Origin of the sequence: Aeromonas sp. s6, from assembly GCF_040907815.1 — a bacterium.
Lineage (GTDB): Bacteria > Pseudomonadota > Gammaproteobacteria > Enterobacterales > Aeromonadaceae > Aeromonas > Aeromonas caviae.
The window spans coordinates 1-45,504 of the sequence record NZ_JBFOCN010000043.1 but is presented as its reverse complement, the minus strand read 5'-3'; the positions used below and the strand labels follow the sequence as shown (position 1 = coordinate 45,504).

Sequence of the window (45,504 nt, the reverse complement as noted above, 5' to 3'; positions counted from 1 at the left end):
ACTCAGAAGTGAAACGCTGTAGCGCCGATGGTAGTGTGGCATTCGCCATGCGAGAGTAGGACACTGCCAGGCACCCAATTAAACGGTGATGTGAAGAATCACATGACCGGCTGCGAGGATGACACCTCATTAAGAAGCGGCAAATAATTTAGCGAAAGCTAACCGAATGCGGAGCGGTAGTTCAGTCGGTTAGAATACCGGCCTGTCACGCCGGGGGTCGCGGGTTCGAGTCCCGTCCGCTCCGCCACTAAATTGAAAGGCCTTCCCTGACGGGAAGGCCTTTTTGCTTTCTGGCGTCTGGATAAGAGCTCAGGGAGCAAGAGGCAGCCACCAGGGCTGTGACTTGCCACTGGCAACTTTGTCCCGCTCTGTTGTCCCTTGTGCTTGAGCCGGATTTTGTCCGTCTCTGCGTCCGTTATGCCACTAACAAGAAGCCCAGTCGAAAGACTGGGCTTTTTTTCGTCTCCACGGTCTCCTCTTCGATCTTCGCAGCAGAAGCATTGCCTTCTTGAGCCGTGAGCTTGCTAGTAATAGACGCAGAGCCAGACGGTTGTCTCGGTCGGATGGGTCCACTCCACCCTGTGCTGAAGGTGCGCCGGGATGTTGATGTAATCCCCCGGCCCCAGATGGACGCGTTCCTGTACCCCGGTATCCGGTGTGATGAAGACCAGGATGGCCTCTCCCTGCACCAGCAATACCCATTCGTGTTCATCCTGATCGAACCACTCTCCGGTAGGGGTCTGCTGCCCCTGGGAGAGAATGCGCTCGATACGAACATTGTTGGTACTGACCAGATCCGCGAACACTTCACTGGGCAGGGGGGAGGGGATCTGGCCAAGCAGGTTGCCTGTGTGCATGGGCTTCTCTCCGGTAGATGGGAACGTGGCTAGCTAAGAGTGTAGAAGCTTGGGATGGGCCGCTCTCATGGAAAATGAGGCCTCCAACGAGCCCTTTTATGAAAAACTTCGGGGAAATGGGGGCTTATCCGCTGCAATCTCGTCAAATTCTTGCTATTTTGCGCGCCAGCAAGCAAACGATTTCCTTCACACTTTCAGGATGAACTATGGCAACGCAACAAACGACGGCCCGCGCCGGCAATGGCGGGTTTCTGGATTCCTATTTCTCCATCAGCCAGCGTGGCAGCACGGTGCGACAGGAGCTGCTGGCCGGGTTGACCACCTTCCTGGCGATGGTCTACAGCATCATCGTCGTGCCGAACATGCTGGGCGCAGCCGGTTTTGAGCAGGGCCCGGTGTTTGTGGCGACCTGTCTGATCGCCGCCTTCGGCTCCCTGCTGATGGGGCTCTGGGCCAAGCTGCCGATGGCCATCGGTTGTGCCATCTCTCTCACCGCCTTTACCGCCTTCAGCCTGGTGCTGGGTCAGGGGCTGAGCATTCCGGTTGCCCTTGGCGCCATCTTCCTGATGGGGGTGCTGTTCACCCTGATCAGTGTCACCGGCGTGCGCCAGTGGATCCTGGACAACCTCCCCTCCGGCATCGCCCACGGTACCGGCATCGGTATCGGCCTGTTCCTGCTGCTGATCGCCACCAACGGGGTCGGCATGGTGATCAAGAATGAAGGGGCTGGCCTGCCGGTGCAGCTCGGCGAGATCACCGCCTTCCCGGTCATCATGACGGTGCTGGGTCTGGCTGCCATCTTCGGCCTGGAGCGCCGCAAGGTGCCGGGCGGCATCCTGATGGTGATCATCGCCATCTCCATCCTCGGCCTTATCTTCGATCCGAAAGTGACCTGGCAGGGCTTCTTCGCCATGCCGAGCCTGAGTGGCGAGAATGGCTCCCTGGTGGGCAGCATGGATCTGCTGGGCGCCCTCAATCCGGTGGTGATTCCGACCGTGTTGGCCCTGGTGATGACCGCCGTGTTTGACGCCACCGGCACCATCCGTGCCGTGGCCGGTCAGGCTGGCCTCATCAACGAGCGTGGTCACATCATCAGCGGTGGCAAGGCCCTGACTGCGGACTCCGTCAGCAGCATGGTGGCGGGCGTGGTAGGTGGTGCTCCGGCAGCCGTCTACATCGAATCCGCCGCAGGGACAGCTGCCGGCGGCAAGACAGGTCTGACCGCCACTCTGGTCGGCGTGCTCTTCCTGCTGATGATCTTCCTCTCCCCGCTGAGCTATCTGGTACCGGCCTACGCCACCGCACCGGCCCTGATGTATGTGGGCCTGCTGATGCTGGGCAACGTCACCAAGCTGGACTTCAACGACTCGGTCGATGCCCTCTCCGGCATGCTGTGTGCCGTCTTCATCGTGCTCACCTGCAACATCGTCACCGGCATCATGCTGGGCTTCGTGGCCCTGGTGGTCGGTCGCCTGTTTGCCGCCGAGTGGAAGAAGCTCAACATCGGCACCGTCATCATCGCCGTGGCCCTGGTGATCTTCTACGCCGGTGGCTGGGCCATCTAATCCTCACGCTATCGAGAAGGGCCCTGCGGGGCCCTTTTTCATGGCTGTGAGGCGGCTAACACTTTCCCGGATCTTCCCCATTCGCTCGTTTCAGATTGAAACGTCAGGCTTTGTTTGCTGTTTCAGATCCGAACCGAAACCCCTGTCATTTTTATCCCCCTATGGCTCGCTAGACTGGCTGCATCAACCATCTGTCCACCCGTGTGGTGGCAAGCCAAGGAGTGAGCCATGAAGAAGCTGATCAACGCTGTCGATGCCGTGGTCCGTGAACAACTGATGGGGATGGCCGCTGCCCACCCCGAGCTCAAGGTGAGAATCGAACCCCACTACATCACCCGCGCCGACGCCCCCGTGACGGGCAAGGTGGCGCTGGTCTCCGGTGGCGGCAGCGGCCACGAGCCCATGCACGGTGGCCTGGTGGGCAAAGGAATGCTGGATGGTGCCTGCCCCGGCGAGATCTTCACGTCCCCGACCCCGGATCAGATGTACGAGTGCGGTCAGGCCGTCGACGGCGGCGCCGGTGTGCTGTTTCTGGTGAAGAACTACACCGGCGACGTGCTCAACTTCGAGACCGCGGTCGAGCTGCTGCACGGTGACGGGGTCAAGGTGGGCTTCGCCCTCATCGATGACGACGTGGCGGTGAAGGACAGCCTCTACACCGCAGGCCGCCGCGGGGTTGCCACGACAGTGCTGTGCGAGAAGCTGGTCGGTGCCGCCGCCGAGGCGGGCTACGATCTGGCGCGCTGCGAGGCGTTGGCCCGTCGCATCAACAACCAGAGCCGCACCATAGGCGTGGCCATGCACGCCTGCACCGTGCCTGCTGCCGGCAAGCCCTCCTTCACCCTGGCTGACAACGAGGTGGAGTTCGGCGTTGGCATCCACGGCGAGCCGGGCATCGAGCGCCGTCCCTTCACCGACCTCAACGCCCTGGTGGACGACATGTTCAAGGAGCTGACCGACAACAGCCCCTATGGTCGCACCCTGCGCCACTGGGACAGAGCCACCGGCAGCTGGCAGGAGGAGCACACCTTTATCGAGCCGCTCAATGGGGGTGACAGGGTCATCGCGCTGGTCAACAGCCTCGGCGGCACCCCCATCTCCGAGCTCTACGGCGTCTATGGTCGCCTCGCCACCCTGTGCGAAGAGGCGGGCATTCATCTGGTGCGCAACCTCATCGGCCCCTACTGTACCTCCCTCGACATGACCGGCATCTCCATCACCCTGCTCAAGGTGGATGACGAGCTGATGACCCTGTGGGATGCCCCCGTTCACACCCCCGCCCTGCGGCGCGGCTGCTGAGGAATATTCATGTTAAGCAAGCATCAGATCGTCAACTGGCTGCTCGACTGCGAGCACATCTTCACCGAGCAGCGTGACTACCTCACGGCGCTGGATACCGACATCGGCGACGGCGACCACGGCCTCAACATGCAGCGCGGCTTTGCCAAGGTGGCGGAGAAGCTGCCCGCAGTGGCGGACAAGGACATCGGCCAGGTGCTCAAAACCACCGGCATGACGTTGCTCTCCTCGGTCGGCGGCGCCAGCGGACCCCTCTACGGCACCTTCTTTATCCGGGCGGCGGCCAGCAGCGATGCCTGCCAGAGCCTGACCCTCGGCCAACTCGGCAAGATGCTGAGCGACGGGGTGGAGGGGATCGTCTCCCGCGGCCGCGCCGAACCGGGTGACAAGACCATGTGCGATGCCTGGTGGCCCGCTCTGGCCGCCCTGCAGCAGTCGGAACAACAGGGCCTGCCGCTCCCCGAGGCGCTGGACAAGGCGGTGGCAGCCGCCGCAGCCGGCACCGAGGCCACCATCCAGATGCAGGCCCGCAAGGGGCGCGCCAGCTATCTTGGTGAGCGCAGCATCGGCCATCAGGATGCGGGGGCCACCTCGACCCTGCTGCTGCTGACCGCCCTGCGTGACAGAGCGAGGTTGTGACATGATCGGCATCGTAGTGGTCTCTCACAGCGCCCAGCTGGCGGCCGGTTTGAAAGCCCTGGCCGATCAGCTGGGCAGCCCGGCGAAGCTGTTGCTGGCGGCCGGGGTCGATGACCCCGCCCATCCCATCGGCACCGACGCCATCGCCGTGATGAGTGCGATCGAAGAGGCGGACGACGGCAGCGGGGTGCTGGTGCTGATGGACTTGGGCAGCGCCCTCCTGAGCGCCGAGACCGCCCTCGAGCTGCTGCCCTCCGAGTTGAGCGCCCGGGTGCGGCTCAGCCCCGCCCCGCTGGTCGAGGGCACTCTGGCCGCCGTGGTGGCCGCTGGCGCAGGCCTGACGCTGGACGAGGTGGCTGCCGAGGCGCTTGGCGCGCTGGGTCCGAAACAGGGAATGCTGCCTGCCAGTGCGGCGCAGGCCACCACGGAGGCTGCCCCCGTTGCCGACGACGGCTGGCTGCGCTGCGAGGTGGTGGTGGAGAATCCCCACGGCCTGCATGTGCGCCCCGCCGCCCGGCTGGTCGCGGCACTCAAGCCCTTTGCCGCAGAACTCAAGCTGCAAAAGGGGGACAAAGAGGCGAATCCCCGCAGCCTGAGCCGGCTCGCCATGCTCGATGTGCGCCAGGGGGACAGGCTCATCCTGCTGGCGCGAGGGGAGGATGCCGAGGCGGCGCTGAGCTGCTTCCAGCAACTGGCGCGGGATCGCTTCGGCGACTGAAACCTTCCCCCATCCGGGCCCCGTCACGACGGGGCCCGCTTTTTTTGAGGGGCGTTCTGGTCAGTGGTGGTAGTCGGCGGGATCGATGTCGAGCAGTTTGAGCCGCCGCCAGAGGGTGGTGCGGCTGATCCCGAGCTGGCGCGCCATCTGGCTGACCTGGCCCTTGCTGGCACGGGCGGCCCGCAGGATTGCCTGATGCTCCAGCTCCGCCAGGGTGAGCAGCGGCTGTCCCACCACCTCGTCCGCCAGCAGGCAATGGCCCTGGCGGATGGCGGCCGGGAGCGCCCGGGGCGGGATCTGTGCCTCACTGCAATGAAGCTGGGCGTACTCGATGGCGCTGCGCAGCTCCCCCAGGTTGCCGGGCCAGGGGTAGGCCAGCAGGCAGTCGAGGGCGTCAGGGGTGAACTGGCGCCCCGGCTCGCCCCCCTGCACCGTCAGGTGCTGGCGGATGAGGCCGGGCAGATCGGCGCTGCGTTCCCGCAGGCTCGGCAGCCAGAGTTCGCACCCTTGCAGCGCATAGAGCAGCTGGCGACCGAATTCCCCCTCCTGCACCCGCTGCTCCAGCGGGGCGCTGCTGGTCGCGATGATCCTCACCCTGAGGGGCAGGATGCGGGCGGAGTCGAAGCGCTGGATGCGCCCCGTCTTGAGCAGTTGCAACAGGGCGGCCTGCATGGGGGCGGGCAGGCACTCCACCTGCTCCAGCACTAGCGTGCCACCGTGAGCCAGCTCGAACTTGCCGGCCCGCTCCTGCCCCGCCTCGTCGGACCCCATGAGTTCCAGCGCCATCCGCTCCCTCGGCCATGCCTGGCAGTTGAAGATGACCAGGGGGCCGGCGGCTCGCTCGCTGCCAAAGTGGATGGCCTCCGCCAGCTGGGCCTTGCCCACCTCCTCCTCCCCTCGCAGCAGGACGGGGCCCTGTCCCCTGGCCGCCTGGCGGGCGTGGCGCAGCAGTTTGCGCATGGCGCTCGACTCCCCCACCAGGGCGGAGAGCTCGGGCACCGTCTGGCGCAATTGATGAATGGCGCGCAATCGATCGGTGGGATGGAGCAGGACGATGAAGCTGACCCCGTCCGGCCCCGGCAGGGGCTTGAGGCTCACCAGGGCGTCGATGAAGGCCTCGCCCCGGGTCTCCCGCCGCTCCAGCGTCACCTCCACATGGCTCAGGGGGGTCATCTCCGCGATGGCCAGACGCAGGCGCTGGGGCAACAGCAGATGGTGATCGAGGGGCTGGCCCAGGCAGACAGCCGGGTCGAGTTGCAGCCGACTGGCCGCCAGGGCGTTGAGGTAGCGCAGCCGCCCCTGGGGATCCCAGGCCAGCACGCCGTCTTCCATGCCATCCAGCAGGGCATAGAGCTCGCTCAAGTGGTGCTGGGACTCCTGCATCAAGCGCTCCATCTGCAGCAGATTGGCCAGCTCACGGCCGGCGCTGACGGTGAGCGCGAGATCCCCCGGCGCGGCCTCTTCCACCCGGCAGATCAGGGCCACGATCGCCACCTGGCGACCGGTGCTGTTGTAGACGGGGCTGGCACAGCAGTGCCAGGGGTGCAGACGCTGGTTGAAGTGCTGGGGGCCGCTGACGCAGAGCGGCACCCCCTCCAGGGCCGCCAGGTTGACGGCATTGGTGCCGATGCGTCCCTCGCTGAAAAACGCGCCTGGGCCAAAACCGAGTGCCGCCAGCGCCTGCAGGGTATCGGGGTGGCCGGTCCGGGCCAGCAGGCAACCGCTCTCGTCGGTGAGCAGCAGGGCGCAGGGGCGCCCCTCCATGAACTCGTAGAGATCCTCCAGCGCCATCTCGCCGGTAGTGAGCAGGTCCCGTTTGCGCTGGCGCAGGCTCTCCAGGGTCTGCCCTCTGGCGCAGTGGGGAGGATGCCAGAGGGACGCGCTGGTCTGGTGGGCACAGCGCAGCCAGGAGGCCTGCAGGTGCTCGGGCCAGGACGAGAGGGGCTGGGGAACGGATGGCATGGTCACGGCGATATCCGGCAAAAGGGAAGGGATCATTTAATCACCCTTGCCGCCCCGATTCAGTGACCGCTCTCAGAGTGTCGCGTCCTGGTCCCGGGTGACGGCCTCTGCGGCAAACTGCTGCTGGAGCCAGTGGCTCACCGCCCGGCACTGGGGGCTGCCTTCGCTCTCCTGATGGATCAGCATGTTCCAGTTCGGCCCGGCCACCCGGTGGGACGAGAGGGGTAGCAGCAACCCCTGTCGGCGTGCGTCGCGAGAGAGCAGCTCGCTCGCCAGCGCCACCCCGAGCCCGGCGCTGGCCGCATCCTGCAACAAGCCGGGATCGGAGAAGTTGAGCCCCTGGGTCTGCAGGTGCAGATCGTCGCCGCCCTTGAGGGTCCAGTGGTGCCAGTCCATCTCCCGCTCCCCGTGCAGGGTGGTGCGCTCCTGCGCGGGCTGTGCCAGCACGGCCGGGCTCGCCACCGGCAGCAGCCGATCCGCCAGCAGCGGCTGATGGCGGCATTCCGCCTGGGGAGCCAGCCCCCAGCGCAGCGAAATGTCGATGGTCTGCTCGGCCATGTTCGGCGTGTCGTCGCTGGTGAACAGCCAGAGATCGATGCCCGGATGCTGGCGGTTAAGGTCGGCCAGCCGGGGCAGCAGCCAGAGGCGGGCGATGGCGGTGCTGGTGTTGAGCACCAGCTGGTTCGGCTTGCGGTACTGCTCGAGGCGCTGTATTCCCACCGCCAGTTGCAGCAGCACCTGCTGGGTCGTCTCCAGCAGATCCTGGCCCGCGTCGGTCAGGGCGACGGAACGTCCCTGGCGGTGAAACAGAGGCTGGCCAAGCAGCTCCTCCAGCGAGCGGATCTGCTGACTGATGGCAGACTGGGTGAGGTGCAGCTCCTGGGCCGCCTGATGAAAGCTGCCGAGCCTGGCCGCCGCCTCGAAGCCGCGCAGCACGTTGAGAGGGGGCCAGTGTTTGAACATCATTGATTAGCTCCACTTATCACTTTTATCGAAAATCGATCGTTTGTTACCCATCAACGGGGAGAATAGTCTATTCCCATCGTCAATAACCTTAATAGTACCTAATCAGAGAGGCTGAGATGCGCGAGCAGGGAATGAGGGCTGTGGGCTGGTTCATGCCAGCGGAGTGGTGCCGGCACGCGGCGACCTGGATGGTCTGGCCGCACAACAAGGCGCTGTGGGAAAACGGCTGGGGCGTAACCCTGCCCCAGGTGCAGCAGGACTTCGCCCGGGTGGTCAATGCCATCGCCCGCTTCGAACCGGTGAACCTGGTGGTGGATCCCGTCGCACAGGCGGAGGCTCGCGCCCTGTGCGGCGACGGGGTGCGCTTCATTCCCCTGCCGGTGGATGACAGCTGGTGCCGTGACTCCGGCCCCACCTTCATCTGCCATCCCGAGCTTGGCACCGCCGGGATCAGCTGGCGTTTCAACGCCTGGGGCGGCAAGTCGGCCCACGGTCTGGATGAGGGGCTGGCGCGGCGCGTTCTCAACAGCCTGGAGCTGGAGTGCATCGGCAGCTTCCTCGCCAACGAAGGGGGCGCCATCCATGTGGATGGGGAGGGCACCCTGATCACCACGGAGTCGGTGCTGCTGAACAGCAACCGCAACCCCGGTATGACCAAAGTGGAGATCGAACGGATCTTCAGCCGCCTGCTCGGCATCGAGAAGACTATCTGGCTGCCGGGGGATCCGGACCACGTCACCGGCGACATGACGGACGGTCATGTGGACGGGGTCTGCGCCTTCAGCCGCCCCGGCCACCTGCTGGTGGATGCCACCCTGGACGGGCACTCCACCTATGGCCGCGTGGTGCGGGAGAACCGCCGAGCCCTGGCCCTGGCCACCGATGCGAGAGGTCGCTCCTTCGAGTGCCTCGAGCTGTTCGAGGCGAGCGAGGCGGTGGACGCCGAGGCGGAGGTGTTCTGCGCCTCCTACACCAACTTCTACATCGCCAACGGCGCCATCATCATGCCCGCCTACGGCGTAGGCGCGGACGAGGCGGCGGGGGAGGTGCTGAGGCGCGCCTTCCCGAACAGGCAGCTGGTGCCGGTGCGCATCAACCAGTTGGCCCACGGCGGGGGCGGCATTCACTGCATCACCCAGCAGCAGCCGGCCTGGCCGGTGCAGGGGTAAGCGTTTGGAGCGGCCTCGTCAGGCGTCTGCGAGGCCTCATGACGGGATCAGGGAGGAGAGATTCATGAACAAGGTCGTCGCAACCATGCAGTTTGCCTGTCAGTGGGAACGCGTGTCAGGGAGGGTATCCGGATGAGCAAGATCGTTGTCGCCACCACACAATTCGCTTGCAGCTGGGAGCTGGAGCGCAATCTGGACACAGCGGAGAGCCTGGTACGGGACGCCGCCGCCAGGGGGGCCAACCTGGTGCTGTTGCAGGAGCTCTTCGCCACCCCCTATTTCTGCATCGAGCAATACCACGGTCATCTGGCGCTGGCGGAGTCGTTCGAGCAGAGCCGGGTGCTGCGCCGCTTCTCGGCCCTGGCGCGGGAGCTGGGGGTGGTGCTGCCCATCAGCTGGTTCGAGCGCGCGGGCAACGCCTGCTTCAACTCCCTGGCGGTGGCGGATGCGGATGGTCGCCTGCTCGGGGTCTATCGCAAGACCCATATCCCGAACGCCATCGGCTATCAGGAGAAGGAGTATTTCAGCCCGGGGGACACGGGGTTTCGCGTCTGGGACACGGCCGCCGGCCGAATCGGGGTCGGCATCTGCTGGGATCAGTGGTTCCCGGAGGCGGCCCGCGCCATGGCGCTGCAGGGGGCCGAGCTGCTGCTCTATCCCACCGCCATCGGCTTGGAGCCGGGGGCAGAGGGGCTCGATTCGCGGGATCACTGGCAGCTGACCCAGCGCGGCCATGCCGCCGCCAACATCATGCCGGTGATCGCCGCCAACCGCATCGGACGCGAGGTGGCGACCCGGGATCCCGCGTTGCAGATGCGCTTCTATGGCTCCTCCTTCATCACGGATCACAAGGGGGCTCTGCTGGCCGAGGCGGACAGGGATACCCCGGGCGTGCTGGTGCGGGAGCTGGATCTCGCCGCCATGGCCGAGGAGCGGCTGACCTGGGGCATCTATCGAGATCGCCGCCCCGAGATGTATGGCGCCTTGCTGAGCCTGGATGGGCAGGGCCAGCGGGGAGGGCGTCCATCATGAGCGCCTTGACCAAGATAGCCACAGCACTGGCCCTGCTGCTGAGTCTGGGGGCCCAGGCCGCAGAAGGGGCGGGGGAGGCGACAGAGGAGAAGGTGCTGCGCCTCTACAACTGGTCCGATTATTTCGCCCCCGATACCCTGAGCGAATTCACCCGGGAGACCGGGATCCGGGTCATCTACGACGTGATGGACAGCAGCGAGACCCTGGAGGCCAAGCTGATGGCGGGTCGCAGCGGGTATGACCTCATCTTCCCGGGGGACACGGTAGCGGAGCGGCTGATGCGGGCGGGCAGCCTGCAGCCCCTCGACAAGGGCAAGCTGCAACACCTGGGGGACATAGACCCCGGCCTGGCGCGGTTGCAGCAGGCCTATCCCCATGCGAAGGAGGCCGTGGTGCCCTACACCTGGGGCACCATAGGGCTCACCTACAACGCGGACGCCATCCGGCAGAGGATGCCGGATGCCCCGGTCAGCAGCCTGGACATGCTGTTCAAGCCCGAGCTGGCGGCGAAATTTGCAGATTGCGGCATCTCGGTCATCGACTCCCCGGACGAGGTGCTGGCGGTGGTGCTGCACTATCTTGGGCGGGATCCCCGCAGCGGCAAGGCGGACGATCTGGAGGCGGCCCTGGCCCTGCTCAAGGGGATCAAGCCCTATATCCGCAAGTTCCAGTCCCAGCCGGTGACTCAGCTGGTGAACGGGGATCTCTGCCTCTCCCTGGGCTACAGCGGCGACATGACCCAGGCCAGGCGCGCCGCCGCCGAGGCGGGCAAGCGGGTCGACTTCGAATACCGATTGCCGAAGGAGGGGAGCACCATCTGGATGGACACCATGGCGATCCCGGCGGATGCCCCCCATCCTGACTATGCCTATGCCTTTATCAACTTCGTGATGCGCCCGGCCAACATGGCGGCCATCACCAACAGCACCGGTTATCCGACTGCCAGTGCCAAGGCCAGACCCATGGTGGATGCCACCATGACGGCCAACCCGGATATCTACCTGGATGAGGCCAGCTACCAGCGGCTCATTCCGGGTCAGGATATAGCACAATCCCAGATGCGTGCCCGCATGCGAGCCTGGACTCGCTTCAAGAGCAGCCTCTGAACCCAGGAGTAGAACGATGTTTTCCCGACGCCACGTATTGAAACAACTGGTCGCCCTCGGCGCCATTGCCGGGTTTGGCAGCCTGCCCGGTGCCCGCGCGGCCTTCGCCGCCGGCGAACCCGGCGCCGCTGCTCGCTACCACATGCCGGAGGAGTCCTCCCCCCAGGCCCTGGTGTGGGTGGCCTTCGGGGCCACCAGCGAGATCTGGGGTCGCCACTACAAGGAGGTGCAGGCCACCATAGGGCGGCTGGTGCAGGCCATGGTGCCCTACACCCGGGTCAACGTGCTCTGCCACGAGGATGACGAGGCGCTGGCGCGCCAGTTATGCGGCGAGCGCAACACCCACTTCGTCCACGCCGAGATGGATGACATCTGGCTGCGGGATACCGGCGGCGTCTTCGTGCAGGACGAGCAGGGAGGGCTCGGGCTGGTGGACTTCAACTTCAACGGCTGGGGTGACAAGCAGGAGCACAGCCATGACGCCAGGGTCGCCGCCCTGGTGGGCCGGCAGACCGATGCCTATTACCTGCAGAGCGAGCTCATCGGTGAGGGGGGCGGCATCGAGGTGGATGGCAACGGCACCGCCATCATGACCGAGAGCAGCTGGATCAACAGCAACCGCAACCCCGGCCTCACCAAGGCGCAGGTGGAGGCGGAGCTCAAGGCCAACCTGGGGCTGCGCAAGATCATCTGGCTGCCGGGGATCAAGGGCAAGGACATCACGGATGCCCACGTGGACTTCTACGCCCGCTTCGTGCGCCCCGGGGTGGTGGTGATCAATATGGACAACGATCCCGACTCCTACGACTACAAGGTGACCCGCCAGCACCTCGCCATCCTGCAGCAGGCCACCGACGCCGACGGCAACAAGCTGGAGCTGCATCAGCTGCCGCCGCCCCTGGGCGGGCGGGACAACAAGTTCAGCCGCAGCCCGGACTTTGCCGCCGGTTACATCAACTACCTGCCCATCAACGGCGCCGTCATCGCTCCCCAGTTCGGGGATGCCAGGGCCGACCGCCATTGCCGGGATCTGCTGGCCAGCCTCTATCCGGGGCGCAAGATAGTGCAGATAGACATAGACCCGGTGGCGGCCGGGGGCGGCGGCATTCACTGCATCACCCTCCATCAACCTGCCTGATCTTACGCGCAGGCCGCCTCTGGCGGTGTGACGCAGAACAAGGGGCGCCTCGGCGCCCCTTGTTCTTGCTGCCGTTCCATGGTGCCTCGCTCAGATCCCCGTCATGCCGATCTCGTCGAGCTGGACGTGAGCGGGTTGGCGCAGGGTGTAGAGCACGGCCTCGGCCAGATCCTCCACCTGCAGCCAGCCGGGCTTGCGATCGCCCGGACAGGCCGGGGGCGGCACCTGTACCAGGCCTGGGCAGAGGGTGTGGACCCGGACGCCCTGATGCTGCACCTCTTCCCGCAGTGCCCTGGCGAACCCCAGGACCGCAAACTTGGCGGCGCAGTAGACGCCGGCCCTGGCATAGCCATGCTTGGCGGCCTGGGAGGCGATGTTGATGATGGTGCCGTGGCGGCTCGCCAGCATGTCCGGCAGGCAGGCCCGGGTCAGCAGGAAGGTGCCCTTGGCACAGGTATCCATCACCCTGTCCCACTCCGATTCCGGCAGATCCTGCACCAGATAGTCGCTGCCGACCCCGCTGTTGTTGATGAGCAGATCGACGGGGCCGAGCCGCTCCCGGATCCGGGCATGACCGTCCCGCACCTGATCGCCGTCGCACACATCCAGCGCCAGTGCCATGACTCGCACCCCGTATCGTGCCTCCAGTCTGGCCGCTTCCTGCTCCAGCAGCCCCAGGCGGCGGGAAGCCAGGATCAGTTCCACCCCCTGGCTGGCCAGGGCCTCGGCGATGGCCAGTCCGATGCCGCTGGCGCCGCCGCTGATGAGGGCCCGTGTTGCTCTCAGTTCGTTCATCTTGTCTTCTCCTCCAATGGTGCAGGCATTGTGGCGGGCGCCTTCGGCAGGGAACAGGGGAGGGGAAGGAGTGATTCGAACCCTGGTTCGTGTTTTGGCGTTCCGGTTCGAACTTTGGTTCTAAACGCCGCGACCAGCCGTCGGTTCGATTAGCCATAAGGCGTAATCGGACGTTCGCGTAAATCAATTATCCCGCTATAACAGCCATCCATATTTCCCTGCTGACAGATGCCGCTGATTCATGGACACACCGGACAGCGGCATCTCGATCGTCCGATTACACTTCGCTAATCGAACCAACATGGGACGGTAATAAACAAAAGAGCCGCCCTGGGGCGGCTCTTTGCATCGGGGATCAATGAATCGTCACGGCGCCTTGGGCGGCTCCACCAGAGCGCTCGCCGGTTGGTCATCTTCCTTGATCCAGGCATCCAGCAGGGTGTAGCCCACCGCCAGCACCACGGGGCCGATGAAGAGACCGATGATCCCCATGGCCAGCAGGCCGCCGATGACCCCCACCAGAATGAGGATGAGGGGGAGGTCGGCCCCGCGCTTGATGAGGAAGGGGCGCAGGAAGTTGTCCATGGTGCCCGCCAGCAGGGACCAGACCAGCAGGAAGGTGCCCCAGGTGGTGTCCCCGCTCCAGTAGAGGTAGCCGACGCTGGCCAGCAGCACCGGGAAGGGGCCTATCTGGGCGACGATCAGCAGGAACATCAGCACCACCAGCACCATGACATAGGGAATGCCGGCGATGAGCAGGCCCAGGCCCGCCACCGAGGATTGCACCAGGGCGGTCACCACCACCCCCATGGCGACGGCGCGGATGGCCTGGGAGGCGAGCACCACCGCATTGTCACCGCGCTGGCCCGCCAGACGGTGGGCGAAGCGGCGAATGCCTTCTGCCGCCTTCTCTCCCGAGTGGTAGAGCAGGCCGCAGATGGCCACGGTCAGCAGGAAGTGGACGAACAGCAGGCCGAGGTTGCCCGCCTGGGCCGCCAGCCAGCGAGCGGTCTGGCCGAAGTAGGGGGCCAGCTTGGTGAACAGCACCTGGCCACCGCTCGCGAGGATCTGCTGCCAGAACTCATAGAGCTTGTCGCCCACCAGGGGCACTTGCTGCAACCAGAGCAGCTCGGGGGGCGGGGATTGGCTGAGCTCGGTGCCCAGCTCGATGAGCATGGGGGCCTTCTCCGCCACGTTGGCCAGCGTCATGAAGAGGGGAATGACGAAGATGAGCAGCAAGATGCTGGTCATCAGCAACGCCGCCAGGGTGCGCTTGCCCCACAGCAGGCGCTGGGCCATCTGCATCAGGGGCCAGGTGGCGATGGTGATCATGGTCGACCACACCAGGGCGGGCAGGAAGGGGCGCAAGACCATGAAGCACGAGATGATGAGCAGGCTGAGGAACAGCAAGCCCAGGGTGATCTTGGCCAAATCCACTTTTTTCATATTCATGGCATTCCCTTAACGAGGGGTTGAGCGCCCGGTTCGGGCACCGTGACGGATAGCGGACAACGACCACCAGAGCCCGGCGCTGAGCCAGAACCCCAGGCAGCCAAAGAGCCACCCTTGTCCCGCGAGGATCAGCAGAGAGCTGCTGGTGAGCGCGGGCACCAGGAACAGGAGCCCTGCCACGACCAGTCCCCCTGCCAGGGTCAGCAGCGCGGCGGGCAGGGCGGGGGTGGGGCTCCGTTCGAGTGATAGCAGATTACCCGATACCAGCCCCAGGGTGAACATGGCAAGCCCGGCCAGGGCGGTGGACTGGGTGAGCCAGGCCGAGAGGGCGCTGGCGATGAGCAGCCCGGCCCAGGGGAGCGGGCGCGCCGCCAGCTTCGCCAGCGTGGCGCGCAGTGCCAGCAGCAGGGCCCCCAGGGCAAGGCCGGCCACCACATCCGAGAGGAAGTGGACCCCCAGCCAGACCCGGGCCAGCCCGGCCACGCCGGCCAGCAACAGGGCCAGCAGGGCCCCCTGCCATGCCCGCAGCGCCGGCAGCCAGCCAAGCAGCAGGCCCCAGTAGAGCAGGGTCGAGGCGGCGTGGCCGCTCGGCATGCCGAAGCCCTGGGCACTCTGGCGGGCCAGCTCGGGTTGCAGGTGGAAGGGCCTGGGCCAGCCGATGCCCGCCTTGAGCAGGTTCACCACCAGGGTGAGCAGCACCATGGCAAACAGCAGGTGGCGCAGCCTGGACCAGCCGAGCAGGGGCAGCAGCAAGGGCAGCAGCGCCAGCTGGAAGGGGGCCGAGCCCAGCAGATTGCCCGCCCCTGGCCAGAGCGCATCCGGCCCTAGCCATTGTTGCAGGCGCTGGATCAGCGGCAACTCGGCGCGGTGCAGCGCACTGGCCGCGTCGCTGAAATCCGTCACCCACAGCACCTGGCTCTCGGGCACCTCGGCCAGCCTCGGGGCTATCCAGTCGAGCTGCGCCGGGAAGCGACGCTGGTCAGGGGGCAGGTCGGCGGCCGCGATCAGCCTGGCGTTCAGGATCTCGCCACCGAGATCCGGGGCCTGGAGCAGGGAGACAAACCCCGTCCCCCGCTGGACCCGCAGGGGCTCCAGGGTCTGGCAGGCGAACACCCTGGCCCGTTGCCAGCGCCCCAGCTCGCCGGTGACGCGACCCTGCAGGCCGGTCTCCTCGAACAGCTCGCGCAGGGCCGCCTGCTCCGGGGTCTCCCCCCTGTCGATGTAACCGCCGCTCAGGCTGTAGCGCGAGGAGAGCCTGTCCTGCACCAGCAGGATCCCTTGCTGGTGGCGGATCACGCAGGCGGCCGCAGAGGGAGGGGATTCGGCGCGGGAGGTGGGCAGGGCACCGCCCAGCAACAGCAGCAGGCAGAAGACGACTCGAAACATGATGACACCCAGGGGCAAGGAGTGGGGACAAGGGTCACAGAAATCAGACGGCCGGGCAATGGCTTGCAGGGGGCACCGACCCTGTGGGGGACGCAAGGATTGCCGTCTGCGCGGGCAGTCCCTAGTATTGGCGGCTATTGTTCTTCTCATTCACTACATTGTGGGGCTCTTCATGCGACAGTTCGGTTTCTTTCTGGGGATTGCCATCGGCGTCATCCTGATACTGTTTGGCAGCATCGTCATCTTCCAGGCCCTGCCTGCTGCGCTGGACGTGCTGGAGATGCCGAGCCGGATCCCCTTCGTGCGCGAGGTGTACACCTGGCTGATGAGCAGCGCCAACGGGCTCACCGCCCAGCTGGAGCAGAACTTCCTGGAGGCCTTCCAGACGGTGCTCAAGCTGATCCTGCTCATCACCTTCATGTGGGTCTGCGTCAAGCTGGTCAACATGGGGGTGCTGATCATCCGGGCCGGCGTCGACCTTATCCGCACCGCCATCGAGCACAGCGAAGAGAAGGGTGCCAAGCCCACCGAGCAGGACCGCCATTTCTGATCTTCCCCTGCCACGGGTCAGATAAACAACAGGCCATCATGTGATGGCCTGTTTTTATGGTGGCATGACGCTTAAATAAGTCAGTTAAGCAGTTTTTCCAGCTCCGCTTCGGCATCCGCCCTGGCCTGATCGCTCAGGGTGCCGGAGGCCGCTTCCCGCTTCTCGCCCTGTTGCTGCACCGCCTTTTCGGCTTGCTGCTGTGCACTGGTCACGGTACTGATGGTTTCGGCGCTGCTGGCGGCCTGCTTGGCGCTGTCGCTCACTGCCTTGGCGGCTTGCTGCTGTGCACTGGTCGCGGCACTGATGGTCGCTGCGCTGCTGGCGGCTTGTTGCTTCGCCGTGGTTGCGGCACTGCTGGCGGCCTGCTTGGCGGTGTCGCTCACCGCCTTGGTGGCTTGTTGCTGCGCCGTGGTTTCGGCACTGCTGGCGGCCTGTTTGGCGGTGTCGCTCACCGCCTTTTCGGCTTGCTGCTGCGCCGTGGTTGCGGCACTGATGGCGGCGGCACTGCTGGCGGCCTGCTTGGCGCTGTCGCTCACCGCCTTGGCGGTTTGCTGCTGCGCTGTGGTGGCGGCACTGATGGTCGCTGCGCTGCTGGCGGCCTGTTTGGCCGAGTCGCTCGCCGCCTTGGTCGCTTGTTGCTGCGCCGTGGTGGCGGCACTGCCGATCACCTGTCTGGTGGAGTCGGACAGGGCCTTGCTGGCGCTCTGTTGCAGGCCCCCCATCATGGTGCCCAGCAAAGAACTGCCCGCGCCCGTGAGCCCCTGACCGGCACCGGTCAGGGCCGTGGCGGCCGGGGTGGCCTGGGACTGCCAGCCCTGCATGGCGCTGGGCCAGGTCGGGGTGGCGGCCGTCAGGTTTTCCCCGAAGACCTGGGTCGCCCCGTCACCTTTTTGCACCATGACGGCGAGCTGGTTGGTGTCGGCGTTCCAGACCATGCCGGCCTGCTTGGCTACGTCCGGCACGGGGGCGTAGCGGGAGACCACGTAAAAGAGCGGTCCCTCCTGTTGCAGCTCGTCGGCGGTCTTGAGCAGTTGCATGGTGCTCTCGTAGTTGGGCCCCAGCATGGCGGTCATTCTGTCCTTGATCAGCGGCTGCTCGAACAGGTTGGCCTCGTTCGGATCGAAACCGACCAGCGGCTTGAGCAGGGCCCACATCAGCTGGCTGGTGGGGCTCATCATCAGCAGGGGGGCGACACAGGCGGACAACATCAGGCTCAGGCAGGCAGCCTTGAGCAACGGCATGATACGCATTGACAACATATCCAGTTAATTATCTGATTATTAAGGGTTATTCATTACCGCATCCCGGCGATGCCGGTGGGGGCCCACGGCAGAACCCTGACAGGCCTTGGCGGGCGCAGGCAGGCTATCATATTGCTTCCGGAATGCCAGATGAGCCGACATTTATTGGTCAAGTCGAGGGCTCTGCTGGTCGCTTTACACTTTCACTCCCCCGTGACAGGAATTCCCATGATCCGTTGTGCAGGTTGTCTGCTGGCCCTTGGCTGGCTCTTCCCCGCGTTGGCCGCCCCGGCGTCCAACACCCTCAGCCACTCGGTGGGCACCGAGCTGGTGCTGCCCCTTGGTTCGCTGCCCGAGCGGGTGTGCTGGTATCAGGATCAGAAATACTCCCAGGGGGCCCGTATCCAGCAGGGGGAGCTCTGGCTGGAGTACGCGCCGCAACAGGCGATGGAGACCAATGGTCCCCTGATCTGGCGAGAGGTGACGACGCCGTCACAGAGTGGTGAACCGGAGGGCAACCAGCGGACGATCCGGGTGGGCCAGTGAGCCTTTTCTTGATCCAGCTACAGACACGGGCGTGATCTCTATCGCATAATGCGGCTCTTTCTTCTCTTGACTGGGATCTAAGCAATGGCTCGTCGCTCTTCCAATGCACAACGTCGTCGCAGCAGCTGGTGGTACAAACGCTTGTTGGCAAGGGAGCGGGAAGAGCGCGAAGCGCGTTCCGTCCGGGATTGATACCGCATTGAACAACGGAGCCTCGGGCTCCGTTTTTATTGGTGACTAAACGTGCATTACCGCAGGCAGGTTTATTACCACAGGTGGATAATGGTGCCGCTCTGCCAATGCACAACGTCGTTGCCGTCGTGAGCTGGTGGTACAAACCCTTGTTGGCAAGGGTCGGGAAGCGCGCGAGGGCGCAGCGGCCGGGATGGATACGGCATTGAAAAACGGAGCCTCTGGCTCCGTTTTTATGGGTGACTAAACGTGCATTACCACAGACAGGTTTATTACCACAGGTGGATAATGGTGCCGCTCTGCCAGTGCACAACGTCGTTGCCGCCGTAAGCTGGCGGTAAAACCCTTGTTGGCAAGGGAGGGAAGCGCGAGGGCGCTGCGTCCGGGATGGATACGGCATGGAAAAACGGAGCCTCTGGCTCCGTTTTTATTGGTGACTAAACGTGCATTACCGCAGGCAGGTTTATTACCACAGGTGGATAATGGTGCCGCTCTGCCAGTGCACAACGTCGTTGCCGTCGTGAGCTGGCGGTAAAACCCTTGTTGGCAAGGGAGGGAAGCGCGCGAGGGCGCTGCGGCCGGGATGGATACGGCATTGAAATCGGAGCCTCGGGCTGCGTTTTTCATTCATCAAAGACCGTCATGCGAGAACGGGGGCCATCAGGCCCCCGTTTTGCTTTTGCAGAGGTTGGCTGCCTGCGACTCAGCGTTGCAGGGCGGCCAGGGCCAGCTCGACCCGCTTGGCGTACTCGGGGTCGGCCTGCTCGAAGTGCCTGAGCTGGGCCGCGACGATGGCGTCATCCTCCACATTGATGAGGGAGCGGGCCAGGTTGGCGGCGAGGCGGGCACGCTGCCCCTCGTCCATCAGGCGGAAGAGATCCCCCGGCTGGCTGTAGTAGTCGCTGTCGTAGTCGCGAAAATCGTAGTGCAGGGCAGCCCCTTCCAGACTCAGGGCCGGTTCGTGCTGCTCGCTCGGCTGCTGGGTGCCGAAGCGGTTTGGCTGGTAGTTGGGGCTGGCGCCACCGTTGCTGTCCGCCCGCATGGCGCCGTCGCGGTGGGCGCCGTGGTGGAACGGGCAGCGCGGGGCGTTGACCGGCAGCAGGCCGTGGTTGACGCCGAGGCGGTAGCGCTGGGTGTCACCGTAGGAGAAGAGCCTCCCCTGCAACATGCGATCCGGCGAGAAGCCGATGCCGGGCACCACGTTGGCCGGGGTGAAGGCGGCCTGCTCCACGTGGGCGAAGTAGTTGTCCGGGTTCTGGTTGAGCTCCAGCACGCCCACCGGGATGAGCGGGTAGTCCTTGTGGGGCCATACCTTGGTGAGGTCGAACGGGTGGATCGAGTAGGTCTGGGCCTCGGCCTCTGGCATCACCTGCACATAGACCTTCCAGCGCGGGAAGTCCCCCCGCTCGATGGCGTTGAACAGATCCGCCTGGCTGGTCTCTCTGTCCTGACCGACGACGGTGGCCGCCTCTTCATCGGTGTAGAAGCGGTGGCCCTGCTCGGTCTTGAAGTGGAACTTGACCCAGAAGCGCTCGTTGGCCGAGTTGATGAAGCTGAAGGTGTGGCTGCCGTAGCCGTTCATCTCCCGCAGGCTCCTAGGGATGCCGCGATCGCTGAAGAGGATGGTGACCTGGTGCAGGGATTCCGGGTGGCGGGACCAGAAGTCCCAGGCGGCGGTGGCGCTGCGCAGGTTGGTGCGGGGATCCCGCTTCTGGGTGTGGATGAAGTCGGGGAATTTCAGGGGATCGCGAATGAAAAAGACCGGGGTGTTGTTGCCCACCAGATCCCAGTTGCCCTGCTTGGTATAGAACTTGAGGGCGAAGCCGCGCACGTCACGCTCGGCGTCGGCGGCCCCCTTCTCGCCGGCCACGGTGGAGAAGCGCAGGAACACCGGGGTCTGCTTGCCGACAGCGTTGAACAGGTCGGCCTTGCTGAAGGCGCTGATGTCGTGGGTCACGGTGAAGGTGCCGTAGGCGCCCGAGCCCTTGGCGTGCACCACCCGCTCGGGAATGCGCTCGCGGTCGAAGTGGGCGAGTTTCTCCATCAACCAGATGTCTTGCATCAGGACGGGGCCGCGGGGGCCGGCGGTGAGGCTGTTGTTGTTGTCGACAACGGGGGCGCCGTTGGCGCTGCGCAGGGTCTTGTCGGTCATGGCGGGTCTCCTTGTGATGAGTCGCCAGACTAGGGGAAGTGGGGGAGCGGCTCCAATGGAGTGTGCCTAACCCTTTGATTGGTTTCGCTGATGGGGGTGGAAACAGACGCCAGCCTTGCGGCAAGATGGGATTCAGCCAATCAGGAGGTCTCATGTCCATCACCATTCGCCGCGCCGGGCCGGAAGATGCCGCCGCCCTGCGGGATCTTCACGCCATGCCCCATGCCCAGGCGGGCACCCTGCAACTTCCCTTCCCCTCCTTGCAGCAGTGGGAGCAGAAGCTGACCCCGCGGGATGGCATCTACAGCCTGCTGGCGGAGTGGGAGGGGGAGGTGGCGGGTGCGCTGGTTCTGATGGTGGAGCCGGCCCCCCGTCGCCGCCACGTGGCGAGCATCGGCATGGCGGTACACGATGACTGGGCCGGGCGCGGGGTGGGCACTGCCCTGATGCAGGCTGCGCTGGATCTGGCGGACAACTGGCTCGGCTTGACGCGGGTGGAGCTGACGGTCTGGGCCGACAATCAGGCGGCCCTGGCCCTCTATCGCAAGGCGGGCTTTGTGGAGGAGGGCGTAGCCCGGGATTACGGCCTGCGTCATGGGGTGCTGGTGGATGCCCTCTACATGGCCAGGGTGCGCCGATGATCGACTATCGCGAGCGCCTGACGCCGGTGCTGAGGGCACTGGAGCAGGATCCGGATCTCTCCATCGAGGCGCTGGCGAGTCGCGCCTGCCTCTCCCTCTACCACTTCCACCGGGTGTTCACCGCCGTGGTGGGGGAGGCCCCCGGCGAGATGTGCCGCCGCCTGCGGATGCAGCGGGCGGCCTGGCAGCTCTGCTACACCGATGCCAGCGTCACCGCCATCGCCCTGGGGGCGGGGCTTGGCAGCTCCCAGGCTTTCGCCAAGGCGTTTCGCCGTCACTATGGTTGTACCCCGGGGGCGTTTCGCCGCGACAAGGGCAAGAACGGACACCTGGATCGCAAGGAAGGACACGCATGGCAAGGGGCACTCCCTTATGCTGAAGGCCACTCATCAGCAAGGAGCAACACCATGAACACCGTCGAGATGGACGCCCGCACCCTGGCCTATATCCGGGTCACCGGCCCCTATGGCGAAGGGTATGACGCCGTCTGCCATCGCCTTCACCAGTGGGCCGCGCCCCGTGGCCTGGAAGGGGGAGAGTGGATCTTCATCTACCACGACAACCCCGAGGTGACGCCGCCGGCCCAGTGCCGCACCGACATCGGCATCAGCGTGCCGGTGGGCACCCTGGGGGCGGGGGAGGTGGAAATTCAGCTCATCCCCGCCGGGCGCTACGCCCAGTCCCGCTATCTCATCACGGATCGCAGCCAGTACGGGGAGCGCTGGCAGGAGCACATCGGCGATATCGTCGCGGCCGGGCTCGCCTTTGGGGACGGCCCCTGCTTCGAGCTCTATCACAGCGTGAGCAATGACCCCCTGCGGGATGACGTGAGCTTCTGCTCCAGCGTGCGCTAGGCAGGCGGCAATAAAACGAGGCGCCCAAGGGCGCCTCGTTTTATTTGGAGTCAATGACCACCGCAGATATCAGGGCTGGCTGGGCACCTTGTTGCGGCGGGACTTCCACCACCAGCGCAGGCGGATCTGGGAGATGAGCATCCCCGCCAGCATCAGGGCGCAGCCGACCACGGCCCGTTCGTCCAGATGTTCCCCCAGCAGCAGGACACCGCCGATGGCGGCGAACACCGTCTCCAGGCTGAGGATGATGGCGGCGTGGGCCGGATGGGCACCGCGCTGCCCCACCACCTGCAGGGTATAGCCGATGCCGACCGAGACCAGACCGGCATAGAGCAGCGCCTGCCAGCCCGCCACGGCACCACTCGCCGTCGGGGTCTCGATGACGAAGGCCGTGGCCAGGCTGAGCAGGCCGCACACCACGAACTGCACCCCGGCAAGACGAATGGGGGCGACCCGGTTCGAGTAGTGATCCAGCACCAGCAGATGCACGGCCCAGAATAGGGCCCCGATCACTTGCAGCAGATCGCCGTAGCCGATGGTGAACTCCTCGGTGACGCTGAGGTAGTAGAGCCCGGCCATGGCGATGAGGGCGCCTACCCAGGTGTTGGCCCCGGTCTTGTGGCGCAGGGCCAGGCCGATGACGGGGACCAGAATGATGTAGAGGCCGGTGATGAAGCCCGCCTTGGCGGCCGTGGTGTAGAGCAGCCCCACCTGTTGCAGGGAGGCGGCGGAGAAGAGCACGGTGCCGGCGATGAGGCCCCCGGTCAGCAGCAGGCGGTGATCACCGGCAGGCTGGGGCGGCTGGCGTGACTTGAGCCACCACAAGAGCGGCAGCAGGGAGAGGGCGCCCAGCAGGAAGCGCAGGCCGTTGAAGGTGAAGGGCCCCATGTGATCCATCCCCAGACGCTGGGCGACGAAGCCCAGCCCCCAGATGGCGGCGGCCATCAATAACATCATGTTTGAACGCATACGGAATCATCCCTGAGAAAGAGTCTCGGCGGCACTCGGGCCCCGCCATTACGATACCTGCGAGAAGGGGCGTTTGTCGTCAGCCATTTGTTGCCGGGCGAGGGCAGGATCAGCGGCTGGCCAGCTTGGCGAGCAGGGGCAGCAGGGCGAGCAGCAGCAGGTTGCCCCTAAGGATCCAGATCACCCAGAACTGCTGCTGGGTGGAGACAAGGGGAGCCCGTCCCTGGCGCAAGGATCGGCGCCAGTGGTGGAACAGCCGGCTGGGGTAGCCAAAGCTGATGGCCATGGCGAAGAACATCAGCAGCTTGGTGCGGTAACCCGGATTGGCAAGCAGGATGGCCGGTGGCTGGGGATGGGCGACCACCAGCAGCACGCCCGTGATGAAGATGAGCAGCAGGGCCAGGGCGGCCAGGCTGTCAGCCAGCAGCAGCTTGCGCACCTGCTCGATGGACATGCCGCGCCGGAACAGGAAATACTCCGAGGTGATGGCACCGGTCAGGGTGATCACGGCGCAGTAATGGAGGGCAGTCAGCAGTTCCGGTTTCAACATCCAGGCCAGTTCCTTCTCGTTGGCCACATGATGCGCTTCCCTTTGGACGCCATCAGGTGGGGCTGATATTCTGACACTACACGATGTCAGGGGATAGCATGGAGTCAGGGTTGGATAAGCGAGCAGTCTCCAAAAAGACCTGGTCCCTGGTGGCACGGATGCGCCTGGGCCTGCTTCTGCTCTTCATTCCCGTCCTGATGCTGGGCGCCATCTACTACCTGCACATGGAGCGCAGCCTGCAGCGAGAGCTGCAACAGCGCCTGCTCGCCACCAATCACCAGTTGCGCCACGTCTTCATCGAGCCCTACCTGAACGAGATGGAGCGTCAGTTCTCCCTCATCTACGACCAGGTCAAGGTGGAGGACATCAGTGGCCCCCGTCTGCGCAACACCGACTCCTATCTCAGGGAGTGGCGTCTCTACAAGGGGGTGATGGCGGATCTCATCTACATCTATGTGGGCACCGCCGAGCGCCAGATGCTGATCTACCCCGAATGGCAGGCGGATGCGGACTTCGATCCCAGGGTGCGCCCCTGGTATCAGCTGGCCAGCCAGCATGTGGGCAAGATGGTCTGGACCGAACCCTACTACGACTACACCAACGGCACGCTGGTGATCGCCCTGGCGCGGGCCATCACCGACAAGGAGGGCAAGGTGCGGGGGGTCTTCGCGGTAGATGCCATCCTGGCCCCCTTCTCCGCCCAGCTGAACCGGCAGTGGAACAGCGGCTACCAGATGATCGTCAACCAGTCGGGCAAGGTGCTGGCCCACCCCGATCCCTCACAACTGCTCAAGCCCATGATGCACCCGACCTGGCTCTCCCGCTTCAGCGGGGAGGACGGCATCTTCCTGGATCAGGCGTCTCGCCAGTTCGTGGCCTACAGCCGCCTGCCGGACCACAACTGGGTGCTGATCAGCGTGTTGCCCGCCTCCAGCATCCAGGCGGTGGTGGCGAGCGCCTCCCTCAACGTGCTCGGGATCATCGTGCTGGCCAGCGTGCTCTACATGGTGCTGGCACTGATCTGGTCCCGTTATTTCAGGCGGATGCTGGACGAGATCTCCACCGTGATCCGGGCCAGCCGGACCCAGCCTGACGAGGTGCACCAGGGGGGGATGCGCGAGCTCAGGCACGTCTATGCCGAGCTGGCGGAGGTGAGCAAGGATTATCACGAGGTGCGCCAGCAGGCGAACCTCGACAAGCTGACCGGCCTTTACAACCGGCGCTTCTTCGACGAGCGGTTGAATCGGCTGCTGCTCGATCAGGGCAGCTTCTGCCTGGCCATGATCGATCTGGACGGTTTCAAGCGGATCAATGACACCTATGGTCACCAGACCGGGGACGTGGTGCTCAAGCGGGTGGCCAGCTTTGGCGCCAAGCTGCTGGGGGATCATGGTTGGGTATGCCGCTATGGCGGGGAAGAGCTGGTGGTGCTGTTTGCCAATCCCGATATCCACTTCTGCCAGATGCTGCTGGAGCAGTACAGGATTGGGGTGGCCTCCCTGCACTGGCGTGAACCCGGTCTTGGGATCACCTTCAGCGGCGGCCTGGTGGCGAGTGCCCCCGGGCTTGGGGCCAGGAGCCTGCTGACCATGGTCGATGCCGAGGTCTATCGCGCCAAGGGTGACGGCAAGAATCGCATCTACATGGTGGATCCCCTGGCTCCCCGGGACGACTCGCCCTCAGGGGATGGCATGTTGAGCAAAGAAGAGGCCTGAGGGCCTCTTCTTCATTGCGTGGATCAAGGGTGCAACTGCCAGGTCCAGAGGGGCCAGCCCAGCTCCTCGGCGCACTGGCGCAGGGCGGGGGCCGGATTGACCGCATGGGGATGGCTCACCGCCTGCAGCATGGGCAGATCGTTGTGGGAATCGCTGTAGCCGAAGCTCTCCTGCCAGAGGTGTTCCTTTCCGGCAAAGAGCTGGTTGATGCGGGCCACCTTGCCTTCGCGAAAACTCAGGGTGCCGCGGGTCTGGCCGGTCAGCATGCCTGCTTCCTCGTCGAGCAGGATGGCCACGCAGTGATCCATCCCCAGCATCTGCGCCATGGGGGCCACCAGATGCTCGCCGGAGGCGGAGATGAGCACCAGCTCGTCGCCACGCTGGCGGTGCCACTCGATGCGGGCCAGCCCCTCGGGATAGAGGCGCTCCCGCAGCACCTGCTCGGCAAAGCGGGTGCAGAGGGAGTCGAGCCACTGGCGCGTCCTGCCTGCCAGCGGTTGCAGGGTGAAGGCCATGTACTGGTGCATGTCCATCTTGCCCTGATGGTAGAGGGACATCATGGCCTGCTCCTCGGCCACCATGCCCGCCGGGGCCAGCTCCTGGGCGACCATGTACTCCAGCCAGAGGCTGGCGGAATCCCCGGCAATAAGGGTCTCGTCCAGATCAAACAGTGCCAGGGCCATGGCTGCTCCTCGGGTTGGCTGCCAGCATCGGGGTACTGGCTGAAAAATGAATGGGATTCATGGCGTTATGCTACCTCACAGAGTTGATCCCGGGCCACCACCAGGGTCACGGCGCTGCCCACCGGCAGCAGATCGCCGGCACGGCGGTTGAGGCAATCCACCGTCAACAGCCCCGCCTCGCACTCCACCTGATAGCGGATGACGTTGCCGAGCAGCTGCTGCTGGCGAACGATGCCGGGCAGGCTGGGCTCGTGGCTGACCGCCCCTGCGGGCAGCAGGGTGATGGACTCCGGCCGCAGCGCCAGCTTGCCGCGAAAGCGCGGGCCGAACAGGGATTTGGCCTGCTCGCCATCCAGCAGGTTGTAGTTGCCGATAAAGCCCGCCACGAACTCGCTGGCGGGGCGGGTGTAGATCTGCTCCGGTGTGCCGCTCTGGACGATGGAGCCCTTGTTCATCAGGAAGATCCTGTCCGACAGGGTCAGCGCCTCCTCCTGATCGTGGGTCACGAAGATGGTGGTGAGCTCGAGGCGCTGCTGGATCTCGCGGATCTGCTGGCGCAGGCTGCGGCGGATGCGGGCATCCAGCGCCGAGAGCGGCTCATCCAGCAGCAGGATCCGCGGCTGCACCACCAGCGCCCGGGCCAGCGCCACTCGCTGGCGCTGGCCGCCGGAGAGTTCGGCTGGATAGCGGCGCTCGAAGCCGGTCAGCTCCACCAGCTCTAGCGCCTCCTGTACGCTGGCGGCGAGATCCCGCCCCGGCTGGGGCTTCATCTTGAGGCCGAAGGCGACGTTGTCCCACACCGTCATGTTGGGGAAGAGCGCATAGCTCTGGAACACCATGCCGATGCCCCGCTTCTGGGGCTCCTGCCAGGTAATGTCCTCACCGGCTACCCGCACCTGACCGCCATCCACCGGGGTGAGCCCGGCCAGCGCCCGCAGCAGGGTGGATTTGCCGCAGCCGGAGGGGCCGAGCAGGGTCACCAGCTCCCCCTTGCGGATGCCGAATTCAATTCCCTCGAACACCTTGGTGTCGCCGTAGGATTTGTGCAGTTGATTCACTTCTAGATGGAACATGTTGATTCACCGATGAAATCTGTTGGCCGCCCAGGTGAGCAGCAGGGTCAGCAGGAAGTAGCTCATCACCAGTGCGCTGGTGAAGTGGCCCGAGGTGGCACGCATGTTGTAGAGGTAGACCTGCAGGGTCTCGTAACGGGTGCCCACCAGCATGTTGGCAAACACGAACTCCCCGAGCAGGAAGGAGAGGGAGAGAAACAGCGCCGCCAGCAGCCCCTTGCGCAGGCAGGGGATCACCACCAGCAGGAAGGCGCGGGCACTGCTCGCCCCCAGCAGGTGAGCGGCATCCATCAGATCCTTCAGCGGCACCCCTTGCAGGCTGTTGGCCAGCGCCCGGTACATGAAGGGGAGCACCACGGTGAACCAGGTGCCGATGAGGATCCACGGCGTGCCGATAATCGGCAGCACGCCGTCAGCGTAGATCTGCAACAGCCCCACCGAAGAGACCACGGGTGGCACCGCGAAGGGGAGCAGGATCAAGAGGTTCATCCAGGGATCCAGCCTGGGGAAGTAGTAGGCCACCACCAGCACGGTGGGCACCAGTACCAGGGTCCCCAGCAGCAGGGTGGCGAAACAGACCAGGAGGCTGCGGCCAAAGGCCGCCAGAAAGCGCGGGTCACCCCAGAGTTTGAGATACCAGTCGAGGGTGAAGCCGTCCGGCAGCAGGGTCGCCCCCCAGCGGGTGGAGATGGAGTAGAGAAAGGTAGCCAGCAGCGGGAGCAACAGGGTGGCGACCAGCGCCCCCAGCACCCATCTGGGCCAGCGCGGCGTCAAATCATGCATGGGATTGCCCCCTGTTCACATAGCTCTTTTTCAGCAGCCACTGGTTGGCGGCCGTCACCACCCCCAGCAGCACCATCAGGATCACCGCCAGCGCCGCCGCGAGATTCGGCTCGAGGAAGATGTCGCCGGAGACCAGACTGGCCACCCTGATGGTCACCAGGTTGAAGTTGCCGGTGGTGAGGGCGTAGGCGGAGGCATAGGCTCCCACCGCGTTGGCAAACAGGATGATCAGGGTGCCGAGCAAGGCGGGCGTCAGCACCGGCAGCGCCACGTGCCACACATACTGCCCCTTGCTCGCGCCGAGCAGGGCGGCGGCCTGGGGCCACTCATCCTGTAGCGCATCGAACGCCGGGTAGAGCAGCAGCAACGCGAGGGGGATCTGGAAATAGGTGTAGATGAGGATAAGGCCCGACCCCGAGTAGAGGTTGAAGCCATCGATGAGGCCCCAGGATTTGAGCAGCAGGGTCACCGCACCGTTGATGCCGAGCACGATGATGAAGGCGAACGCCAGCGGCACGCCGCTGAAGTTGCCGGTCATGGTGACGAAAGCCAGCAGCACCCGCTTGACCCGCTCGCCACAGTGGCGCAGCGCCGCGGCCCCGAGGGTGCCGATGGCGAGCCCCGCCAGGCTGGCGATGCCGGCGATGCGCAACGAGTTGCCGAAGGATTGCAGGTAGAAGGGGGAGCTCAAAATCTCCCGGTAGTGGTCGAGACCCCAGCCATCGGGGGTCTGGACGCTGCCCACCAGTACCCACACCATGGGGGCGAGCTGGAACAGGATCATCAAGAGGACAAAGGGCAGCAGCACCAGGGCCGGCAGCCAGTGGCGGCGCACCCGGCGTGGCTTCACCTGTTGATCCGCGAGGATCTCGGTGGTGGCAGGCATCATCAGTGCACCTCGCGCATAAAGGCCGCCTTGAGCAGCGGGGGGGCTGCCGGCTTGTCGTGGGGAACTCCCAGCAGATCCGCCATCAGGGCGCAGAGCTGGGTCTGGGCGATCGCCACCCCATCCGGCCAGCGCTCGACGAAGGCATCGCCAAAGAGCCAGAGCGGCACGGTGCGCTCCTCGGCCAGGGTGCCGCCATGGCTGAGATCGTTGTTCATGCCGTGATCCGAGGTGATCACCACCTGATACCCCTCTGCCAGCCACTGGGGCAGCAGGTCGGCCAAGAGGCTGTCCATGCGGCGCGCCTGATTGCGGTACTGGCGGGAATGGAGGCCGAACTGGTGGCCCGCATCGTCCACCCCCATGGGGTGGATCAGCAGAAAATCGGGGTCGTACTGGCTGCGCAGCCACTCGCCGTCCATCAGCAGATGGCTGTCGGGGTAGGCGTCATCCCAGTAGAAGCAGCCGTGCTGGATGGGCAGTTGCTCATCGTGAGTAAAGCGATCGCGGGCCGCCAGCCAGGGGCTCTGGTTGTAGAGCTCGCTCACCCAGTGGTAGGCCGCCGCCGCGGTGCGTTTGCCCGAGGCCCGGGCCAGATGGAAGATGGAGTCGTGTTGGCTCAGGCGCGTCACCCCGTTGTGGGTGATGCCGCTCGCCACCGGCGGCACGCCGGTCAGGATGCACTCGTAGAGAGGGCGGGAGAGGGAGGGCAGGGCGGCACTCAGGGTCGTATGCAGGCCGCGCTCTGCCTCCACCATGCCACAGAGGTAGCCCATGCAATGGGCTACCTCTGCTGCCAGGCCATCCACAAGTACCACTATCACCTTGTGTTGCACTGGCCACTCCTTACTGCATGTTGATCATGACGGTTTCCTGCCACTGGCGCGGCAGGGCCTTGGAGCTCTGCTCCCAGGCGGCGTGATCCTGCACCGGCTTGGCATTGGCGTACTGCTCGGCCGGCAGCAGCTTGGCCTTGACGTCATCCGGCAGGGTCACGTTGCTGCGAATGGGGCGGGCGTAGCCACGGGCCAGGTTGATTTGACCTGCATCGGAGAGGATGTATTCCCGCGCCAGCTTGGCGGCGTTGGGGTTCTTGGCCCACTTGTTGATGATGGTGGTGTAGCCGGCGATGACGGAGCCGTCGCTCGGGATCACCACATCAAACTTCTTGGGGTCGATCTGGTCGCGGTAGTTGAGGGCGTTGAAGTCCCACAGCACCCCCACTTCCACTTCGCCCTTCTCGATGTTGGCGATGGTCGGGTCGTTCAGCGACAGACGGCCCTGCTTGGCCAGCTTGCCGAACAGATCCAGGGCGGGTTTCAGATTCTTCTCGCTGCCGCCGGTGGCATAGGCCGCCGCCAGCACGCCGTTGTTGGCCTGGGAGGCGACGCCTACGTCACCCAGGGTCACCTTGTAGTCGCCACCCAGCAGGGATTGCCAGCTGGTGGGGGCGGCCTTGACCAGATCCTTGTTGATCAGGAAGGCGATGGTGCCGGTATAGGCCAGCATCCAGTGGCCATCCGCATCCTTGGCCCAGTTGGGAATGTCGGCCCAGGTGGAGGGCTTGTAGGGCTGGGTGACCCCCTGCTTGACCGCCACCGGGCCGAAGGCGCCGCCCACGTCGCCGATGTCGGCGGTGGCATTGGCCTTCTCGGCGGCGAACTTGGCGATCTCCTGGGCGGAGCTCATGTCGGTATCCTGATGCTTGATGCCGTAGATGCTGCCGAGCTGCTGCCAGGTATCCTTCCAGTTGGCCCAGCTGTCCGGCATGCCGACGCTCTGGAGCTGGCCCTCACCGCGGGCGGCTTTTTCGAGATCCGCGATGTTCTCGGCGGCAAACAGCGGTTGACTGATGGCCACCAGGGCCAGTGCACTTGCGATCACGCTTTTCATCATCCCATCCCTCTGGACTAGGTCAGTTAAGGTTCGAGAGGGATGCTAGAGGGGAAATATGACGGTGGCGGGGCGCTTTGATGGCAGTTTCGTGACAATCGCCCTGTCATGGCGCTGTCATCAGGGGCGGTTACAACTCGGGGTCGACAACCTCTGGTCTACTCCAGTGGTGTGCAAACCCGAATGACCGACAGGGATGTGACAGTGACAGAGCGATTGAGTGAACAGGGGATGACTGATGGCCGCATACCCTCCAAGTGCGAACAGATTTGCCGGACCCTGCGCCGCTATATCGGCAGCGGACACCTGGCGGCGGGGCAGCAGCTGCCCGCCGAACGGGCCCTGAGCGAGCGATTCGCCACCACCCGCATCACCATCAAGGAGGCGCTCTCCAGCCTCGAGGCGGACGGCCTCATCTACCGGGCCGAGCGGCGTGGCTGGTTCGTGGCGCCGCCCCGCCTCACCTACGACCCCGCCATCCACACCCACTTTCACCAGTGGATTGGCGAGCAGCAGCGCACCGCCGAGACCCGGGTGCTGGCCCATGGCAACCAGCTTGCCAGCAGCGAGTTGTGCCGCTGGATGGGTCTGGAACCCTTTACGCCGCTCTACGAAATCCGCCGCCAGCGGCTGATCGACGGTCGCCCCGTGCTCCATGTCAGCCATCACCTGCTGGCGAGCCGCTTCCCCGGCATCGCCAGCGCTCCTCTGGCCAGCTCCCTCACCGAGCTTTACCGGCAGCGCTATGGCATAGGCCAGGGCTGGGCGAGCCTCGAGATCACCCCCTCGGCGGCCCGGGGAGAGATAGCCCGCGCCCTCAACCTGGCCCAGGGGAGCGCCGTGCTGCGCTTGGTGCGGGTCAATCATGACGAGGAGGGGAAGCTGGTGGATTGCGACATCGAGCACTGGCGACCGGACGCCATCCGCATCTGCCTGGATACCCGGGCACTGCAACCGCTCGCCACCGGCGCGCGGCAGGTGCAACTGGCAGAGTAGCGGCGTTCTGGCACTGACATGGCGGATCCCGCAGGATCCACCGAGATCAGTTGTCGATGTTGGGAATCAGATCGTCGAAGCTCTGGTAGCCGCAGTCCGCCAGTTGCAGCGACATGGTGTAGGTCTTGCTGCCCTCCCGCTGGCCGATGGCGGGGCGGTTGAGCTTGAGCTCCTGATGCCAGTACTCCTTCATGCGATCGATCAGCGCCATGGCCTCGCTCTCCCCCAGATGGAGCTGGCACAGGGCCATGTAGTTGTTGGGCCTGTGCATGTTCTCCACCAGATAGTCCCCCAGCACCGACATGGCCTGGCGCGCCTGCTGGCGGGCGAAGCGGCTGTGCTGCTCGAAGCTGATGCGCTCGCTGATGAGGAAATGGTAGCTGTTGTCGATGCCAAGCTGCAGGATGCCGAGTTTCTCCAGCTTGCGCAGATAGAGGTAGCAGGAGGCATCGGTCAGGCCGTACTCCCGCTTGAGATCGATGAGGGTCTTGTCGCGCCAGAAGATGTTGGCGAGAAAGGCATAGAGCCCAGGCTCCTTGTGAAACGCCTCGTCCTGCTCCTGGGTAAAGACGGCCCGGCGGCTCTGGGCATCCTGGGTCCGGTCCAGCAGCTCTTCGAAGGAGAGTCCCACCAGATGGCAGATCTCCAGCAGGGTGTCGAACGGCAGGGAGGGCTTGTTCATCATGCGCTTCACGGTGGCGATGGAAACTCCCATGGCCTCTGCCAGGGTCTGATAGCGGATCCCCTTGTCGGTCAGGGTTTTCTTCAGGGTGTCGAGGATGTGATTGGCCAGTGTCTGGCTGTAGGTCATGCAACTATTCCTTTATCTGCATTTTTAGTCGTGTCAGAAATTGAGTGGTTTGTCTGTATCGGGCTCAAATTTTGACACCTAGAAAAACCAGAGGAGGGTAACCCGGTGATAATGGCGGAAATGGCCTGACCAGTTGTGGTGCAAGGTGGCAGAAAGTGACACTCGGTGGTGCATATCCTTCAACCTTTCAACATTTTGCTGGTGATGCATATTACATCGCACATAATTCAACACGAATCGGATTCAATACCTTCCTGGTTGAGAAAACGATTGTTTGCTTCCAATTTAAGGGTTTTTTTAACCGCAAGGTTTTATTCTTTCCTGGCATTGAGCGGAACTCGCAAGAGGTCCGCTTTTTTTCTTTTCTCCGAATCTGAGCCCGTCGTCAAGAATGGGGCGCAGTTTTGGTACTTCCTGCGCCACCGACCCCGGAAGGCAGTCCTTTATTCCCCCTGACCGGCAAACAGCTTGGGGATCTCCCGCACCAGCCAGCTCTTGGCCTTGCCCATGGTGTCTCTCCGCCAGGCCAGCACGACCTGGATCTGGTGGCGATATTCGGGACTGATCACCTTGAGTCTGCCCGCCTTGATGTCCTCTTCAATCCAGCGCTGCGGCATGGTGCCGATGCCGAGCCCCGCCAGCAGGGCGTCCCGCTTCTCCCCCATGGTGCTGACGGTCAGGCGCGGCTGCTTGTCGAGCAGGCGGTAGGTGAGCACCGGCTTGCGCAGTGCCGTGTCGGCCACCGCGATGGCGCGGTAGCGGCGCAGGGTTTCGTCCGCCAGGGGCTCGGGTTCCTGATGCAGGGGGTGATCGGGGTGGGCGACGTAGAGCATCACCTCCTCCCTGAGCACCTGGTGCTTGATGCCGGTCATGGCGATATCGGCATTGAGAGAGGAGATGAGCAGGTCGGCGCGGCCATCCTCGAGGCACTCCCAACTGCCCGCCAGCACCTCGGCGCGAAACCTCAGCCGGGTATCGGTCTGTTCGGCCAGCCGATCCACCAGGGGGTAGAGAGCCTGTACCGGCATCAAGGCATCGACGGCGATGGTGATGTCGGTCTCCCAGCCACGGGAGAGGGCCCGGGTCTCCCCCACCAGGTGCTCGGCCGCCTCCAGCAGCACCCGGCCCCGCTCCAGCAGCATGCGGCCCGCCGGGGTGAACTTGGTCCTGTGGCCGCTGCGGTCGAACAGCATGGCGTCCAGCTCGTCTTCCAGCTTTTGTACCGTGTAGCTCAGCGCCGAAGGCACCTTGCCCAGCTCGTCGGCCGCCGCCGCGAAGCTGCCACGACGGTCGATGGCGTCCAGCACCCGGATCGCCTCCAGGGTCAGCGCCCGCTCCTTGTTCGATTCCTTGGCCATATCCAACCTTCAATTTTTTTGAATGTGTTTACCAGATTATCTCGCTAACAAGTTAGGGGAAGTCACTTTAATATTCAATCAACGCTTAGGCAGGAACGCCTGGCAGCCAAATAAAAGGTAGTTCCGGGCTGAGACATCCCCAAACACGATGTCTGATGTCAGCAAAAGAACAACATAGTATTTGAATGATCTCTTGCATGGATGCATTGATTCGGGCCCAAGGGGCCTTGGCAATGACATAAAACCCAAGAGAGTGAATGAACATGAAAAACGTAATCAAGATGCTGGCCGTTGCAGGCCTGATGACCGCAGGTGCCGCCCAGGCTTCCGTTCCCGCTGACTTCAATGCCGCCCCGGGCGTGCTGTTCGTCAACTGGAGCGCCACCGCCGCGATGGACGGCAAGGCCAACCCCATGCTGGAGGTGCGCGACGAGTCCGGTGATCTGCTGGCTTCCGTCCACGCCAACCTGATGGGCACCCAGCAGGTCGCCATCCCGAGCCGCACCCAGGGCAAGCTGACGGTGAGCCTGGGCAACGAAAGCAGCAGCTACCGCATCCCCTTCGGTCTGGGTGACGGTCGCCAGCGTTAATGAACCAACTTGGTCAGTGAGGAGCACACCATGATGAAATTGAGAGCCGCAGAAGCACGGGGCAAGGCCAACTTTGGCTGGCTGGATGCCCGTCACAGCTTCTCCTTCGGTCACTATTATGACCCGGAATGGATGGGACACTCTGCCCTGCGGGTCATCAATCAGGATCGGGTGGCGCCGGGTGGCGGTTTCGCGACCCACCCTCACGCCAACATGGAGATCCTCACCTGCGTGCTGCAAGGCACCATAGAGCACAAGGACAGCCTCGGCCACGCCGAGCAGATCCCGGCGGGGGATTTCCAGCTGATGAGCGCAGGGTCCGGTATCCGGCACAGCGAGTACAACCCCTCGCAGACCGAGCCGCTCTCCCTGCTGCAAATCTGGATCGAGCCGAATGAACACGGCACGACCCCGGGTTATCAGCAGAAGAAGATTGAAAACAAGCCCGGGATGACGCTGGTGGCGTCACCGGACGGCGAGGCGGGATCCTTCAGGATCCGCCAGCAGGCCAGAGTGTGGCGTCTGCAGCTCGCAGAAGGGGAGACCCTCGAGTGGGCATTGCAAGGGCGTCATGGTTACCTGCACATGATTTCAGGGGAGCTGACCGGCAACGGTCTGGCTGCCCGACCCGGCGACGGGCTGCTCAGCCGCGACGAGTCGAGCTGGGTGCTCACCGCCTCCAGAGGGAGTGAAGCCCTGCTGTTTGACCTGCCTTGATAGAAAAATCTTGGCGAAATGAATGAGTTAACAATTAGCTTTTACACTGTAAATACCATGATGGTAAGCAAAGGAATATGACGATGGACAAGATGAAAGATGTGGCACTGCTGGTGGGTCGTGTACTGCTGGCGCTGATGTTCGTGATGGCTGGCTGGGGCAAGATCGGCGGTTACGCCGGTACCCAGGGTTACATGGAAGCCATGGGCGTGCCCGGGTTCATGCTGCCCCTGGTGATCCTGCTGGAGCTGGGTGGCGGTCTTGCCATCATGCTGGGCCTGTTTACCCGCAGCCTCTCTGTGCTGCTGGCCGGTTTCACCCTGATGGCCGCCTTCATCTTCCACTATCAGCCTGCCGAGCAGATGCAGATGCTGATGTTCATGAAGAACGTCTCCGTGGCCGGTGGTTTCCTGGCCCTGGCGGCGGCCGGTGCAGGGGCTTTCAGCCTGGATGCCCGCCTCGGCAAGCACTGGTAATACCCTGACGTTTCAAGTTTTCCAACGCCTTTTGGCCGGTGCCCTGCACCGGCTTTTTTGTGCCCGCTTCCCGGGGATGCCATCTGTGTGACGGCGCGCAGTCCGGACGCCACAAGTGCCTTTTGCATCTTATCCCCCGATCCCCGACAATCCCGATTCGCGTGCCGTGACGGGAATGCCAGAGAGTGTCCCCCCCGCGCACCCCCTCTTCATGAAATTGGCGGGAGTCGTCCATGTTTACCCTCTACCACTCCAATCAGCTGGATCTGCTCAAGGAGCTGCTGGTGAGCCGCATCCGGCAGACTCCGCTCTCCCACCCCTTCGATCGGGAGCAGATCCTGGTACAGAGTCCCGGCATGGCCCAGTGGCTCAAGCTGGAGCTGGCCAAGGCGTTCGGCATCGCCGCCAACATCGACTTTCCCCTGCCCGCGAGTTTCATCTGGGAGATGTTTACCCGGGTGCTGGCGGACGTGCCGCGCCAGAGCCCCTACAACAAGGGGGCCATGAGCTGGCACCTGATGACCATTCTGCCCACTCTGCTCGGCAGACCCGCCTTTGCGCCCCTCGCGGCCTATCTGGGGGGCAGTGACGGGGCGGCGCCGGAGCAGGTGCGGCTCTGGCAGCTCTGCCAGAAGGTGGCGGATCTGTTCGACCAGTATCTGGTCTACCGGCCGGACTGGATCGCCCGCTGGGAAGAGGGGGAAGGATTGAGCCAGGAGCTGGCCGGAGTGAGCGGTCAGGATTGGCAGCCCGAGCTCTGGCGCGAGCTGGTGGCCCGCACCCTGGCCCTCAGCCCCAGCGGCTACCACCGCGCCAACCTCTACGAGGCCTTCATCCACGAGCTGGAGCACACCCGGGATCTGCCGGGCAGGCTGCCGCAACGGGTCTTCGTGTTCGGCATCTCGGCCCTGCCGCCCCGCTATGTGGAGGCCCTGCTGGCCCTCGGCAGCCGCCCCGAGGTGGAGGTACACCTGTTTGTGACCAACCCCTGTCGCTACTACTGGGGGGATTTGCTCGATCGCAAGACCCTGGCGCGCCTCGAAAACAAGCTCAAGCCCGGCACGGATCTCGAGACCCTGCAGGGCCCCGCCAACCCGTTGCTCGCCTCCATGGGCAAGCTGGGGCGCGACTACCTGCACCAGCTGATGGAGCTGGAGGTGCCGCAGATCGAGGCCTTCGTCGACATCGAGGATTGCGACGATGAGGGCAAGGTCACCTTGCTGCGGGCCATCCAGAAAGACGTGCTGGAGCTGGCGGAACGGGGGGCCGGCGAGTTCAGTCTCGATGCAAGCCACCACAAGAGCCCTGTCAGCCTGGATGACGGCACTTTGCAGATCCACGCCTGCCACGGCCCCATGCGGGAGCTCGAGGTGCTGCATGACCGGCTGCTGGCCCTGTTCGAGCAGGATCCCACCCTCACCCCCAAAGACGTGGTGGTGATGATGCCGGACGTCAACAGCTACGGCCCCTACATCCAGGCCGTCTTTGGCAAGGAGGGCGGCAAGGGGCGGGGCGGGGCCCGCGGCCAGATCCCCTTTGCGATCTCCGATCGGGCGGCGAGCCAGGAGAGCCCGCTGCTGCAAAGTTTCCTCGCCCTGCTCAGGCTGCCGAACGCCCGCTTCGGGGCGGGGGAGCTGCTCGCCATCCTGGAGGTGCCCGCCGTGCTGCGCCGCTTCGAGCTGGACGACGACGAGTTCAACGTGCTGCGACGCTGGGTGCAGGAGACCGGCATCCGCTGGGGGCTGGATGACGACTATCCCGAGCGCTTCGCGCTGCCGCGTCTGTCCGGCAACAGTTGGCTGTTCGGCCTGAGGCGCATGCTGCTGGGCTTTGCCATGGGGGACGGGGAGCCGGTGGCGGGGATCCTGCCCTATGCGGACATCGAGGGGCAGCAGGGGCTGATCCTCGGCAAGCTCGCCTGGTTCGTCGACTCCCTGGCGGAGTTTCTGCCCCGGCTGCAACAGGCGCAGCCGCTGGCCGAATGGCACGCCTGCCTGCTGGCGCTGCTGGAGCGCTTCTACCTCGCCGACGAGGATGAAGAGCGCCAGCTCCAGCTCATTCGCAGCCAGCTCACCGACTGGCAGGCCCAGCTCGGCGAGGCCCGCTTCGAGCAGGCCATCAGTGCCGACCTGTTGCAGGACTACCTCGGCAGCGTGCTGGGGGAGTCCCGCTCCAGCCAGCGCTTCCTCGCCGGTCAGGTCAACTTCTGCACCCTGATGCCGATGCGCTCCATTCCCTTCCGCCAGGTCTGCCTGCTCGGCATGAACGACGGCGTCTACCCGCGCACCCTGCCCCCCATGGGCTTCGATCTGATGGCGGTGGCCTCGCGGCGCGGGGACCGATCCCGTCGGGATGACGACCGCTACCTCTTCCTCGAGGCGCTCCTCAGTGCCCAGCAGGGGCTCTACATCAGCTATCAGGGGTTCAGCGCCCAGGACAACAGCGAGAAGGTACCCTCCGTGTTGCTGGCGGAGCTCATCGACTACGTGCGCCAGGGCTTCGTGCTGGCGGGGGATGAAGATCTCGACGACGACACCTCGGGCCAGCGGCTGCTCGAACACCTGATCGTGGCGCACCCCCTCACCCCCTACAGCCCGGCCTACTTTTACCCCGAACCCGGCTCCGGTCTCTTCACCTATGCCGCCGACTGGCTGCCGGCCCTGAGCCCCGAGCGGGGTGCCGCCAACTTCCAGAGCGGCGATCTGCCCCTGCCCGCGGAGTGGGGCAGGGAGCAGGGGCTGGAGCTGGCGGAGCTGCTGCGCTTCTATCGCCAGCCCGCCAGGTACTTCCTCAACCGCCGCCTCAAGGTGTGGTTCGAGCTGGAGGAGGCGACCATCGAAGACAGCGAGCCCTTCGAGCTGGACGGCCTGCAGCACTATCAGCTCAAGGCGCTGCTGCTGGATGCCCATCTGACCGAAGGGGAGAGCGAGGCCCGTCGCCACCGGCTGCAACTCTCCGGCCAGCTGCCGCAAGGGTGGTTCGGCAGCCTGCTGCTGGAGGAGATCGACGGCGAGATGGGCAAGCTGGCGGCGCGGCTGCGCCCCTGGACGGGGGACAAACAGGCGGTGGAGATCGATATCGCCCTGGCCCAGGGGCAGCTTCAGGGCTGGATAGACACCCAGAAGGGACGAGCGCTGGTGGTCAAACCCGGCAGCTTCAACGGCAAGGATCTGCTGCTGGCCTGGATCCAGCACCTTTGCCTCTCATTGAGCAGCGCCCCCGGCGACACCCTGCTGTTCGATGCCAAACAGAGTCTGCGGCTGCCAAGGCTTGCGGCGGACGAGGCGCGGCCCAGGTTGGCGGCCCTGGTGGCCCTCTGGACCCAGGGGATGAAGCGGCCGCTGCCCTTCTTCCCGAGCACCGCCTGGGAGTGGCTCAAGGGGATCGAGAAGGATCCGGCAAAGCCGGAGGAGGCCGACAAGGCGGCACTTGCCCGCTTCAACGGCGGCTACATGGTGACGGGAGAGGGGCAGGACGTCTATGTCGCCCGCTGCTTCCCGGAACTCGATGACGAGGTGCTGGCCCAGTTGCAGGGGCTGGCCCGTGAACACCTGACCCCGCTCCATCAGGCGCTGGAGGAGTTGCAATAATGGCTAACCCGCTCATTCCCCTGCGTTTCCCCCTCTATGGCGAGCGGCTGATCGAGGCCTCCGCCGGGACCGGCAAGACCTATACCATCGCGGGCCTCTACCTGCGCCTCTTGCTGGGCCACGGCCCGGTTATCGAACAAGCAGGCGAAGAGGGGGGAGACGCCGGTCAGCCCTGTGCCCACGAGCGGCCCCTGTCGGTGACCGAGATCCTGGTGGTGACCTTTACCGAGGCGGCCACCGCCGAACTGAGGGGGCGGATCCGCGCCCGCATCCACGAGGCGCGCCTCGCCTTTATGCGCGGTCACAGCACGGATACCCTGCTGGCCCAACTGCTGGCGGAGGTGGAGGATCACGACCTGGCGGCCCGTCGCCTGCTGGCCGCCGAGCGGCAGATGGACGAGGCGGCGGTCTTCACCATCCACGGCTTCTGCCAGCGGATGCTCAGGCAGAACGCCTTCGAGTCGGGCGCCCTCTTTGAAACCGAATTTTTGACCGACGACAGCCGGCTCCGGCTGCAGGCGGTGAGTGACTACTGGCGCGCCGAGTTCTATCCGGTGGATCAGCCCCTGGCCCGGGCGGTGCGAAGGCTCTGGCCGAGCCCCGCCGCCCTGCTGCGGGAGATGGGGAGCTGGCTCGACAACGACGAGCTGGAGATCCGCCCGGTGGCGGGGGACGAGACCCTGGCGGCGCGGCACAGCGTCGCCATGGCCCGCATCGGGGCGGTGAAAGCCGGGTGGCTGGCGCAGACGGACGAGATCCGCCGCCAGACCGAGGGGCAGATCAGCCGTTACACCGGCAAGAACTACGAGGGCTGGCTTGCCAAGATTGGCGACTGGGCGCAGGACGAGACCAGCGGCTACGTCCTCCCCAAGGAGCTGGAGCGCTTCGGCCAGCAGGCGCTGGAGGAGAGCCTCAAGAAGGGGGGAACGGTGCCCACCCTGCCGCTCTTTGGCGAGATAGACGCCCTGCTGGCGAGCCGACCCGGCATCCGGGATCTCGTCTTGCAGCGGGCGGCCAGGGTGGTGCGCAGCCGGATGCAGGAGAGCAAGCGGCAGGCCCATCAGCTCTCCTTCGACGATCTTCTGCGGGATCTCGACGGGGCGCTCGGCTCGGGCCTGGGGAAGCGGCTGTGCGAGCGCATCCGCGCCACCTACCGGGTCGCCATGATCGATGAATTCCAGGATACCGACCCCCAGCAGTACCGCATCTTCCATCGCCTTTACGGCGGTCACCAGGACACGGCGCTCCTGATGATCGGCGACCCCAAGCAGGCCATCTACGGCTTTCGTGGCGCAGACATCTTCACCTACATCCAGGCGCGGCGAAATGTGAGCGCCCACTACACCCTGGGGCGCAACTGGCGCTCAAGCCGCGCCCTGGTGGCGGCGGTCAACGGCCTGTTCGAGCGGGCGAAGGAGCCCTTCATCTACGAGGCGGACATCCCCTTCCTGCCGGTGGAGGCGCAGGGCAAGAGCCGGGCATTGCTGATCGAGGGGCAGACCGCCCCCGTGCTGCACTGCTGGCAGCTCACCGGTCAGCCCACCTTCAACAAGGGGGAGTACCAGAGCAGGATGGCCCGCGCCACGGCGGCGGAGATCCATCGCCTGCTCACGCTGGCCCGGGAGGGCAAGGCGATGCTCGGCAGCGAGCCGGTCAGGGCCGGGGATATCGCCGTGCTGGTGCGCACCGGCGCCGAGGGCAAGCTGGTGCAGCAGGAGCTGGCGCGCCTTGCCATCGCCTCCGTCTATCTGTCGAACCGCGAGAGCGTGCTGGCCCAGGTGGAGGCGCGGGAGATCCTGCTGATCCTGCACGCCTGCCAGAACCCGAGCGATGAGCGAAGCCTTAGGGCGGCGCTCGCCACCGGCCTGTTCGATCTCGATGCCAGGGCTCTGGACGCGCTGGCCTCGGACGAGCGGGCCTGGGAGAGCGCGGTGCAGGAGTTCATGGGATACCGCGCGGTCTGGCATCGCCACGGTGTGCTGGCCATGCTGCGGGCCCTGATGCACGGGCGCAACCTCGCCGCTTCCCTGCTGGCGAGCCCCTACGGGGAGCGGCGGCTGACCAACTTCCTCCATCTCGGCGAGCTGCTGCAACAGGCGAGCGGCGAGCTGGACGGGGAGTACGCCCTGCTGCGCTGGCTCGGGGAGGCGGTGAGCCAGCCCAACGGCCAGGACGGGGAGCAGATACTTCGCCTGGAGTCCGAGCGCAAGCTGGTGCAGATCGTCACCATCCACAAATCCAAGGGGCTGGAGTACCCGCTGGTCTTCCTGCCGTTCATTTGCAGCCACCGCGCCGCCGACACCCCCCTGTTCCACGAAACGGGGGAGGCGGGCAATCGCACCGTGCTCGATCTCACCGGTGCCGAGGAGTCCCTGGCCGAGGCCGACAAGGAGCGCCTCGCCGAAGACTTGCGCCTGCTCTACGTGGCCCTGACCCGGGGGGTCTATGCCACCTGGCTCGGGCTGGCGCCGGTGCGCTCCGGGGCGGGCAAGTCGGAGAAGACCGACCTGCACCGTACCGCCATCGGCTACCTGCTGCAAAAGGGGGAGGAGGGGGACGCCGGGACACTGGCGACCGCCCTCACCGACCTGGCCCAGGCCCTGCCAGGGGTGGCCGTCGGTGAGCCCTCGCTCACCCGCCCGGCCCCGCTGCCCGCCGAAGCGGAGACGCCGGGGGAGCCCACCGTGCGCACGTTCCAGGGGCAGCTTGAGCGGGACTGGTGGATCAGCTCCTACTCCGGGCTCGCGGCCCAGGGCAACGGCCACGGCAAGGGGGTGCTGGCCAACCCCGGCTTCGACGACGAGGTGGCCACCGAGGCCGCCGTCACCGTGCAGGAAGAGGAGGCGCCCGCCCCTTCCATCTTCACCTTCCCCAAGGGGGCGCGTCCCGGCACCCTGCTCCACAGCCTGTTCGAGACCATCGACTTCGAGCACGCGGGGGGCGAGTCGCTGGCACAGCACATCGCCGCCCTGCTGACCCAGGAGGGGTTCGACGAAGGCTGGGCCCCCGTGCTGCAACAGCAGGTGGAGGCGGTGCTGGATACCTCCCTTGAGACCGGCCTTGGGGATCCGGTGCGGCTGCGGGATCTGGCCCCCGAGCGCAAACAGGTGGAGCTGGAGTTCTTCCTGCCCATGGGGCGGGTGACGGCACCGGCGCTGACCGCGCTCTGCCAGCAGCACGACCCCCTGTCGCGGGGCGGCAAGCCGCTCGGTTTTGCCACCGTGCAGGGGATGCTCAAGGGCTTCATCGACCTGGTGTTCGAGTGGCAGGGGCGCTGGTATCTGCTCGACTACAAATCGAACCACCTTGGCATGAGCCCCGCCGATTACGGCCGCCCGGCCCTGGAGCGGGCCATGCGCGAGCATCGCTACGATCTGCAATACCAGCTCTATTCGCTGGCCCTGCATCGGCTGCTCGCCTTGCGGCTGCCGGGCTACGATTTCGACCGGCATTTTGGCGGGGTCTTCTATCTCTTCCTGCGCGGCATGCCCCAGGGGGGCATTTTCCATGCCAGGCCCAGCCGGGAACTGGTGCTGGGGCTGGACGAGTTGTTTAGTAAAGGTGTGACATCTGACGATCATCGTTTAGAAAAATCGAACAAGGTAGAGGCATGAGGGGCGAGATGAAGGGCGAAACCATGATAGAGCGGCTGAAAGCCTTGGCGCTGGCGGGGCGCATCCGCCAGCTTGACCTGCAATTTGCCAGGCTGGTGGCTGACCTTGGCGGCAGCCCCGAGCTGGTGCTGGGGGCCGCGCTCGCCTGCCATGAGCTGGGGCGCGGCCATGTCTGCCTGCCGCTGGCGATGCTCGCTCAGGGCAGTGACGGGCAGGGATCCTCGCGCCCCTTCGGGCTGGATCCGGATCAGAGCCGGGATCTGCTGGCGGATCTCGCGGATCCTGCAAGCTGGCCCGCCCTCTTTGCGGCCAGCCCCCTGGTGGGGAGCGAACAGGAGGAGGGGGAGACCCCCCGCTGGCCCCTGCGACTCTGGGGGGATCGCCTCTACCTCACCCGCTACCACGACTTTGAGCTGGGGGTGGCCCGCCACCTTAGCGCCTTGAGTGAACGGGCCGAATGGCCGGAGATTGCCCCGGCCCTGTCACGCCTCTTTGCCCGCGACTACGGCCTGGTGTTCGGGGCCCTGCTCAAGGCCCGCCTCGCACCGGATTTCTCCGTCCGCCACTTTGTGGAGAAGTACCTGGATCTGGTCTTCCCCCATGAGGTGGAGTGGCCCGCCGTGGAGACCCTGCTAAAAAGCGCCCAGGCGGCCAGCGAGCTGGAGCGGCTGGATACCCTGGTGCCCGAGGCGCTCTGCTGCAACGGCCAGAAGCTGGCGGCGGCCATGGCGGCGGCGCGCCCCTTCGCGGTCATCTCCGGCGGCCCCGGCACCGGCAAGACCACTACGGTGGCCAAGCTCCTCGCCATCCTGGTGGAGACCGGCCTGCAAGGGGGCAAGGCCCCGGCGATCCGGCTGGTGGCCCCCACCGGCAAGGCGGCGGCGCGTCTGACCGAGAGTATCGGCGCTGCCCTGCAGGCCCTGGATCTGCCCCCCGAGTGGGTGGAGGCCATCCCCACGGAGGCGGGTACCTTGCACCGGCTGCTCGGGGTGATCCCCGGGCGCAGCCAGTTCCGCCATCACAGAGGCAACCCGCTGCACCTGGACTTGCTGGTGGTGGACGAGGCCTCCATGGTGGACCTGCCCATGATGGCGCGCCTGCTGGATGCACTGCCCCGCCACGCCCGCCTCATCCTGCTCGGCGACAAGGATCAGCTCGCCTCGGTGGAGGCGGGGGCCGTGCTCGGGGATATCTGCAGCTTTATCGAACAGGGCATCAGCCCCGCGCAGGCGGATTGGCTCTCCCGCCAGACCGGCTATCGCCTGCAAGGCACGCCGGCGGGGGCCAGCGTGCGCGACAGCCTCTGTTTGCTCTCCAAGAGCTGGCGCTTTGACCAGCATTCGGGCATCGGCCAGTTGGCGCGGGCCTGCAACAGCGGCGACGGGGCGGCGGTGGAGGCGGTCTGGGGCGCAGGATTTGGCGACATCCGCCTGCACCCCTGGGCGGGGGAGGCTTACAACGCCCTGATTGCCGAGGGCGTGGCCGGTTATGGCAGCTACCTCAAGGCGGCCCGGGCCGGCGAGGATCCGGCGGCGGTGTTCAAGGCGTTCAACGGCTTCCAGATCCTCTGCGCCCTGCGGGACGGCCCCTTCGGGGTGACGGGGCTCAACGAGCGGCTCGAACTGGCCCTCGCCAAGGCAGGGCTGATCGCCCGCGACGGCGACTGGTATGCGGGCCGCCCGGTGATGGTGGTGCGCAACGACCACGGGGTCGGCCTCTACAACGGCGACATGGGGCTCTGTCTGCCCGATGACACCGGCCGCCTCAAGGTGTGGTTCGAGCAGCCGGACGGCACCCTGCGGGCGCTTTTGCCAAGCCGCTTGCCCCCCCACGAGACCGTCTACGCCATGACCATTCACAAATCCCAGGGCTCGGAGTTTGCCCATACCGTGCTGGTGCTGCCCGACAGCCCCAGCCCGCTGCTGACCCGCGAGCTGGTCTATACCGGCATCACCCGCGCCAAGGCGCGCCTCGATCTCTACGGCGATCGCGCCCTGCTGGCACAGGCGGTTCGGAAAAAGACCGAGCGTTATTCCGGATTGGCGGAGAGGTTGTTAGATTGAACATGAAATATATATTTTCGAAAGAGTGGAAGTTGATAGAGAAAGCAATGGCGGATGAATGCTGTCTCGAACTCCCTCGTTTGCTAAAAAATACGCTGGTGGTAGGAGAGGATCATCGTTTTTGGAATCATTCTGGAGTTGATTATTTTTCTTTATTAAGAGCCATCGTTAAAACTGGTTTTTTTAAAAATAGAGAGGGTGGCTCTACAATTGCGATGCAATTAGTTAGAGTTATTACATCTAAGGAAGGTGCGAATAAGCGGGGAAATTCTTCTCGGCTGACTCAGTCATTTCATTTCTTCATGTTTGAGCCGATTTTTTCTCCCGTAAATGCCTTGAATCAGCCTATTTAGACCGTTTCTTCGCCATTTAAGGCGTTATCCCCAGTTTTTAGTGAGATCTCTCCCACTGACGTATCATTTGGTCCGCCCGAAACAGGTTGGCCAGCGTGAATAACATCGCCAGTTGGTTATCGTT

At 64.9% G+C, this 45,504-nt stretch carries 39 protein-coding genes and 1 tRNA gene; 22 read left to right on the top strand and 18 right to left on the bottom strand.

From position 1 onward, the window contains the following. The first annotated feature begins 170 nt into the window (after positions 1-170). A tRNA-Asp gene (locus AB5Y50_RS06440) sits at positions 171-247 on the top strand. 277 nt (positions 248-524) lie between these two features. Here the strand turns inward: AB5Y50_RS06440 and AB5Y50_RS06435 are convergent. Then, positions 525-857 (bottom strand): cupin domain-containing protein, encoded by a 333-nt coding sequence (locus tag AB5Y50_RS06435; protein ID WP_010675945.1) that lies wholly within the window; start codon positions 855-857, stop codon positions 525-527. Positions 858-1,063: 206 nt separating this feature from the next. Here AB5Y50_RS06435 and AB5Y50_RS06430 point away from each other — a divergent pair, with 206 nt between their 5' ends. The 4 genes from AB5Y50_RS06430 (at position 1,064) to dhaM (ending at position 5,078) form a co-directional block, all read left to right on the top strand. Next, the gene (locus AB5Y50_RS06430) at positions 1,064-2,422 is read left to right on the top strand and encodes an NCS2 family permease (protein ID WP_010675944.1); all 1,359 of its coding nucleotides are present in this window, start codon (positions 1,064-1,066) and stop codon (positions 2,420-2,422) included. 228 nt (positions 2,423-2,650) lie between these two features. Then, on the top strand, positions 2,651-3,721 hold the full coding sequence (gene dhaK, locus AB5Y50_RS06425) for a dihydroxyacetone kinase subunit DhaK (RefSeq protein WP_069784621.1): 1,071 nt from the start codon (positions 2,651-2,653) through the stop codon (positions 3,719-3,721). 9 nt (positions 3,722-3,730) lie between these two features. Further along, positions 3,731-4,360: a dihydroxyacetone kinase subunit DhaL gene (dhaL, locus tag AB5Y50_RS06420; protein ID WP_069784620.1), complete on the top strand. Its 630-nt coding sequence runs from the start codon at positions 3,731-3,733 to the stop codon at positions 4,358-4,360. Between the two features lies 1 nt (position 4,361). Beyond that, positions 4,362-5,078 carry a dihydroxyacetone kinase phosphoryl donor subunit DhaM gene (gene dhaM / locus AB5Y50_RS06415; RefSeq protein ID WP_069784619.1) on the top strand — a complete coding sequence of 239 codons (717 nt, stop codon included), beginning with the start codon at positions 4,362-4,364 and terminating at the stop codon, positions 5,076-5,078. Positions 5,079-5,138: 60 nt separating this feature from the next. On the opposite strand, the gene dhaR is transcribed toward dhaM, so the two are convergent. Both dhaR and AB5Y50_RS06405 read right to left on the bottom strand, forming a co-directional pair. After that, positions 5,139-7,040 carry a dihydroxyacetone kinase operon transcriptional regulator DhaR gene (gene dhaR, locus AB5Y50_RS06410; protein WP_069784623.1) on the bottom strand — a complete coding sequence of 634 codons (1,902 nt, stop codon included), beginning with the start codon at positions 7,038-7,040 and terminating at the stop codon, positions 5,139-5,141. A gap of 72 nt (positions 7,041-7,112) precedes the next feature. Next, the gene (locus tag AB5Y50_RS06405) at positions 7,113-8,006 is read right to left on the bottom strand and encodes a LysR family transcriptional regulator (protein WP_069784618.1); all 894 of its coding nucleotides are present in this window, start codon (positions 8,004-8,006) and stop codon (positions 7,113-7,115) included. A 116-nt stretch (positions 8,007-8,122) separates the two neighbouring features. On the opposite strand from AB5Y50_RS06405, the gene AB5Y50_RS06400 reads away from it, so the two are divergent. The 4 genes from AB5Y50_RS06400 to AB5Y50_RS06385 all read left to right on the top strand — a co-directional run bounded on the left by AB5Y50_RS06400 (position 8,123) and on the right by AB5Y50_RS06385 (position 12,451). Further along, positions 8,123-9,175 carry an agmatine deiminase family protein gene (locus AB5Y50_RS06400; RefSeq protein ID WP_319883082.1) on the top strand — a complete coding sequence of 351 codons (1,053 nt, stop codon included), beginning with the start codon at positions 8,123-8,125 and terminating at the stop codon, positions 9,173-9,175. A gap of 132 nt (positions 9,176-9,307) precedes the next feature. After that, positions 9,308-10,207, top strand: a complete 900-nt coding sequence (aguB, locus tag AB5Y50_RS06395) for an N-carbamoylputrescine amidase (protein ID WP_319883081.1) — start codon at positions 9,308-9,310, stop codon at positions 10,205-10,207. Beyond that, positions 10,204-11,313 carry an extracellular solute-binding protein gene (locus tag AB5Y50_RS06390; protein WP_182935117.1) on the top strand — a complete coding sequence of 370 codons (1,110 nt, stop codon included), beginning with the start codon at positions 10,204-10,206 and terminating at the stop codon, positions 11,311-11,313. The genes aguB and AB5Y50_RS06390 overlap by 4 nt, the downstream gene beginning before the upstream one ends. A 16-nt stretch (positions 11,314-11,329) precedes the next feature. Beyond that, the gene (locus AB5Y50_RS06385) at positions 11,330-12,451 is read left to right on the top strand and encodes an agmatine/peptidylarginine deiminase (protein ID WP_182956401.1); all 1,122 of its coding nucleotides are present in this window, start codon (positions 11,330-11,332) and stop codon (positions 12,449-12,451) included. 90 nt (positions 12,452-12,541) lie between these two features. Here AB5Y50_RS06385 and AB5Y50_RS06380 read toward each other — a convergent pair whose 3' ends face one another. The 3 genes from AB5Y50_RS06380 to AB5Y50_RS06370 form a co-directional block, all read right to left on the bottom strand. After that, entirely contained in the window at positions 12,542-13,246 is a 705-nt protein-coding gene (locus tag AB5Y50_RS06380; RefSeq protein ID WP_201927723.1) for an SDR family oxidoreductase, read from the bottom strand. Between the two features lie 366 nt (positions 13,247-13,612). After that, the gene (ydiK, locus tag AB5Y50_RS06375; RefSeq protein WP_029314855.1) at positions 13,613-14,698 is read right to left on the bottom strand and encodes an AI-2E family transporter YdiK; all 1,086 of its coding nucleotides are present in this window, start codon (positions 14,696-14,698) and stop codon (positions 13,613-13,615) included. A gap of 9 nt (positions 14,699-14,707) precedes the next feature. After that, positions 14,708-16,084 carry a phosphatase PAP2 family protein gene (locus AB5Y50_RS06370; RefSeq protein WP_319883080.1) on the bottom strand — a complete coding sequence of 459 codons (1,377 nt, stop codon included), beginning with the start codon at positions 16,082-16,084 and terminating at the stop codon, positions 14,708-14,710. Positions 16,085-16,256: 172 nt separating this feature from the next. On the opposite strand from AB5Y50_RS06370, the gene AB5Y50_RS06365 reads away from it, so the two are divergent. After that, positions 16,257-16,634, top strand: coding sequence for a hypothetical protein (locus AB5Y50_RS06365; protein ID WP_010675931.1), 378 nt, complete (start codon positions 16,257-16,259; stop codon positions 16,632-16,634). A gap of 80 nt (positions 16,635-16,714) precedes the next feature. On the opposite strand, the gene AB5Y50_RS06360 is transcribed toward AB5Y50_RS06365, so the two are convergent. Continuing rightward, positions 16,715-17,884 (bottom strand): hypothetical protein, encoded by a 1,170-nt coding sequence (locus tag AB5Y50_RS06360; protein ID WP_368162477.1) that lies wholly within the window; start codon positions 17,882-17,884, stop codon positions 16,715-16,717. A gap of 219 nt (positions 17,885-18,103) precedes the next feature. Here AB5Y50_RS06360 and AB5Y50_RS06355 point away from each other — a divergent pair, with 219 nt between their 5' ends. Next, entirely contained in the window at positions 18,104-18,421 is a 318-nt protein-coding gene (locus tag AB5Y50_RS06355) for a DUF1496 domain-containing protein (RefSeq protein WP_319883078.1), read from the top strand. Positions 18,422-19,316: 895 nt separating this feature from the next. Here AB5Y50_RS06355 and AB5Y50_RS06350 read toward each other — a convergent pair. Beyond that, positions 19,317-20,765: a catalase gene (locus tag AB5Y50_RS06350; protein WP_319883077.1), complete on the bottom strand. Its 1,449-nt coding sequence runs from the start codon at positions 20,763-20,765 to the stop codon at positions 19,317-19,319. 152 nt (positions 20,766-20,917) lie between these two features. Between AB5Y50_RS06350 and AB5Y50_RS06345 the strand changes: the two genes are divergently transcribed. After that, on the top strand, positions 20,918-21,406 hold the full coding sequence (locus AB5Y50_RS06345) for a GNAT family N-acetyltransferase (RefSeq protein WP_010675925.1): 489 nt from the start codon (positions 20,918-20,920) through the stop codon (positions 21,404-21,406). Continuing rightward, a complete protein-coding gene (locus tag AB5Y50_RS06340; RefSeq protein WP_042016487.1) occupies positions 21,403-22,260 on the top strand; it encodes a GyrI-like domain-containing protein in 858 nt (285 codons plus the stop codon). The genes AB5Y50_RS06345 and AB5Y50_RS06340 overlap by 4 nt, the downstream gene beginning before the upstream one ends. A gap of 69 nt (positions 22,261-22,329) precedes the next feature. Here AB5Y50_RS06340 and AB5Y50_RS06335 read toward each other — a convergent pair whose 3' ends face one another. Beyond that, the gene (locus AB5Y50_RS06335; RefSeq protein ID WP_042864813.1) at positions 22,330-23,229 is read right to left on the bottom strand and encodes a DMT family transporter; all 900 of its coding nucleotides are present in this window, start codon (positions 23,227-23,229) and stop codon (positions 22,330-22,332) included. Between the two features lie 109 nt (positions 23,230-23,338). Further along, entirely contained in the window at positions 23,339-23,779 is a 441-nt protein-coding gene (locus AB5Y50_RS06330; RefSeq protein WP_039040139.1) for a DUF2214 family protein, read from the bottom strand. Between the two features lie 110 nt (positions 23,780-23,889). Between AB5Y50_RS06330 and AB5Y50_RS06325 the strand changes: the two genes are divergently transcribed. Continuing rightward, positions 23,890-25,494 carry a sensor domain-containing diguanylate cyclase gene (locus tag AB5Y50_RS06325; RefSeq protein WP_069784610.1) on the top strand — a complete coding sequence of 535 codons (1,605 nt, stop codon included), beginning with the start codon at positions 23,890-23,892 and terminating at the stop codon, positions 25,492-25,494. 23 nt (positions 25,495-25,517) lie between these two features. Here AB5Y50_RS06325 and AB5Y50_RS06320 read toward each other — a convergent pair whose 3' ends face one another. The 6 genes from AB5Y50_RS06320 to AB5Y50_RS06295 all read right to left on the bottom strand — a co-directional run bounded on the left by AB5Y50_RS06320 (position 25,518) and on the right by AB5Y50_RS06295 (position 30,812). Beyond that, positions 25,518-26,177 (bottom strand): HAD family phosphatase, encoded by a 660-nt coding sequence (locus AB5Y50_RS06320; RefSeq protein ID WP_010675920.1) that lies wholly within the window; start codon positions 26,175-26,177, stop codon positions 25,518-25,520. Positions 26,178-26,242: 65 nt separating this feature from the next. Further along, a complete protein-coding gene (locus tag AB5Y50_RS06315) occupies positions 26,243-27,250 on the bottom strand; it encodes an ABC transporter ATP-binding protein (protein WP_069784609.1) in 1,008 nt (335 codons plus the stop codon). Between the two features lie 6 nt (positions 27,251-27,256). Then, positions 27,257-28,033 (bottom strand): ABC transporter permease, encoded by a 777-nt coding sequence (locus tag AB5Y50_RS06310; RefSeq protein WP_039040132.1) that lies wholly within the window; start codon positions 28,031-28,033, stop codon positions 27,257-27,259. Next, positions 28,026-28,922 carry an ABC transporter permease subunit gene (locus AB5Y50_RS06305; protein WP_052815312.1) on the bottom strand — a complete coding sequence of 299 codons (897 nt, stop codon included), beginning with the start codon at positions 28,920-28,922 and terminating at the stop codon, positions 28,026-28,028. Before AB5Y50_RS06305 ends, AB5Y50_RS06310 begins: the two co-directional genes overlap by 8 nt. Further along, the gene (locus AB5Y50_RS06300) at positions 28,922-29,755 is read right to left on the bottom strand and encodes an alkaline phosphatase family protein (RefSeq protein ID WP_319883076.1); all 834 of its coding nucleotides are present in this window, start codon (positions 29,753-29,755) and stop codon (positions 28,922-28,924) included. The genes AB5Y50_RS06305 and AB5Y50_RS06300 overlap by 1 nt, the downstream gene beginning before the upstream one ends. Before the next feature lie 10 nt (positions 29,756-29,765). Further along, the gene (locus AB5Y50_RS06295) at positions 29,766-30,812 is read right to left on the bottom strand and encodes an ABC transporter substrate-binding protein (protein ID WP_010675915.1); all 1,047 of its coding nucleotides are present in this window, start codon (positions 30,810-30,812) and stop codon (positions 29,766-29,768) included. A gap of 183 nt (positions 30,813-30,995) precedes the next feature. Between AB5Y50_RS06295 and AB5Y50_RS06290 the strand changes: the two genes are divergently transcribed. Further along, on the top strand, positions 30,996-31,808 hold the full coding sequence (locus AB5Y50_RS06290; protein ID WP_042016482.1) for a UTRA domain-containing protein: 813 nt from the start codon (positions 30,996-30,998) through the stop codon (positions 31,806-31,808). Between the two features lie 46 nt (positions 31,809-31,854). Here AB5Y50_RS06290 and AB5Y50_RS06285 read toward each other — a convergent pair whose 3' ends face one another. Next, positions 31,855-32,619: a helix-turn-helix transcriptional regulator gene (locus tag AB5Y50_RS06285; protein ID WP_010675913.1), complete on the bottom strand. Its 765-nt coding sequence runs from the start codon at positions 32,617-32,619 to the stop codon at positions 31,855-31,857. 443 nt (positions 32,620-33,062) lie between these two features. Further along, positions 33,063-33,977, bottom strand: coding sequence for a LysR family transcriptional regulator (locus AB5Y50_RS06280; RefSeq protein WP_010675912.1), 915 nt, complete (start codon positions 33,975-33,977; stop codon positions 33,063-33,065). 257 nt (positions 33,978-34,234) lie between these two features. Between AB5Y50_RS06280 and AB5Y50_RS06275 the strand changes: the two genes are divergently transcribed. The 7 genes from AB5Y50_RS06275 (at position 34,235) to AB5Y50_RS06245 (ending at position 45,380) form a co-directional block, all read left to right on the top strand. Continuing rightward, positions 34,235-34,567, top strand: coding sequence for a hypothetical protein (locus tag AB5Y50_RS06275; RefSeq protein ID WP_041211883.1), 333 nt, complete (start codon positions 34,235-34,237; stop codon positions 34,565-34,567). A 30-nt stretch (positions 34,568-34,597) separates the two neighbouring features. Continuing rightward, a complete protein-coding gene (locus AB5Y50_RS06270) occupies positions 34,598-35,284 on the top strand; it encodes a pirin family protein (RefSeq protein WP_010675910.1) in 687 nt (228 codons plus the stop codon). A gap of 83 nt (positions 35,285-35,367) precedes the next feature. Continuing rightward, entirely contained in the window at positions 35,368-35,760 is a 393-nt protein-coding gene (locus tag AB5Y50_RS06265; protein WP_010675909.1) for a DoxX family protein, read from the top strand. Between the two features lie 233 nt (positions 35,761-35,993). Next, on the top strand, positions 35,994-39,350 hold the full coding sequence (gene recC, locus AB5Y50_RS06260) for an exodeoxyribonuclease V subunit gamma (protein ID WP_069784607.1): 3,357 nt from the start codon (positions 35,994-35,996) through the stop codon (positions 39,348-39,350). Then, a complete protein-coding gene (gene recB, locus AB5Y50_RS06255; RefSeq protein WP_368162470.1) occupies positions 39,350-42,964 on the top strand; it encodes an exodeoxyribonuclease V subunit beta in 3,615 nt (1,204 codons plus the stop codon). Before recC ends, recB begins: the two co-directional genes overlap by 1 nt. An 8-nt stretch (positions 42,965-42,972) precedes the next feature. After that, positions 42,973-45,027, top strand: a complete 2,055-nt coding sequence (gene recD, locus AB5Y50_RS06250) for an exodeoxyribonuclease V subunit alpha (RefSeq protein WP_368162468.1) — start codon at positions 42,973-42,975, stop codon at positions 45,025-45,027. Between the two features lie 32 nt (positions 45,028-45,059). Next, positions 45,060-45,380 (top strand): transglycosylase domain-containing protein, encoded by a 321-nt coding sequence (locus AB5Y50_RS06245; protein ID WP_368162466.1) that lies wholly within the window; start codon positions 45,060-45,062, stop codon positions 45,378-45,380. The last annotated feature ends 124 nt before the right edge of the window (positions 45,381-45,504 follow it).

Coding starts and splice junctions, on each gene's coding strand:
- AB5Y50_RS06280 (WP_010675912.1), bottom strand. CDS start 33,977: ATGGCCAAGGAATCGAACAAGGAGCGGGCGCTGACCCTGGAGGCGATC.
- AB5Y50_RS06335 (WP_042864813.1), bottom strand. CDS start 23,229: ATGCGTTCAAACATGATGTTATTGATGGCCGCCGCCATCTGGGGGCTG.
- AB5Y50_RS06405 (WP_069784618.1), bottom strand. CDS start 8,006: ATGATGTTCAAACACTGGCCCCCTCTCAACGTGCTGCGCGGCTTCGAG.
- aguB (WP_319883081.1), top strand. CDS start 9,308: ATGAGCAAGATCGTTGTCGCCACCACACAATTCGCTTGCAGCTGGGAG.
- AB5Y50_RS06310 (WP_039040132.1), bottom strand. CDS start 28,033: ATGCATGATTTGACGCCGCGCTGGCCCAGATGGGTGCTGGGGGCGCTG.
- AB5Y50_RS06320 (WP_010675920.1), bottom strand. CDS start 26,177: ATGGCCCTGGCACTGTTTGATCTGGACGAGACCCTTATTGCCGGGGAT.
- ydiK (WP_029314855.1), bottom strand. CDS start 14,698: ATGAATATGAAAAAAGTGGATTTGGCCAAGATCACCCTGGGCTTGCTG.
- AB5Y50_RS06380 (WP_201927723.1), bottom strand. CDS start 13,246: ATGAACGAACTGAGAGCAACACGGGCCCTCATCAGCGGCGGCGCCAGC.
- AB5Y50_RS06345 (WP_010675925.1), top strand. CDS start 20,918: ATGTCCATCACCATTCGCCGCGCCGGGCCGGAAGATGCCGCCGCCCTG.
- AB5Y50_RS06350 (WP_319883077.1), bottom strand. CDS start 20,765: ATGACCGACAAGACCCTGCGCAGCGCCAACGGCGCCCCCGTTGTCGAC.
- AB5Y50_RS06365 (WP_010675931.1), top strand. CDS start 16,257: ATGCGACAGTTCGGTTTCTTTCTGGGGATTGCCATCGGCGTCATCCTG.
- AB5Y50_RS06430 (WP_010675944.1), top strand. CDS start 1,064: ATGGCAACGCAACAAACGACGGCCCGCGCCGGCAATGGCGGGTTTCTG.
- AB5Y50_RS06270 (WP_010675910.1), top strand. CDS start 34,598: ATGATGAAATTGAGAGCCGCAGAAGCACGGGGCAAGGCCAACTTTGGC.
- AB5Y50_RS06295 (WP_010675915.1), bottom strand. CDS start 30,812: ATGAAAAGCGTGATCGCAAGTGCACTGGCCCTGGTGGCCATCAGTCAA.
- AB5Y50_RS06360 (WP_368162477.1), bottom strand. CDS start 17,884: ATGCGTATCATGCCGTTGCTCAAGGCTGCCTGCCTGAGCCTGATGTTG.
- dhaM (WP_069784619.1), top strand. CDS start 4,362: ATGATCGGCATCGTAGTGGTCTCTCACAGCGCCCAGCTGGCGGCCGGT.
- dhaR (WP_069784623.1), bottom strand. CDS start 7,040: ATGCCATCCGTTCCCCAGCCCCTCTCGTCCTGGCCCGAGCACCTGCAG.
- recB (WP_368162470.1), top strand. CDS start 39,350: ATGGCTAACCCGCTCATTCCCCTGCGTTTCCCCCTCTATGGCGAGCGG.
- recC (WP_069784607.1), top strand. CDS start 35,994: ATGTTTACCCTCTACCACTCCAATCAGCTGGATCTGCTCAAGGAGCTG.
- AB5Y50_RS06265 (WP_010675909.1), top strand. CDS start 35,368: ATGGACAAGATGAAAGATGTGGCACTGCTGGTGGGTCGTGTACTGCTG.
- AB5Y50_RS06290 (WP_042016482.1), top strand. CDS start 30,996: ATGACCGACAGGGATGTGACAGTGACAGAGCGATTGAGTGAACAGGGG.
- AB5Y50_RS06315 (WP_069784609.1), bottom strand. CDS start 27,250: ATGTTCCATCTAGAAGTGAATCAACTGCACAAATCCTACGGCGACACC.
- dhaK (WP_069784621.1), top strand. CDS start 2,651: ATGAAGAAGCTGATCAACGCTGTCGATGCCGTGGTCCGTGAACAACTG.
- AB5Y50_RS06390 (WP_182935117.1), top strand. CDS start 10,204: ATGAGCGCCTTGACCAAGATAGCCACAGCACTGGCCCTGCTGCTGAGT.
- recD (WP_368162468.1), top strand. CDS start 42,973: ATGAAGGGCGAAACCATGATAGAGCGGCTGAAAGCCTTGGCGCTGGCG.
- AB5Y50_RS06285 (WP_010675913.1), bottom strand. CDS start 32,619: ATGACCTACAGCCAGACACTGGCCAATCACATCCTCGACACCCTGAAG.
- AB5Y50_RS06400 (WP_319883082.1), top strand. CDS start 8,123: ATGCGCGAGCAGGGAATGAGGGCTGTGGGCTGGTTCATGCCAGCGGAG.
- AB5Y50_RS06435 (WP_010675945.1), bottom strand. CDS start 857: ATGCACACAGGCAACCTGCTTGGCCAGATCCCCTCCCCCCTGCCCAGT.
- AB5Y50_RS06385 (WP_182956401.1), top strand. CDS start 11,330: ATGTTTTCCCGACGCCACGTATTGAAACAACTGGTCGCCCTCGGCGCC.
- AB5Y50_RS06305 (WP_052815312.1), bottom strand. CDS start 28,922: ATGATGCCTGCCACCACCGAGATCCTCGCGGATCAACAGGTGAAGCCA.
- AB5Y50_RS06355 (WP_319883078.1), top strand. CDS start 18,104: ATGATCCGTTGTGCAGGTTGTCTGCTGGCCCTTGGCTGGCTCTTCCCC.
- AB5Y50_RS06370 (WP_319883080.1), bottom strand. CDS start 16,084: ATGTTTCGAGTCGTCTTCTGCCTGCTGCTGTTGCTGGGCGGTGCCCTG.
- AB5Y50_RS06330 (WP_039040139.1), bottom strand. CDS start 23,779: ATGTTGAAACCGGAACTGCTGACTGCCCTCCATTACTGCGCCGTGATC.
- dhaL (WP_069784620.1), top strand. CDS start 3,731: ATGTTAAGCAAGCATCAGATCGTCAACTGGCTGCTCGACTGCGAGCAC.
- AB5Y50_RS06275 (WP_041211883.1), top strand. CDS start 34,235: ATGAACATGAAAAACGTAATCAAGATGCTGGCCGTTGCAGGCCTGATG.
- AB5Y50_RS06340 (WP_042016487.1), top strand. CDS start 21,403: ATGATCGACTATCGCGAGCGCCTGACGCCGGTGCTGAGGGCACTGGAG.